Annotated in this window: 52 protein-coding genes and 2 pseudogenes (2 of these 54 only partly in view); 26 read left to right on the top strand and 28 right to left on the bottom strand. The window is 71.3% G+C overall.

Annotated features, from left to right (window positions below):
* The 7 genes in view from ABT025_RS10185 to ABT025_RS10155 are tightly spaced (at most 29 nt apart) and all read right to left on the bottom strand, a layout consistent with a single transcriptional unit that may run on beyond the window.
* A protein-coding gene (locus ABT025_RS10185) for an NADH-quinone oxidoreductase subunit G (RefSeq protein ID WP_350991966.1) crosses the window boundary here: on the bottom strand, positions 1 to 195 show its beginning. Its footprint begins 2,313 nt before the window's first position; the window shows 195 of its 2,508 coding nt (coding positions 1-195); its start codon is at positions 193 to 195; the stop codon falls past the left edge of the window.
* Positions 192 to 1,559 (bottom strand): NADH-quinone oxidoreductase subunit NuoF, encoded by a 1,368-nt coding sequence (gene nuoF, locus ABT025_RS10180; protein ID WP_350991964.1) that lies wholly within the window; start codon positions 1,557 to 1,559, stop codon positions 192 to 194. The genes ABT025_RS10185 and nuoF overlap by 4 nt, the downstream gene beginning before the upstream one ends.
* The gene (gene nuoE / locus ABT025_RS10175) at positions 1,556 to 2,371 is read right to left on the bottom strand and encodes an NADH-quinone oxidoreductase subunit NuoE (protein ID WP_350992070.1); all 816 of its coding nucleotides are present in this window, start codon (positions 2,369 to 2,371) and stop codon (positions 1,556 to 1,558) included. The genes nuoF and nuoE overlap by 4 nt, the downstream gene beginning before the upstream one ends.
* Positions 2,372 to 2,400: 29 nt before the next feature.
* Positions 2,401 to 3,723 (bottom strand): NADH-quinone oxidoreductase subunit D, encoded by a 1,323-nt coding sequence (locus ABT025_RS10170; protein WP_350991962.1) that lies wholly within the window; start codon positions 3,721 to 3,723, stop codon positions 2,401 to 2,403.
* Complete coding sequence (locus ABT025_RS10165; protein WP_350991960.1) at positions 3,723 to 4,433, bottom strand: NADH-quinone oxidoreductase subunit C; 711 nt, start codon at positions 4,431 to 4,433, stop codon at positions 3,723 to 3,725. The genes ABT025_RS10170 and ABT025_RS10165 overlap by 1 nt, the downstream gene beginning before the upstream one ends.
* Positions 4,430 to 4,984, bottom strand: coding sequence for a NuoB/complex I 20 kDa subunit family protein (locus ABT025_RS10160; protein WP_073718467.1), 555 nt, complete (start codon positions 4,982 to 4,984; stop codon positions 4,430 to 4,432). The genes ABT025_RS10165 and ABT025_RS10160 overlap by 4 nt, the downstream gene beginning before the upstream one ends.
* A 17-nt stretch (positions 4,985 to 5,001) precedes the next feature.
* Entirely contained in the window at positions 5,002 to 5,361 is a 360-nt protein-coding gene (locus ABT025_RS10155) for an NADH-quinone oxidoreductase subunit A (protein WP_123460983.1), read from the bottom strand.
* A gap of 781 nt (positions 5,362 to 6,142) precedes the next feature.
* On the opposite strand from ABT025_RS10155, the gene ABT025_RS10150 reads away from it, so the two are divergent.
* Positions 6,143 to 6,988, top strand: coding sequence for a C40 family peptidase (locus ABT025_RS10150; RefSeq protein WP_350991958.1), 846 nt, complete (start codon positions 6,143 to 6,145; stop codon positions 6,986 to 6,988).
* Positions 6,989 to 7,193: 205 nt separating this feature from the next.
* The gene (locus ABT025_RS10145) at positions 7,194 to 8,408 is read left to right on the top strand and encodes an MFS transporter (RefSeq protein ID WP_350991956.1); all 1,215 of its coding nucleotides are present in this window, start codon (positions 7,194 to 7,196) and stop codon (positions 8,406 to 8,408) included.
* A gap of 22 nt (positions 8,409 to 8,430) precedes the next feature.
* Here ABT025_RS10145 and ABT025_RS10140 read toward each other — a convergent pair whose 3' ends face one another.
* Positions 8,431 to 8,889: an ATP-binding protein gene (locus tag ABT025_RS10140; RefSeq protein ID WP_350991954.1), complete on the bottom strand. Its 459-nt coding sequence runs from the start codon at positions 8,887 to 8,889 to the stop codon at positions 8,431 to 8,433.
* Between the two features lie 257 nt (positions 8,890 to 9,146).
* On the opposite strand from ABT025_RS10140, the gene ABT025_RS10135 reads away from it, so the two are divergent.
* The 5 genes from ABT025_RS10135 (at position 9,147) to ABT025_RS10115 (ending at position 13,061) form a co-directional block, all read left to right on the top strand.
* Entirely contained in the window at positions 9,147 to 9,995 is an 849-nt protein-coding gene (locus ABT025_RS10135; RefSeq protein ID WP_350991952.1) for a helix-turn-helix domain-containing protein, read from the top strand.
* A gap of 11 nt (positions 9,996 to 10,006) precedes the next feature.
* Positions 10,007 to 10,207, top strand: a complete 201-nt coding sequence (locus ABT025_RS10130; protein WP_350991950.1) for a DUF397 domain-containing protein — start codon at positions 10,007 to 10,009, stop codon at positions 10,205 to 10,207.
* A 251-nt stretch (positions 10,208 to 10,458) separates the two neighbouring features.
* Positions 10,459 to 10,845: a hypothetical protein gene (locus ABT025_RS10125; RefSeq protein WP_350991948.1), complete on the top strand. Its 387-nt coding sequence runs from the start codon at positions 10,459 to 10,461 to the stop codon at positions 10,843 to 10,845.
* 608 nt (positions 10,846 to 11,453) lie between these two features.
* The gene (locus ABT025_RS10120) at positions 11,454 to 11,684 is read left to right on the top strand and encodes a hypothetical protein (protein ID WP_350991946.1); all 231 of its coding nucleotides are present in this window, start codon (positions 11,454 to 11,456) and stop codon (positions 11,682 to 11,684) included.
* 6 nt (positions 11,685 to 11,690) lie between these two features.
* Positions 11,691 to 13,061, top strand: coding sequence for a helix-turn-helix domain-containing protein (locus tag ABT025_RS10115; RefSeq protein WP_350991944.1), 1,371 nt, complete (start codon positions 11,691 to 11,693; stop codon positions 13,059 to 13,061).
* A 60-nt stretch (positions 13,062 to 13,121) separates the two neighbouring features.
* On the opposite strand, the gene ABT025_RS10110 is transcribed toward ABT025_RS10115, so the two are convergent.
* The gene (locus ABT025_RS10110) at positions 13,122 to 14,405 is read right to left on the bottom strand and encodes a geranylgeranyl reductase family protein (RefSeq protein WP_350991942.1); all 1,284 of its coding nucleotides are present in this window, start codon (positions 14,403 to 14,405) and stop codon (positions 13,122 to 13,124) included.
* Between the two features lie 96 nt (positions 14,406 to 14,501).
* Here ABT025_RS10110 and ABT025_RS10105 point away from each other — a divergent pair, with 96 nt between their 5' ends.
* On the top strand, positions 14,502 to 15,026 hold the full coding sequence (locus ABT025_RS10105; protein WP_350991940.1) for a GNAT family N-acetyltransferase: 525 nt from the start codon (positions 14,502 to 14,504) through the stop codon (positions 15,024 to 15,026).
* A 190-nt stretch (positions 15,027 to 15,216) separates the two neighbouring features.
* Here ABT025_RS10105 and ABT025_RS10100 read toward each other — a convergent pair whose 3' ends face one another.
* Both ABT025_RS10100 and ABT025_RS10095 read right to left on the bottom strand, forming a co-directional pair.
* Complete coding sequence (locus tag ABT025_RS10100) at positions 15,217 to 16,998, bottom strand: zinc ribbon domain-containing protein (protein WP_350991938.1); 1,782 nt, start codon at positions 16,996 to 16,998, stop codon at positions 15,217 to 15,219.
* A gap of 173 nt (positions 16,999 to 17,171) precedes the next feature.
* A complete protein-coding gene (locus ABT025_RS10095) occupies positions 17,172 to 17,864 on the bottom strand; it encodes a demethylmenaquinone methyltransferase (RefSeq protein ID WP_350991936.1) in 693 nt (230 codons plus the stop codon).
* Positions 17,865 to 18,448: 584 nt separating this feature from the next.
* On the opposite strand from ABT025_RS10095, the gene ABT025_RS10090 reads away from it, so the two are divergent.
* The 4 genes and pseudogenes from ABT025_RS10090 to ABT025_RS10075 all read left to right on the top strand — a co-directional run.
* Positions 18,449 to 18,958 carry a SigE family RNA polymerase sigma factor gene (locus tag ABT025_RS10090; RefSeq protein WP_350991934.1) on the top strand — a complete coding sequence of 170 codons (510 nt, stop codon included), beginning with the start codon at positions 18,449 to 18,451 and terminating at the stop codon, positions 18,956 to 18,958.
* Positions 18,959 to 18,968: 10 nt separating this feature from the next.
* Positions 18,969 to 19,865, top strand: a complete 897-nt coding sequence (locus tag ABT025_RS10085; RefSeq protein WP_350991932.1) for a hypothetical protein — start codon at positions 18,969 to 18,971, stop codon at positions 19,863 to 19,865.
* A complete protein-coding gene (locus ABT025_RS10080) occupies positions 19,855 to 20,793 on the top strand; it encodes a DUF3152 domain-containing protein (protein WP_502971912.1) in 939 nt (312 codons plus the stop codon). Before ABT025_RS10085 ends, ABT025_RS10080 begins: the two co-directional genes overlap by 11 nt.
* Before the next feature lie 259 nt (positions 20,794 to 21,052).
* Positions 21,053 to 21,607: pseudogene (locus tag ABT025_RS10075) on the top strand (DUF3152 domain-containing protein); the annotation flags it as partial.
* Between the two features lie 18 nt (positions 21,608 to 21,625).
* On the opposite strand, the gene ABT025_RS10070 reads toward ABT025_RS10075, so the two are convergent.
* From ABT025_RS10070 to ABT025_RS10055, 4 genes are all read right to left on the bottom strand, one after another.
* The gene (locus ABT025_RS10070) at positions 21,626 to 22,270 is read right to left on the bottom strand and encodes a hypothetical protein (RefSeq protein ID WP_350991926.1); all 645 of its coding nucleotides are present in this window, start codon (positions 22,268 to 22,270) and stop codon (positions 21,626 to 21,628) included.
* An 11-nt stretch (positions 22,271 to 22,281) separates the two neighbouring features.
* Complete coding sequence (mqnC, locus tag ABT025_RS10065; RefSeq protein WP_350991924.1) at positions 22,282 to 23,481, bottom strand: cyclic dehypoxanthinyl futalosine synthase; 1,200 nt, start codon at positions 23,479 to 23,481, stop codon at positions 22,282 to 22,284.
* A gap of 124 nt (positions 23,482 to 23,605) precedes the next feature.
* Positions 23,606 to 25,336 carry a serine/threonine-protein kinase gene (locus tag ABT025_RS10060; protein WP_350991922.1) on the bottom strand — a complete coding sequence of 577 codons (1,731 nt, stop codon included), beginning with the start codon at positions 25,334 to 25,336 and terminating at the stop codon, positions 23,606 to 23,608.
* Positions 25,337 to 25,706: 370 nt separating this feature from the next.
* Positions 25,707 to 26,585 carry a menaquinone biosynthetic enzyme MqnA/MqnD family protein gene (locus ABT025_RS10055; RefSeq protein ID WP_350991920.1) on the bottom strand — a complete coding sequence of 293 codons (879 nt, stop codon included), beginning with the start codon at positions 26,583 to 26,585 and terminating at the stop codon, positions 25,707 to 25,709.
* A gap of 353 nt (positions 26,586 to 26,938) precedes the next feature.
* Between ABT025_RS10055 and ABT025_RS10050 the strand changes: the two genes are divergently transcribed.
* The gene (locus ABT025_RS10050; protein WP_003967102.1) at positions 26,939 to 27,142 is read left to right on the top strand and encodes a cold-shock protein; all 204 of its coding nucleotides are present in this window, start codon (positions 26,939 to 26,941) and stop codon (positions 27,140 to 27,142) included.
* A gap of 275 nt (positions 27,143 to 27,417) precedes the next feature.
* Here ABT025_RS10050 and ABT025_RS10045 read toward each other — a convergent pair whose 3' ends face one another.
* Together ABT025_RS10045 and ABT025_RS10040 are read right to left on the bottom strand one after the other, a co-directional pair.
* Positions 27,418 to 28,452 carry a CU044_5270 family protein gene (locus ABT025_RS10045; protein ID WP_350991918.1) on the bottom strand — a complete coding sequence of 345 codons (1,035 nt, stop codon included), beginning with the start codon at positions 28,450 to 28,452 and terminating at the stop codon, positions 27,418 to 27,420.
* On the bottom strand, positions 28,449 to 29,099 hold the full coding sequence (locus ABT025_RS10040) for an RNA polymerase sigma factor (protein WP_350991916.1): 651 nt from the start codon (positions 29,097 to 29,099) through the stop codon (positions 28,449 to 28,451). Before ABT025_RS10040 ends, ABT025_RS10045 begins: the two co-directional genes overlap by 4 nt.
* A gap of 113 nt (positions 29,100 to 29,212) precedes the next feature.
* Between ABT025_RS10040 and ABT025_RS10035 the strand changes: the two genes are divergently transcribed.
* The gene (locus tag ABT025_RS10035) at positions 29,213 to 30,040 is read left to right on the top strand and encodes a MerR family transcriptional regulator (protein ID WP_350991914.1); all 828 of its coding nucleotides are present in this window, start codon (positions 29,213 to 29,215) and stop codon (positions 30,038 to 30,040) included.
* 224 nt (positions 30,041 to 30,264) lie between these two features.
* Here the strand turns inward: ABT025_RS10035 and ABT025_RS10030 are convergent, their stop codons facing one another.
* Complete coding sequence (locus ABT025_RS10030) at positions 30,265 to 31,497, bottom strand: amidohydrolase family protein (protein WP_350991912.1); 1,233 nt, start codon at positions 31,495 to 31,497, stop codon at positions 30,265 to 30,267.
* Between the two features lie 234 nt (positions 31,498 to 31,731).
* On the opposite strand from ABT025_RS10030, the gene afsR reads away from it, so the two are divergent.
* A complete protein-coding gene (gene afsR, locus ABT025_RS10025) occupies positions 31,732 to 34,737 on the top strand; it encodes an SARP-family global regulator AfsR (RefSeq protein ID WP_350991910.1) in 3,006 nt (1,001 codons plus the stop codon).
* Between the two features lie 210 nt (positions 34,738 to 34,947).
* Entirely contained in the window at positions 34,948 to 35,136 is a 189-nt protein-coding gene (locus tag ABT025_RS10020) for a hypothetical protein (protein WP_350991908.1), read from the top strand.
* Positions 35,137 to 35,347: 211 nt separating this feature from the next.
* Here ABT025_RS10020 and ABT025_RS10015 read toward each other — a convergent pair whose 3' ends face one another.
* A complete protein-coding gene (locus ABT025_RS10015) occupies positions 35,348 to 36,901 on the bottom strand; it encodes a FadD3 family acyl-CoA ligase (RefSeq protein ID WP_350991906.1) in 1,554 nt (517 codons plus the stop codon).
* Positions 36,902 to 37,017: 116 nt separating this feature from the next.
* Here ABT025_RS10015 and ABT025_RS10010 point away from each other — a divergent pair, with 116 nt between their 5' ends.
* From ABT025_RS10010 to ABT025_RS10000, 3 genes are read left to right on the top strand one after another with little or no spacing between them, the layout of a single operon-like run.
* On the top strand, positions 37,018 to 38,166 hold the full coding sequence (locus tag ABT025_RS10010; protein ID WP_350991904.1) for a lipid-transfer protein: 1,149 nt from the start codon (positions 37,018 to 37,020) through the stop codon (positions 38,164 to 38,166).
* A gap of 13 nt (positions 38,167 to 38,179) precedes the next feature.
* Entirely contained in the window at positions 38,180 to 38,620 is a 441-nt protein-coding gene (locus tag ABT025_RS10005) for a Zn-ribbon domain-containing OB-fold protein (protein WP_350991902.1), read from the top strand.
* Between the two features lie 6 nt (positions 38,621 to 38,626).
* Positions 38,627 to 39,403 (top strand): enoyl-CoA hydratase/isomerase family protein, encoded by a 777-nt coding sequence (locus ABT025_RS10000; RefSeq protein ID WP_350991900.1) that lies wholly within the window; start codon positions 38,627 to 38,629, stop codon positions 39,401 to 39,403.
* Between the two features lie 27 nt (positions 39,404 to 39,430).
* Here ABT025_RS10000 and ABT025_RS09995 read toward each other — a convergent pair whose 3' ends face one another.
* Positions 39,431 to 39,976, bottom strand: a complete 546-nt coding sequence (locus tag ABT025_RS09995) for a hypothetical protein (RefSeq protein WP_350991898.1) — start codon at positions 39,974 to 39,976, stop codon at positions 39,431 to 39,433.
* A gap of 246 nt (positions 39,977 to 40,222) precedes the next feature.
* Here ABT025_RS09995 and ABT025_RS09990 point away from each other — a divergent pair, with 246 nt between their 5' ends.
* Positions 40,223 to 40,978 (top strand): hypothetical protein, encoded by a 756-nt coding sequence (locus ABT025_RS09990; protein ID WP_350991896.1) that lies wholly within the window; start codon positions 40,223 to 40,225, stop codon positions 40,976 to 40,978.
* Between the two features lie 533 nt (positions 40,979 to 41,511).
* On the opposite strand, the gene afsK is transcribed toward ABT025_RS09990, so the two are convergent.
* Both afsK and ABT025_RS09980 read right to left on the bottom strand, forming a co-directional pair.
* Positions 41,512 to 43,902: a protein serine/threonine kinase AfsK gene (afsK, locus tag ABT025_RS09985; protein ID WP_350992066.1), complete on the bottom strand. Its 2,391-nt coding sequence runs from the start codon at positions 43,900 to 43,902 to the stop codon at positions 41,512 to 41,514.
* A 179-nt stretch (positions 43,903 to 44,081) separates the two neighbouring features.
* Entirely contained in the window at positions 44,082 to 44,882 is an 801-nt protein-coding gene (locus ABT025_RS09980) for a VOC family protein (RefSeq protein WP_350991894.1), read from the bottom strand.
* A gap of 338 nt (positions 44,883 to 45,220) precedes the next feature.
* Between ABT025_RS09980 and ABT025_RS09975 the strand changes: the two genes are divergently transcribed.
* Entirely contained in the window at positions 45,221 to 45,868 is a 648-nt protein-coding gene (locus ABT025_RS09975) for a TetR family transcriptional regulator (RefSeq protein WP_326737996.1), read from the top strand.
* A 229-nt stretch (positions 45,869 to 46,097) separates the two neighbouring features.
* Here ABT025_RS09975 and ABT025_RS09970 read toward each other — a convergent pair whose 3' ends face one another.
* Together ABT025_RS09970 and ABT025_RS09965 are read right to left on the bottom strand one after the other, a co-directional pair.
* Positions 46,098 to 46,586, bottom strand: a complete 489-nt coding sequence (locus tag ABT025_RS09970) for a nitroreductase/quinone reductase family protein (RefSeq protein WP_350991888.1) — start codon at positions 46,584 to 46,586, stop codon at positions 46,098 to 46,100.
* Positions 46,586 to 47,806: an acyl-CoA dehydrogenase family protein gene (locus ABT025_RS09965; protein ID WP_350991886.1), complete on the bottom strand. Its 1,221-nt coding sequence runs from the start codon at positions 47,804 to 47,806 to the stop codon at positions 46,586 to 46,588. Before ABT025_RS09965 ends, ABT025_RS09970 begins: the two co-directional genes overlap by 1 nt.
* A gap of 174 nt (positions 47,807 to 47,980) precedes the next feature.
* On the opposite strand from ABT025_RS09965, the gene ABT025_RS09960 reads away from it, so the two are divergent.
* Entirely contained in the window at positions 47,981 to 49,150 is a 1,170-nt protein-coding gene (locus tag ABT025_RS09960; protein ID WP_350992064.1) for a thiolase C-terminal domain-containing protein, read from the top strand.
* A gap of 148 nt (positions 49,151 to 49,298) precedes the next feature.
* Here the strand turns inward: ABT025_RS09960 and ABT025_RS09955 are convergent.
* Positions 49,299 to 50,453 (bottom strand): annotated as a pseudogene (locus ABT025_RS09955) (MFS transporter); the annotation flags it as partial.
* Positions 50,454 to 50,491: 38 nt separating this feature from the next.
* Here ABT025_RS09955 and ABT025_RS09950 point away from each other — a divergent pair.
* Together ABT025_RS09950 and ABT025_RS09945 are read left to right on the top strand one after the other, a co-directional pair.
* Positions 50,492 to 51,103 (top strand): CGNR zinc finger domain-containing protein, encoded by a 612-nt coding sequence (locus ABT025_RS09950; RefSeq protein ID WP_350991884.1) that lies wholly within the window; start codon positions 50,492 to 50,494, stop codon positions 51,101 to 51,103.
* 55 nt (positions 51,104 to 51,158) lie between these two features.
* Positions 51,159 to 51,863: a pyridoxine/pyridoxamine 5'-phosphate oxidase gene (locus ABT025_RS09945; RefSeq protein ID WP_350991882.1), complete on the top strand. Its 705-nt coding sequence runs from the start codon at positions 51,159 to 51,161 to the stop codon at positions 51,861 to 51,863.
* 81 nt (positions 51,864 to 51,944) lie between these two features.
* On the opposite strand, the gene ABT025_RS09940 is transcribed toward ABT025_RS09945, so the two are convergent.
* Positions 51,945 to 52,124 (bottom strand): ferredoxin, encoded by a 180-nt coding sequence (locus tag ABT025_RS09940; protein ID WP_350991880.1) that lies wholly within the window; start codon positions 52,122 to 52,124, stop codon positions 51,945 to 51,947.
* Between the two features lie 31 nt (positions 52,125 to 52,155).
* A complete protein-coding gene (locus tag ABT025_RS09935; protein ID WP_350991878.1) occupies positions 52,156 to 53,397 on the bottom strand; it encodes a cytochrome P450 in 1,242 nt (413 codons plus the stop codon).
* 170 nt (positions 53,398 to 53,567) lie between these two features.
* Between ABT025_RS09935 and htpX the strand changes: the two genes are divergently transcribed.
* On the top strand, positions 53,568 to 54,479 hold the full coding sequence (gene htpX / locus ABT025_RS09930) for a zinc metalloprotease HtpX (RefSeq protein ID WP_350991876.1): 912 nt from the start codon (positions 53,568 to 53,570) through the stop codon (positions 54,477 to 54,479).
* Positions 54,480 to 54,488: 9 nt separating this feature from the next.
* Positions 54,489 to 55,073 (top strand): PspA-associated protein PspAB, encoded by a 585-nt coding sequence (gene pspAB / locus ABT025_RS09925; RefSeq protein WP_350991874.1) that lies wholly within the window; start codon positions 54,489 to 54,491, stop codon positions 55,071 to 55,073.
* A gap of 27 nt (positions 55,074 to 55,100) precedes the next feature.
* Here pspAB and ABT025_RS09920 read toward each other — a convergent pair whose 3' ends face one another.
* Positions 55,101 to 55,930, bottom strand: the 3' portion of a protein-coding gene (locus ABT025_RS09920) for a Gfo/Idh/MocA family oxidoreductase (RefSeq protein ID WP_350991872.1). The gene runs 214 nt beyond the window's last position; 830 of the gene's 1,044 nt are visible here — the last part of the coding sequence; its start codon lies beyond the right edge, outside the window; its stop codon occupies positions 55,101 to 55,103.

Raw genomic sequence — 55,930 nt, 5'->3', positions numbered from 1 at the left:
GCAGGCGCCGGCCGGGTCGAGGAGCGGGTGGTCGCAGAAGCGCGGGATCTCGATGCCGAGGAGTTCGGCGGCCCGGATGACCAGGGTGCCCTTGGGCACGCTGATCGAGATGCCGTCGATGGTCAGCGTGACCAGGTCCTCGGGCGGGAGCGCCGCCTCGCCGCCCCCGGAGGGCGCACTCGTGGTGACTGTCATGCGTTCACCCCCTGGGATGCGTTCTTGTCGTCGGCCCAGACGGTCGACCTGGCGGGATCGAAGGGGCAGCCCCTGCCGGTGATGTGCTGCTCGTACTCCTCGCGGAAGTACTTCAGCGAGGAGAAGATCGGCGAGGCGGCGCCGTCGCCGAGCGCGCAGAACGACTTGCCGTTGATGTTGTCGGCGATGTCGTTCAGCTTGTCGAGGTCGGACATCTGCCCCTTGCCGGCTTCGATGTCGCGGAGCAACTGGACGAGCCAGTACGTGCCTTCACGGCATGGCGTGCACTTGCCGCAGGACTCGTGGGCGTAGAACTCGGTCCAGCGGGTGACGGCCCTGACCACACAGGTGGTCTCGTCGAAGCACTGGAGCGCCTTGGTGCCGAGCATGGATCCGGCGGCGCCGACGCCCTCGTAGTCGAGGGGCACGTCGAGGTGCTCCTCGGTGAACATGGGGGTGGAGGAGCCGCCCGGGGTCCAGAACTTGAGCCGGTGGCCGGGGCGCATGCCGCCGCTCATGTCGAGGAGCTGGCGCAGCGTGATGCCGAGCGGGGCCTCGTACTGGCCGGGTCCGGAGACATGGCCGCTGAGCGAGTACAGCGTGAAGCCCGGGGACTTCTCGCTGCCCATGGACTTGAACCAGTCCTTGCCCTTGTTCAGGATCGAGGGAACCGAGGCGATGGACTCGACGTTGTTCACCACAGTGGGGCAGGCGTACAGGCCGGCGACCGCGGGGAAGGGCGGGCGCAGCCGGGGCTGGCCGCGGCGTCCTTCGAGCGAGTCGAGCAGTGCGGTCTCCTCACCGCAGATGTACGCACCGGCGCCCGCGTGCACGGTGAGTTCCAGATCGAGTCCGGAGCCCATGATGTTCGTACCGAGATAGCCCGCCTCGTACGCCTCGCGCACGGCCTCGTGCAACCGCCGCAGTACGGGGACGACTTCGCCGCGCAGGTAGATGAAGGCGTGCGAGGAGCGGATCGCGTAGCAGGCGATCACGATGCCTTCGATCAGGCTGTGCGGGTTGGCGAAGAGGAGCGGGATGTCCTTGCAGGTCCCGGGCTCCGACTCGTCGGCGTTGACCACCAGGTAGTGCGGCTTTCCGTCGCCCTGGGGGATGAACTGCCACTTCATCCCGGTGGGGAAGCCGGCGCCGCCGCGGCCGCGCAGACCGGAGTCCTTGACGTACGCGATGAGGTCGTCCGGAGACATGGCCAGCGCCTTGCGCAGCCCCTCGTACCCCTCGTGGCGGCGGTAGGTGTCCAGGGTCCAGGATTCCGGCTGGTCCCAGAAGGCGGACAGGACCGGCGCGAGAAGCTTCTCGGGACTGGTCCCGTTCTTGTCGATTTCGGCGGCCAACGTCATCACTCCCCCTCCTCGGCGGCGGGACCGGCCGGATGGTCCGGGTCGGAGGCCGAGGTCTGCTGTGGCGCGTCATGGGAGCTGAGGTGCTCGGCACCCTTCTGCGGTTCGTCGCGCGGGGCCTCGCCTCGCGGTCCCACCACGCGGGGCTGCGGTGCGGCCTCGCCCTTGGCCAGCTTCAGACCGATGAGCGAGGCGGGGCCCGCGCCGCCGGACGCCTCGACGGCACCGGGGCGCTCGTCGGGGAAACCGGCGAGGATCCGGGCGGTCTCCTTGTACGAGCACAGCGGGGCGCCGCGGGTCGGCTCGACGGTGCGGCCGGCGATCAGGTCGTCGACGAGCCGCGTCGCGCTCTCGGGCGTCTGGTTGTCGAAGAACTCCCAGTTGACCATCACGACGGGCGCGAAGTCGCAGGCCGCGTTGCACTCGATGTGTTCGAGGGTGACCTTGCCGTCCTCGGTCGTCTCGTCGTTGCCGACGCCGAGGTGCTCCTTGAGACGGTCGAAGATGGCGTCGCCGCCCATCACCGCGCAGAGCGTGTTGGTGCAGACGCCGACCTGGTAGTCGCCGCTGGGCCTCCGCCGGTACATCGTGTAGAAGGTGGCGACCGCGGTGACCTCGGCGGTGGTGAGGCCGAGCACCTCGGCGCAGAACGCCATGCCCGTACGCGAGACGTACCCTTCCTCCGACTGCACGAGGTGCAGCAGCGGCAGCAGCGCGGAGCGGCTGCCGGGGTAGCGGGCGATCACCTCCTTCGCATCCGCTTCGAGCCTGGCGCGCACCTCGGCCGGGTAGGCGGGTGCGGGGAGCTGCGGCATCCCCAGACTGACTTCGCTGCGTGCTTCGGTCACCGGTCGACGCCTCCCATCACGGGGTCGATGGATGCGACGGCGACGATGACGTCGGCGACCTGGCCGCCCTCGCACATCGCTGCCATGGCCTGGAGGTTGGTGAAGGACGGGTCGCGGAAGTGGACCCGGTAGGGGCGGGTGCCGCCGTCCGAGACGACGTGCACGCCGAGTTCGCCCTTGGGCGACTCGACGGCGGTGTACGCCTGCCCTGCCGGGACCCGGAAGCCCTCGGTCACCAGCTTGAAGTGGTGGATCAGGGCCTCCATGGAGGTGCCCATGATCTTCTTGATGTGGTCGAGCGAGTTGCCGAGTCCGTCCGGTCCGAGCGCGAGCTGCGCGGGCCAGGCGATCTTCTTGTCGGCGACCATGACCGGGCCCGGCGCGAGCCGGTCGATGCACTGCTCGACGATGCGCAGCGACTGGCGCATCTCCTCCAGACGGATGAGGAAGCGTCCGTAGGAGTCGCAGCTGTCCGCCGTGGGGACGTCGAACTCGTAGTTCTCGTACCCGCAGTAGGGATCGGTCTTGCGCAGGTCGTGCGGGAGTCCGGCTGAGCGCAGGACCGGGCCGGTGGCGCCGAGCGCCATGCAGCCGGTGAGGTCGAGGTAGCCGACGTCCTGCATACGAGCCTTGAAGATGGGGTTGCCGGTGGCGAGCTTGTCGTACTCAGGCAGGTTCTTCTTCATGGTCTTCACGAACTCGCGCAGCTGGTCGACCGCGCCCGGGGGCAGGTCCTGGGCGAGTCCGCCGGGGCGGACGAACGCGTGGTTCATCCGCAGGCCGGTGATCAGCTCGAAGAGATCGAGAACCAGTTCACGATCGCGGAAGCCGTAGATCATGATCGTCGTGGCGCCGAGCTCCATGCCGCCGGTGGCGATGCACACCAGGTGCGAGGAGATCCGGTTGAGTTCCATCAGGAGCACGCGCAGGACGGTGGCCCGGTCGGGGATCTGGTCCTCGATGCCGAGGAGCTTCTCCACCCCCAGGCAGTACGCCGTCTCGTTGAAGAACGGCGTCAGGTAGTCCATTCGCGTGACGAAGGTGGTGCCCTGCGTCCAGTTCCGGAATTCGAGGTTCTTCTCGATGCCGGTGTGGAGGTAGCCGATGCCGCAGCGGGCCTCGGTGACGGTCTCGCCGTCGATCTCCAGGATCAGCCGGAGCACTCCGTGCGTGGACGGGTGCTGGGGACCCATGTTGACGATGATGCGCTCGTCGTCGGACTTGGCCGCCGACTCGACGACCTCGTCCCAGTCGCCGCCGGTGACTGTATATACAGTCCCCTCGGTCGTGGCCCTGGGCGTTGCATGGGGAGTGGTCATCAGGAGTACGACCTCCGCTGGTCCGGAGCCGGGATCTGGGCGCCCTTGTACTCGACGGCGATGCCGCCGAGCGGGTAGTCCTTGCGCTGAGGGAAGCCCTGCCAGTCGTCCGGCATCATGATCCGGGTGAGGGCGGGATGCCCGTCGAAGACGAGCCCGAAGAAGTCGTAGGTCTCGCGCTCGTGCCAGTCGTTGGTCGGGTAGACCGCGACGAGGGACGGAACGTGCCGGTCGTCGTCCGGTGCGGAGACCTCCAGCCGGATGAGCCGGCCGTGGGTGATCGAGCGCAGGTGGTAGACGGCGTGCAGCTCGCGTCCCTTGTCACCGGGGAAGTGGACGCCGCTCACCCCCGTACAGAGCTCGAAACGCAGGGCCGGGTCGTCGCGCAGGGTCCGGGCCACGGTGGGCAGGTGCTCGCGGGCGATGTGGAAGGTGAGCTCGTCGCGGTCGACGACCGTCTTCTCGATGGCGTTCCCGGGAAGCAGTCCCTGTTCCTCCAGGGCCCCTTCGAGCTCGTCGGCGACCTCGTCGAACCAGCCGCCGTAGGGGCGCGCGGTGGCGCCCGGCAGGGCGACGGTGCGGACGAGGCCGCCGTAGCCGGAGGTGTCGCCGCCGTTTTCGGCGCCGAACATGCCCTTGCGTACGCCGATGACCTCGCCGTGCTCGTCGCGCGGGGCGGGGACTGCGGAGCCGTTCTGCTCGTCGCTCATCGCAGCAGCCCCTTCATCTCGATCAGGGGCAGTGCCTTGAGCGCCGCTTCCTCCGCCTCACGGGCGGCCTCCTCCGCGTTGACCCCGAGCTTGGAGCCCTGGATCTTCTGGTGGAGCTTGAGGATCGCGTCGATCAGCATCTCGGGCCGCGGCGGGCAGCCCGGCAAATAGATATCAACCGGGACAATATGATCAACACCCTGAACAATGGCGTAATTATTGAACATTCCGCCCGACGACGCGCAAACCCCCATGGAGATGACCCACTTGGGGTTCGGCATCTGGTCATAGACCTGCCGCAGGACGGGCGCCATCTTCTGGCTGACCCGCCCCGCCACGATCATCAGGTCCGCCTGCCGCGGCGATCCGCGGAAGACCTCCATGCCGAACCGGGCCAGGTCGTAGCGACCGGCCCCGGTCGTCATCATCTCGATGGCGCAGCAGGCGAGGCCGAAGGTGGCCGGGAAGACGGAGGACTTCCGTACCCAGCCGGCGGCCTGCTCGACAGTGGTCAGCACGAAGCCGCTGGGCAGCTTCTCTTCGAGTCCCATGTGTGCCCCTCAGCCCCTCAGTCCCATTCCAGGCCGCCGCGGCGCCACACGTATGCGTAGGCGACGAAGACGGTGAGCACGAAGAGCAGCATCTCGACGAGCCCGAAGATCCCGAGGGCGTCGAAGGTGACCGCCCAGGGATAGAGGAAGACGATCTCGATGTCGAAGACGATGAAGAGCATCGCCGTCAGGTAGTACTTGATGGGAAAACGGCCACCTCCGGCTGGAGTCGGGGTGGGTTCGATACCGCACTCGTACGCTTCGAGCTTCGCCCGGTTGTAGCGCTTGGGGCCGATAAGCGTGGCGCTGACCACGGAGAAGATCGCAAACCCCGCCCCGAGGGCGCCGAGCACGAGGATGGGCGCGTAGGCATTCACGCTCCTCGCTCCTTCCAGTCGTCCTTGACCGTTGGACCGCATCGGGCGACCTGGCTCGCCACCTCACCAAGATCGTGCACATGTGAGGCAGTTCACAAGCCCGACTGCCCCGCATCCTATGCCTGCCGTCCTGTGATCTGCGACACGGGGTACGACAACGTCTTTGTGATCTCCACCACCTGACGAACGATCATGAAGTCGGATGAGCGGTGATCTTCGTACACGAAGCGGCCGAGTGATCACGAGACGTGACATCTGCCGCCGTTACCGCTGGTCAAAGACGTGTCGCTCTATCAAGACGCAGCGTCGGTCGCCAAATTGGCGATGGACGCGATCGGGTGATAAAGGGATCTGCCCCACTCTGGGATCGAGCCGGGGTCACTCGCACGGGATCCACCAGGAACGAAGTGGACGCATCTCGACATCCACCCCCTATCGGGTGAATGGGGCACCGTGCGCCACCAGTTCCCCGTCGGCGGGACGCCCTCGACGCCGGGCCCTCGTATGCCCGTCACGTCGGGAGCACGCTGTGACCTGCGTCACTCGACGAAGGGCGCCACACAAGCGGGCTTGGCCAACCGTGTGAACGGATGGTAAGTGACGGGCAATTCGGGCGTATTGCCGAAAACCCGTGATCACAGCCGTGATCGAGCATGCCCGATTTGCCCGTTACGGCGTCAATAAGGGCTCTCAGGAAGCGGATTCACAGGTTCCGGACGTAACTGTGTCGCAACACACGTTTCTTGATGGGACCCCTGAGGCCCTGATAGCGCTAGTACCCATGTCCCACACCGCTCTCATACCCAGCCACCGGAAGCCCCGCCGAAACGCCTCGAAGACGGCGCTGCGGGCCGGAGTTGCCGGTGGCGTCCTCAGCACCATCGCGGTCGCAGGCGCTGCCGGTCCGGCCCAGGCCGAGCCGGTGACCCAGACCATCGAGATGCCCACCATCACGGCCGGGCTCTCCACCGCCGTCGCGGCGTCCGCCGAGGCCACGCAGCAGGTCGCCCTCGACCTGGAGACGCAGGCCCACGAGGAGGCCGCGGCCACGACCGCCGCCAAGGCCGCCAAGAAGGCCAAGGCCGAGGCCGTCCGCAAGGCCGAGGCCAAGAAGAAGGCCGAAGCCGCCGCGGAGGCCAAGGCGAAGGAGGAGGCCGCCGAGCGCGCCTCCCGCTCCGCCGCGCGCACGACGCTGAGCGCCTCCACCGGCTCTTCCTCCTCGGCGTCCGCCACGACGTCGGCCGCCACGACGTCGTACACCTCCACCGCCACGGGCTCCGCCGCCTCCATCGTCGCGTTCGCGCAGGCGCAGGTCGGCGACGCGTACGTGCCCGGCGGCACCGGCCCCAACTCCTGGGACTGCTCCGGCCTCGTCCAGGCCGCGTACCGCACGGTGGGCGTCGACCTGCCCCGCGTCTCGCAGAGCCAGTCGACCGCGGGCACCCAGGTCTCGCTGAGCAACCTCCAGCCGGGCGACATCCTGTACTGGGGTGGTGCGGGCAGCGCGTACCACGTCGGGATCTACGTGGGCGGCGGCCAGTTCGTCGGAGCGCAGAACTCCTCCACCGGTGTGGTGCAGCGCTCCCTGGACTACGACATGCCGACCGGCGCGGTCCGCGTCCTCTGAGTTCACGGATTCACAAGCGCCTCGGCGCACATCGAAGGGCCGTCGCTCCCCCGCTCGGGAGCTGCGGCCCTTCGCCGTTCCCGGCAGGTTCGCGACATCATCCCCGGCGGCCACGGGTGATGTCGCGAACCTGCCGGACTCCGTCCGCCCGAGCTTGTGAACTGGCGCGAACAGCCCGCGTCACCGAGCACAGGACGGCCCCGCCATGTCCACCACGGCCACCCCCCGCACCGACACCACGTCCCGCACGCCCTTACGCGGCCGTCTGGCCGTCCTCTCCGTGACGCTGGGCATCTTCGTCATCGTCACCACCGAGATCCTCCCGATCGGCCTGCTGACGCCGATCGGGGCCGACTTCGGCGTCGCGGACGGCACGGCGGGCCTGATGATGACGATGCCGGGCCTTCTCGCCGCCGTCGCCGCCCCGGTGGTGACCCTCACGACGGCCCGCGTCGACCGCCGGCTGATGCTCTGCGCCCTCGTCCTGCTGCTCGCGGCGGCCAACTTCCTCACCGCGGCCGCGACGGCCTACTGGCTGGTGCTGGTCGCCCGGGTCCTCGTCGGCATCACCATCGGCGGCTTCTGGTCGATCGGCGCCGGTCTGGCCGGCCGGCTGGTCCGCCCGGCGTCGGCCGCCCGGGCGACAGCGGTCATCTTCGCCGCCGTCCCCCTCGGCTCCGTGCTCGGTGTCCCCGCCGGCACGCTCATCGGCGATCTGGCGGGCTGGCGTACCGCGTTCGTCACGATGGGCCTGCTGTCCACGGGCGTACTGGCCCTGCTGCTCCTGACCCTGCCGGCCCTGCCGCCGGACCGGGTGACCCGCCCCGCCGTGCTCCGCGCCATGCTGCGTGGCCCGGACACCCGGTTCGCACTGCTGATGACGTTCCTCGTGGTCCTGGCGCATTTCGGCACGTACACGTACGTAACGCCGTTCCTGCGGGAGGTCACCGGCGCCGGCCCAGGGATGATCACCGGCTTCCTGCTCGTCTACGGGGCCGCGGGCGTGGCCGGCAACTTCCTCGGGGGCGCCCTGGTGACGCACCGTCCGCACACCGCGTTCGGGGCGGCCGCCGCGACGATCGCCGCCGCGACGGCGCTCCTGCCCGTCCTCGGCCGGTCCGAAGGGGGCGCGCTCGCGCTCCTCGTCCTGTGGGGTCTCGGCTACGGCGCGGTGCCGGTCTGCTCACAGACCTGGTTCGCCCGCTCGGCACCCCGCACACCCGAGGCCGCGTCGGTCCTGTTCACCACGTCCTTCCAGGCGACGATCGCCGCCGGCGCACTGGCGGGCGGCTACGTCGTCGACCACGCCTCGCTCCGCGCGGTCATGTGGTGCGGGGCGGTGACGGCCGGCGCGGTGGTGCTCGTCGCTCTCCGGGTGAAGGGCCCCGGGGCCGCGGCGCCGCCCCCGCCGGGCCGTTGACGACGCGGACGCGTTCCCCGGTTCACACGCGGTCCGGGGCACGTTCGACGAGAACGAACCAGACGGTCTTGGCGGTCCGTACCCGCCCGCCGCGCGTCGTGGTCCCCCACCGGTCCGTCAGGCTCTCCACGATGACGAGGCCGCGCCCGCCCTCCCCGTGCGGCGCGGCGCCCGGCTTCGGCAGCCGGCCCGGTTCGTCGTCGGTCACGTAGACCATGACCTGACGGCGGTTCACCGTGACATCTACCCGGATGCGCGCCGACCGCGTGTGGCAGTGCGCGTTGGACACCACCTCGCTCACGCACAACCGGGCGTCGTCGACCAGCCCGGGGTGCCGGGTGATCCGCAGCAGCATGCCCACGAAGTCCCGCGCGACGCGGGGTGCGGTGGGGGTGTTCGGCGCGACGAGCCGGTAGCGCTCGCCGCGCTGCGGGAGGTACGGGGTGAGCGGGGGCGGGGGCGGAATGGTTACGGAGGTCATGACGCGGTCTCCCTACGTGAGCGGGTCTCCGGTGCGTCGGCCTGTTCCGGTGATCCGTGGCATCGGCCGGTCCCGGGCAGGCTGAACTCGCTTACGGGTGGCTGCACTTCGGTTCATCGGGCCGTTGCCGGTCGACACCCCTGGACGCTAGGGCACAACATTGGGACGGCGCAACAGTGGGACGGCTGTAGCACTCATACGAGTGGACCAGTGGCACAGTGGGGCGGCACACTCGTACCCGCACGAAGGGGAGGCCGATGCCACCGAGGAGCTACCCGACCGCCAGGCAGAAGCGATTGGGCGCAGAGCTTCGCAAGCTGCGCGAGCGTGCCGGAATGTCCGGAAGCGAGGCCGCCGCGTTCCTGGGCGGTGAGCGTGCACAGATCAGCCACATCGAATCCGGTCGCTACGGCGTGAGCGACCAGCGCGTCCGCCGCCTCGCCGCCCACTACTCGGCCGGCGACAAGCACCTGGTGGACGCCCTCGCGAGCATGGCGGAGGAGCGAACGAAGGGATGGTGGGACGACTACCGGGGCGTACTCTCGCCGGGATTCCTGGACCTGGCCGAGCTGGAGCACCGCGCCACCTACATCCGCGCCATTCAGATGCTGAATATTCCAGGCATCTTCCAGACAGAGGCATACGCACGGGATCTGATCCGGAGCGGCATCTCCGACCTTCCGGCCGCAGAACTGAATGCCCGCGTCGAGCACCGCGCGAGGCGCCGAGACATTTTCGACCGCCCCGCCCCGACCCCGTTCGAGGCGTTTGTTCACGAGGCCGCGCTCCGCATGCGCTACTGCGGAACGGACGTCATGCGTGAGCAGCTCAACTTCCTTCACGCGGCGTCCTCATGGCCGTCCGTAACGATCCGCGTCATCCCGTTCACGGCACAGATCACCGGCTCGGCCCATTCGATGCTGTACGCCGGTGCCGGCATCCCGGCGCTCGACACCGTGCAGATCGACAGCGCCTTCGACGCCGGATTCCTGGACGCCGAAGCCCAACTCGTCAGGTACCGGAAACTGCTTGATTCCGTCGAGTCGATCTCCCTCGCCCCGGAGGAGTCAGCTCAGTTCATCCAATTCATCGCACAGGAAATGTGAGTCGAAGCGACATGACCGAGGCAATCAACTGGCAGAAGTCGTCATTCTCGGGAGCGGACGACAACCAGAGCTGCATCGAGCTGGCACCCGTGGACGGCGCGATCAAGATACGCGAGAGCGATGACCCCGACCTGATCGTCACGACGAGCGTCGCCAAGCTCCGCGCCTTCGTCCTGGGCGTCAAGGCCGGCGAGTTCGACCACCTGATCTGACCATCTCGGCCCAGCGCCCTCCACCTGAACGGAAGAAGGTCAGGGGGAGGGCGTTTCGCATGGCGTGGCACAACATAGGGACGTCCCACTGTTGCGCCGGACGTACGGTGACGTTACCGTCACCGTACGTCGCCAGGCCCTGCGAGCGCACCGCTCGACCACGCCCAGCGGCACCTCAACTGCGCGCGCAGATAGGCCCGTTGATGGCCACCGCATCCGCGCAGCCACCCGCTTCGATCGGACGGTCGACCATGCGTACAACACCCCAGGCCACCCCCGTGAACGTCCGCGTCGCACACGGCTTCCGGTTCGAGGTACTTCGGTACGGCCCCGCCACCGGCTTCGTCCCGGAACCGGTCGACCTCCGCATCCTGCCCGGCCCCCGTGAGGCGATCCGCGTCATCCGCGTACAGCTCCGCGCCAGCCACGTCCTCGGACTGACCCCGCGCGAAACGGCGCGGGCGCTCTACTGGGCCGACCAGGGCGGCTGGGTGCAGGCGCTCGGCGCGCTCCATCGCGGTGATCCCTGCGGGTTCACGCTCCTGCTCCCCAGGGGGCGCCATATCGAGTGGCACGTACGTCCCGTGCTGTGCCTGACTCTCACGCCCTCCGCGGTGAGTGACCGCGTGACCGAATGACCGACGTCGCTGATCACGTAGATCAGCGCGGTGCCGTCCTCGCCGCAGGCTGGGACGGCGGGGTCCTGGCACCGCCACCGCGGCGCCAGGACCTTTGAGGAGCCACTCGCGGCAACGAGTCCACTCCGTCTCCGGAACTGGATTGCCCGCAGCACATCGGAGAGCCCCGCAGCAGAAACAGGCCTGTTGCGGGCGCACCGTCAAAGATCGGGTATCCGCGCCGCCAGGTCAATACGGAGACGTAGCTGCGGATAACGCGACCGTGGCGAGCCCATGAGCTGCGGCGAGACACTTCCGGCCATGGCCGGAAGCGGTATCAGCCGACGGGACGCTCCCGCGCCAATCCGCATACGTCTCCAAATTGGACACCGAAAGGTGGGACGGATCTGCGGAATCGCGCACCTCTTCTCTGTCCTGACCAGGAGAGAAGCCCTGCAAATGCCGCCGGTCCGCCCGGACCGGCACAGGGACACCCAAGCGGATATGACGCACATGGGGATAGTCCGGCCGCCGCGCATGCTGCAACATCACTACCTACACAGGCGGCGGCAACCGCCTTGCACAACCCATCTGTTCGCCCGCAGTACACGTACGTCTGGAGAACCACGATGCCCAACAGCCTGCTCTGCGGCACCTCCGATGCCGTGCCATCCCGGCCCCTCACCGTCCCCGAAGTCGTCGTCCTCATCGTCATCGTTGTCGCCACCACCGTTCTCGCCCTCGCCGGGCTACCCGTTGTCAGCGCTGCTCTGCTGCTCGCCGAAGCCGCAGCCCTGGGCGTCCGGCTGCTGCGACGGCTGCAGAACGGTTCCGCCGAGCCGGGTCCGGCAGAGGCCTGACCGACCATGGGGCGCCGCGAGAAACCGATCTCCCAGTGCAGCAAATCCTTGCTCGCGCTGGCGACCTGGCTGCGCGCAGGCCGTGACGAAGCCGGGCTGACCTACAACCAGCTCGCCACCCGCACGGACTTCAGCGCCGACACCCTCGCGCGCGCCGCCTCCGGATGCAGCGTGCCGCAGAACCTGAACGTGGTCACCTCTTACGCACGGGCCTGCGGCCGCAGCACAAAAGAGGCCGAACGTCTGTGGAAGCACGCCCGCCGCGACGAGGTCCGTGCCCAGGGCGTGCTCACGGGGCACCGTGGCGGAGCGCACATCAGCGTCGTCAAGGACTTCGCCGACCTGCACTCCGCCATCGTCGACCTGTACCAGGACGACGGAAGCCCTCCGCTGCGGAGCCTGGACCCGCGCCTCGGCAATGTGGGAAGGCTCCCCCGCAGTACGGCCGGCCGGGTCCTCAAGGGACGGTCGACGCCGAGCCGCGACTTCGTGCTCGCGTTCGCCGAGGCCTGCGGCCTCCGCAGGGCCGACCTCGCGGAGTGGGGGAAGGCCTGGGACCGTGCGGACGCGGACCGCAGCAGCACCCGTGCCCGTCACCGGCGGAATGACCGTCTCATCACACATGACCGCATCACGCCACGGGACCTGCAACTGCTCATGAGTGACCTGGAGTCCTCGGCGCGCAAGGAGCCCGGGCTCAAGCTGCTGGTCGACATCCCGCATCAGAGCAACGACGCCGGCCGGAAGTCGGCCCGTATGACCCGTGAACTCCTCGTTGACCAGGCGCAGCGACGCGGAGAGCTCGCCTGTCCTCAGTGCCGTCGTCCGTCCTTCGGCTACAACGGCGCGCGAGGATGGGCCGCTGCCCTCTGCGCCGACTGCGCCCCCGGACAGGCGGCTGAACCGTCCCCGCTCCACCCCTTGGACACCCCGACCCTGATCCTGCGGGTCCCTGCAGCGGTTCCTCGCGCGCCGCTCCCCCGTCGAGTGCCACAGCAGGCCTGGCCCCGCCCGGCCGATCAGCAGCCCGCACAGCCGAAACAAGCCGAAGCCGGGCCGAAGCCCGTTGGCCTGCCTCGGGGCGGGCCGACGCCCGTTGCCCTGCCTCGGGGCGGGCCGCCCCGGGCTCCGGACTGGTTCGTTCCGCCCGCAGGCCCAGGCCGCCCGTACAAGTACTGTCCGTGTACCGCCTGCCAGAACCCGGACCGGCCACCGCCCGCCACGTCCCCGTCCCCGCCGGTGCCGGTGCCGGTGCCGGTGCCGGTGCCGGTGCCGAAAGGATCCCGGCTCACCACCCGGATTCGCATCAACATCCCCGGCCGCCGGCCCATCCCGCCCGTCGTGCGCACGCCACCTCCCCCGGCCGACCACCGGTGACCGCTGCCGGGGAGGCCAACCCGAGGTCACCGGCATTGTGCCCGGGCCGGGACCGGCCGCTCACGCCTTCGGCGCCACCTTCGAGAGACCGTTGATGATGCGGTCCATCGCGTCGCCGCCCGTCGGGTCGGTGAGGTTGGCGAGCATCTTCAGGGTGAACTTCATCAGCAGCGGGTGCGTGAGGCCGCGCTGGGTGGCGATCTTCATGACCTTCGGGTTGCCGATCAGCTTCACGAAGGCGCGGCCCATCGTGTAGTAGCCGCCGTAGGTCTCCTTGAGCACCTTCGGGTAGTTGCTCAGGGCCAGTTCACGCTGGGCCGGGGTCGAGCGGGCGTGGGCCTGGACGATGACGTCCGCGGCGATCTGGCCCGACTCCATGGCGTACGCGATGCCTTCGCCGTTGAACGGGTTGACCATGCCGGCGGCGTCGCCGACGAGCAGCAGGCCCTTGGTGTAGTGCGGCTGCCGGTTGAAGGCCATCGGGAGGGCGGCGCCGCGGATCGGCATCGTCATGTTCTCGGGGGTGTACCCCCAGTCCTCCGGCATGGAGGCGCACCATGCCTTGAGGACCTCGCGCCAGTCCAGCTCCTTGAAGGCGGAGGAGGAGTTGAGGATGCCGAGGCCGACGTTGGACGTGCCGTCGCCCATGCCGAAGATCCAGCCGTACCCGGGCAGCAGCCGGTCCTCGGCGCCGCGGCGGTCCCACAGCTCCAGCCAGGACTCCAGGTAGTCGTCGTCGTGGCGGGGCGAGGTGAAGTACGTACGGACCGCGACACCCATCGGGCGGTCCTCGCGGCGGTGCAGGCCCATCGCGAGGGAGAGCCGGGTGGAGTTGCCGTCGGCGGCGACGACGAGCGGGGCGTGGAAGGTGACCGGGGTCTTCTCCTCGCCGAGCTTCGCGTGCACGCCGGTGATGCGGCCGGTGCGGGCGTCCGTGACCGGGGCGCCGACGTTGCAGCGCTCGTACAGCCGCGCGCCCGCCTTCTGCGCCTGGCGGGCCAGCTGCTCGTCGAAGTCGTCGCGCTTGCGGACCAGTCCGTAGTCCGGGTACGAGGCGAGATCCGGCCAGTCCAGCTCCAGCCGGACGCCGCCGCCGATGATGCGCAGGCCCTTGTTGCGCAGCCAGCCGGCCTCTTCGGAGATGTCGATGCCCATGGAGACGAGCTGCTTGGTGGCGCGCGGCGTGAGGCCGTCACCGCAGACCTTCTCGCGCGGGAAGGCGGTCTTCTCCAGGAGCAGGACGTCGAGTCCGGCCTTGGCGAGGTAGTAGGCGGTCGTGGAGCCGGCCGGGCCTGCCCCGACGACGATCACGTCCGCGCTGTGTTCGGACAGGGGCTCGGTCACGGTCGGATCTCCCGAAGACTCGAATTCGCGTGCCGCGCGGCACATGGCCAGGGCAGTCTATGGGGGCCTGCTGATCAACCTCCGAAGGGCTCCCCGATGTCGATCGCGCCTCCCGCACTCCCCGTCGTACAGCTGCGTGTCCCGACCGACGAGGACGCGGTGGCCTGGCATCGCGCCTTCGACGACCCGGAGGTGATGGAGTTCTACGGCGGTACCTCCGACGAGCTGTCCCTGTACGAGGAGTGGACCGCCCGCCAGCGCAGACACGACGCGGAACTGGGCTTCTGCCTGTGGACCGTGCTCGACGAGAACGGCGAGGTGCTCGGCTTCACGGGTGCGCAGCCGTGGCCGCACAGCGCGTACGGACCGGTGGGCGAGATCGAGATCGGCTGGCGGCTGACCCGGTCCGCCTGGGGCCGCGGTTACGTGACAGCGGCCGCGCGCCTCACGCTGGAGCGGCTGCGCGCGGCCGGGGTGGAGCGGGTGGTGGCGACGATCGACGCGCTCAACGAGCGGTCGATCGCCGTGGCCCGGCGCCTCGGCATGGAGGAGGCGGAGAGCTTCACGACGCCCCGCGAGGGCCAGGAGGCGCGGTGCTTCCGGCTGGAGCTGGACCGCTGACGCCCGGAGCCGGTGCCGTCGGCATCCGGGCGGACCGGGCCGTCCGGGTCTTTCGCCTGGATCGGGCCGGGGCCGGCGAGCCCGCGTGATCCGGACGGGAGGCGCTGAGGTCCTTCGTCCGGATCAGGCCGGACCCCGCGAGCCCGGCGTGATCCGGACGAGGGACCCGGCATGATCCGGACGGGAGGCCCTAGGAGCCGCCGGGGGCGTTGACCTGGTCGGTGTCAAACTGTCCGGTCGGCGGCGCATCCGTCGACGTCTCGCTGCTCCGGACCGGGGCAGGCTTGTTGTCGTCGCTGTCGCGGTCCTTCAGCGCCAGCACACCGGCGGTCACCCCGCCGCCGACGAGCAGCGCGGCGGCGAGCGTCGCGCACCAGATGACGACGGTCCGTCTGCCGCCGGACGGTTCGGGGACGGAGGCGGGGACGGGGACGGGGACTGGCTCGAAAGCGGGGGCGGAAGCGGGCATGTACGGGCCCGGAGCCGCCGGGTACGCCGGGTAAGCCGGGGGAACCGCCCCGGCACGCCCCGTCAGCCGCAACAGGTACGGCGCGAGGAACACGGCACCGCCCACCCACAGCAGGCCGAACAGCAGCACGTCCGACACGCTCAGGGCGAATTCGACGGTGCCCGGACCGTCCGTGCCGTCGATGCCGCTGGAGACTCCGCCCAGCCCGGCCAGCACCAGGATCATCAGCAGGAACAGCCCGCCCGCGGTGGCCTGTTCGCCCCGGCCCGCCGAGCGGCGGGCGGCCATCAGCCCGACCGTGAGCGCGCAGACGACGCCGGTGGCCAACGCCCCGGTCAGGGCCCAGCCGCCGAATTCGTCGGCCAGTTCGGCCAGGCCGAATCCGTCGTGCCCCGTACCGGGACCGAAGACGTCCAACTGCCCCCACAGGTCGTACTCGACGTGGGCGCCCCAGCTCAGGCCGAGCACATGCAGTCCGATGTTGGGCAGCAACGGCAGGGCGATCAGCAGGGCTTCGCCGTCGACGTCGTCCGCGGTGGCGTACGTGACGAAGCCGATCAGGGAGCAGAGCAGCAGCACGACGCCGAGTGCCCGGACAGCCGAACCGGCGGCCCGGACCAGGGTCAGCGCCCCGGGCCGTCCCGCCAGCCACTGGGCCGCCGCGTCGCGTTGCAGTACGCAGCCGGTGACCAGCAACGCCATGACGAGCGCACCGAGCGCGGCGAGGACCGGGGAGGACGAGACCTCGACGTCCGCGACCTCGGGCTGCGCGAAGAGTCCGAGGAGCAGGACGGCAGCGGCGGCCACGAAGCTGATCCGTACCGCGGCCTCCGGACCGCCGCCCTGTCTGCGGGCCGCACGGGCGCCGAGGACCAGCGCACCGATCCAGAGCACGGTGACGGTGAGCGGGACGACGGCGAGCGTGTAACTGCCCTGGGTGCCCGGGTCCAGGCTCCCGAGGTCCGATCCGAAGTCCGATCCGCCGGAGCCGTAGTCGGATCCGTAGTCGTAGTCGTAGTCGGAGCCGTCCGGGCGGACGGGCCCGGCCGTCCGGAGCTCGAAGCCGCCGCCGAACCCCTGGAGCAGCATCGCGAGCGCGATCCGCAGCCGGTCGCTCCAGCCGACGACGATGTCGTCGCCCTGCCCGTACGTCGGGATGGAGAGCGCCACCGCGAGGGCCACGATCAGTCCGCTCGGCCAGGCGGCGGCCTTCACCGAGCCCGCCCAGCCGTCCCGGAACACCCGGCCGAAGAAGGCGCCGAGGGGCGAGGGCCCCACCGGGACCGCCGGCATCGGGGCGTACCCGGGCGGCAGGGGCGGACCCGCCGCCGGAGCGGGCGGGAACGCGGCGAGCGGAGGCGGCGCTACGGGCGGCAGCGCGACGGGCGGCGGGGGTGCCTGCGGAGGCGCAGCGGGTGCCTGCGGGCGTTCGCGCCCGCACTTCATGCAGAAGCGCGCCTCGTCCGGCGCCTGGGTTCCGCAGAAGGGACAGTACGACGGCATGAGGACTCCGCAAGGGGGAGACGGGGACGGCCGGAACGGTGACACACAGGAACGGGGAAGACGCGTGCCGTATCAACGGACACATCTTCCCCGTTACCCGGTTCCCGTCAACTCGGATCCACCGCACCGGATTTCACCGGCCGCACCTCCGTCGGGCCCGTGCTCCGCCGGCCTCAGGCGCGTACGCCCCGGTGGAGCGCGACCACACCGCCCGTGAGGTTGCGCCAGGCGACCTTCGACCAGCCGGCCTGCTGGAGCCTGGCCGCGAGCCCGGCCTGGTCGGGCCAGGCGCGGATCGACTCGGCGAGGTAGACGTACGCGTCGGGGTTGGACGACACCGCACGCGCGACCGGCGGCAGGGCCCGCATCAGGTACTCGGTGTAGACGGTCCGGAACGGTGCCCAGACCGGCTGGGAGAACTCGCAGATGACCACCCGGCCGCCCGGCTTGGTCACCCGGTAGAGCTCGCGGAGCGCCGTGTCGGTGTCCTGGACGTTGCGCAGCCCGAAGGAGATGGTCACCGCGTCGAACGTCTCGTCGCGGAACGGCAGCTTCGTGGCGTCGCCCGCCGTGAACGGCAGCCAGGAGTTGCGCTTCTTGCCCTCGCGCAGCATGCCGATGGAGAAGTCGCACGGCACGACGTACGCGCCGGTCGCGGCGAACGGCAGCGAGGACGTCGCGGTCCCGGCGGCCAGGTCGAGGACCTTCTCCGCGGGCCGGGCGTGCACCGCGGCGGCGACCTCCTTGCGCCACAGCCGGGCCTGGCCGAGCGAGAGCACGTCGTTGGTGAGGTCGTAGTTCGCCGCCACGTCGTCGAACATCGAGGCGACTTCGTGCGGCTGCTTGTCCAGGGAGGCTCGGGTCACCCAACCATTCAAGCAGCCCGGCCGGACCGCTGCGGGGCGGGCCCGCTGTCGGGCAACGCCATGGCGTCGATCCGGCCCCTCGAACGGGGAAGTCACGGCTTTTCTGCAGGTCACCCCGCGGACCGCGAGGTTCACCTCGCCAATGTCCCCTCGAAGCCCGGCGGCGCCCCGAGCCTTCGGCTCTGCCTGTCGTCCGGTCCGCATCGCGCAGCCGCTCCACATCACAGAGACGTGCCGGAACACAGAGGCGTGCCGGATCACAGGGACTTCTGGATCACAGAGGTGTCCTGGCTCTCCGCGCTTCCCGCATGCTCCTGTTCGCACCTCGTCCGCCCCCGGCGGACGTGGAAAGGGCCGACCGGTTCCCGGGAAGGGGCGGGCAGACCGGCCCGCCCCTGAGCGCACCTGCCAGTCCCCCACGTCCCCCACGTCCCCGCCGTCCCCACACTCCCCGCGTCCCCACTCCCCCGAATCCCCCGTATCCCCGCGTTCGCACACGGATCCCGATCCGGCTTCAACCTTTCCGGACCGTCGGTACTCAGTAACAGGCGTAGTGACCACCGACAGACCGCAGAGGAGGCTGGATGACCACCGGTCGCAGCGCGGACGCCGCCGGCTTCGAGGATTTCGCCCGCGCGAGTCAGCGCAGGCTGTACCGCACCGCGTATCTGCTGTGCGGGGACGCGGACGCCGCCCGTGATCTGACCCAGACGACACTGGCGAAGCTGTTCCAGCACTGGGGCCGGGCGAGCGCGGCCGACCATCCGGACGCCTACGCCCGCACGGTGCTGACCCGCACCTACATCGCCGAGCGCCGCCGCCGGCTGCGCGACTTCCGTGCCCATACGCCGATCGCCTCGCACGCACCCGCGACCGGTCCCGAGCTGACCGTCACCCTGCTGGCGGCGCTCGCCGAACTGCCCTCCCGTGCACGGGCGATGGTCGTCCTGCGGTACTGGGAGGACCTGAGCGTGGAAACGGTCGCCGAGCTGCTGCGCTGCAGCCCGTCCACCGTGAAGAGCCAGTGTTCGCGCTCGCTCGCCACGCTGCGCAGCCGCCTGGGCGACGCGCATCTCTACACCACCCGAAGCTGAGGAGAACGTCGTGGACATTACTGACCGCTCCCCCGGCCGTGGGCCGGCCCCGGAGGCCGAGGACCTGTTGATCAGGGCTGCCATGGAACAGGCGGCCGAAGGTGTGCCGCCACTGCCCGATCTGGTACCCGTCGCCCTGGTCCAGGGCCGCAGGCGCCGCACCCGCGCCCGCGCGGCCGTCGGGGCGGGGGTGGCGAGTGCGGTGGCGCTGGGAGTGTTCGGCGTGGCACTGCCGATGTGGGGGCCCGGAGGGGGTTCTCAAGAGGCGCGGACCGGTTCCGCCGCCTCGCGGACCACGACCGCCACCCCGTCCCCGACCACTGCCCGGCCCGCCCTCAAGCCCGTGCACGTCGAGCCGACCGACGGCGAGACACCCATGGCCGACCTGCCGGCGGCCGAACGGGCCCGGCAGGAGGAGTTCCAGCAGCAGGTCGCGGTACTGCTCGGCGAACTGTTCCACGAGCAGCTCGGCGCCGTCCGTCCGGTCGACCTGGCGGTGAACCGGTACCAGGGCGGATCGGACGGCAACACCTTCCCCCTCATCTTCTCGGTACGCCCCAAGGGCGATCCGGGGGACATCGGCGCCGATCCGGCGTGCGTGGACAACCCCTTGAAGGGTTTCCGGTGCAGGACGGCGATGCTGCCGGGCGGCATCAAGGTCCGCGCCGTCACGGCGGAGGGGAACGGGAACGGCTCGCAGACCATCACCGGCGTGGATCTCAAGTTCACCTACGGCACCAGCACCGTCAGGCTCTCGGTCGCCGGTGACGACTCCTCGATGGTCTCGGCGCCGGTCACCGTGGAGCAACTGGCCGCCGCCGCCGGTGACCCCAGGTTCATGGCTCTCGTGAAGTACGCGGACGCGCATCCGATGGAAGACAAGGAGCACTCCGTTCGTGGCGGCTGAGACGGGAACGCACCCAGGACGGCGGCACGGGCGGGGAGACCGTCGCCGCGCCGGGCAGGCGCGCCGGCGCCGCGGCCGGGTACGGGTACTGGTCGCGGTACTCGTACCGGCGGCGCTGATCGGCGGCGCCGTGGCCACCGCTCCCCGGTGGGCGGGCGGTGACGGCCCGTCGGCCGCGGCGGCCGTGCCGGAGACCTCGGCCACCGCCCGGAACTCGGACCCGGACCCGGACCCGGACCCGGACAGCATGTCGTCCTCCCCGGCCACCGAGCCGGGCCCGGCCACGAAGGCGCCTTCCCCCGCCGCGAAGCCGGGTGCGACCGCCGCGGGCCCCTCCCCCTCTCCTTCCGCCACCGCCCGGTCTCCCCGTGTCCCGGCGTCCGGCCCGGGTACGTTCACGGTCGCCCGGGCGGGCGCCTCGTCCGGGGGCGGGAGCGCCTACCGGGTCGAGGTCGAGGACGGTTCAGGCGTGGATCCGGACGCGGCGGCCGCCCTGATCGCCGACGTCCTGGCCGCGCCGCGCGGCTGGGCGCACGGCGGGGCGCGCTCGTTCCACCAGGTGGCCACGGGGCCCATCGGGATGGTGGTCCGTATCGCCACCGCGGCGACCACGGACCGCATCTGCGGGGCGGAGGGCCTCAACACCCGTGGCGAGGTCAACTGCCGCGTGGGCGAGACGGTGATGGTGAACCTGAAGCGCTGGCAGACCGGTTCGCCGGAGTTCAGCGGGCCGCTGGCCGACTACCGCGCCCTGATCGTCAACCACGAGGTCGGCCACTGGCTGGGCCACGGCCACGAGACCTGCCCCGGCAGGGGCCGGCCCGCCCCCGCCATGATGCAGCAGATATACGGCCTCAAGGGATGCGTCTCCAACGCCTGGCCCTACGACGCCAAGGGGCAGTACCTCGGCGGCCCTTCCGTACGGTGACGCTCCCCGGACTCGCGCGCCCGGACCCACCTCGTTTGCAAGTGGACTGAACCAATTGGCCCCGACATCGGTCCTTAAGGCGGGAGTGGAATCCACCGAGGGCTGGGGAGGGGCGCTGATGTCCGCAGGGAATACTCGCCGGGGCGGGCAGCGGGAACGCGGCCGGAGCAGGCTGTTCGTCAAGGCCGTGGTGCCGGTTGTGCTGGTCGCGGCGGCCGTCGTGGGCATCCGGTGGAACGGTGGGCACGATCCGCGTACGTCCTCCGCGTCCGCCACCTTCACCGTCGCCCGCGCAGGCGTCTCGGAGACCGGCAAGGGCAACGCCTACCGGGTCGAGGTGGAGAAGGGGTCCGGCCTGGACGCGGACAGGGCGGCCGCCGAGGTCGCCCGCGTCCTGGCCGCGCCGCGGGGCTGGTCGCACCACGGGGAGCGGTCGTTCCGCCAGGTCGCCGAGGGTCCGGCGGGACTGGTCATCCGGATCGCCACACCCGCGACCACCGACCGCATCTGCGGGAAGGGCGGGCTCGACACCCATGGCGAGGTCAACTGCCGGGTCGGGACCGACGTCATGGTCAACCTGAAGCGCTGGCAGCAGGGTTCACCTGAGTTCCACGGCCCCCTGGCCGACTACCGCGCCCTGATCGTCAACCACGAGGTCGGCCACTGGCTGGGCCACGGCCACGAGACCTGCCCCGGCAGGGGCCGGCCCGCCCCCGCCATGATGCAGCAGATATACGGCCTCAAGGGATGCGTCTCCAACGCCTGGCCCTACGACGCCAAGGGGCAGTACCTCGGCGGCCCTTCGGTGCCGTGACGCCCTGACGGGTGCCGTCTACCGGCCCCGGTACACCAGTCGCCCCGCCGCGACCGTGGCCACACAGCTCGCCCCGCCGGCCGCGAGCAGCGCGTCCTCGTCCGGTACGTCGAAGGCGGCGATATCGGCCCGCCCGCCGACGGTGAACGGAGCCGCCATCGCGTCGGCCACCGCCACGGCCCCGGCCAGCGGATCGAGCCGCGACGCGCCACCGGAGTGCGCCGGAGCGCCGATGACCAGCAGTCCGGACCGGCGCATGGCCGTGACCAGGGCGGGTGGTGCGGTGGGGGCGGCCGTCGCCGCGGTCGTCCCGTGACGGAGCATCCGGTGCAGCCCGCGCCGCACACTGCCGGCCCGCCGGGTGTCGTCGGGCCCGAGCGCGTCGAGCGCCTCGCCGGTCAGCGGCTCCGTGCCCAGGGCGTCCGCCTCCCGCGGATCGGGGAAGTACGACTCCGCCAGCAGCCGGACCGCGTCCCTCTGCAGGAGGCCCGGGGTCAGGACGCCCGGCCAGCGACGGACCCGGGCGGCGGGGTGGGCCGCGGCCAGTTCCCCGTACGGGCCGAAGGCGACGGTCACCGCGTCCTGCACGGCCACCGCCCCGCCGGGCACGGGAGCACGGCCGCCGCCCGGCAGGAGCAGGGCGGCGGCGTGGATCGTCAGCACGGCGTACGTACCTAGTTGGCGTTGAGGAGCTTGAGCTCCGGGTGGGCCGTGCCGCCCTCGATCGCGGTGGACGAGATGTGCGAGACGACGCGCTCGTCGACCGGGTCGTTCGCCGGGTCGTCGTGGACGACGAGGTGCTCGTACGTGGTGGCGCGCTGGGCCGGCACCCGGTCCGCCTTGCGGATCAGGTCGATGATCTCCAGGCGGTTGGAGCGGTGCTTGGCGCCGGCGGAGGAGACGACGTTCTCCTCCAGCATGATCGAGCCGAGGTCGTCCGCGCCGTAGTGCAGCGACAGCTGGCCGACCTCCTTGCCGGTGGTGAGCCAGGAGCCCTGGATGTGGGCGACGTTGTCCAGGAAGATCCGGGCGATGGCGATCATCCGCAGGTACTCGAAGAGAGTGGCCTGCGTCTGGCCCTTCAGCTTGTTGTTCTCCGGCTGGTACGTGTACGGGATGAAGGCCCGGAAGCCTCCGGTGCGGTCCTGCACGTCACGGATCATGCTCAGGTGCTCGATGCGCTCGGCGTTCGTCTCGCCGGTGCCCATCAGCATGGTGGAGGTGGACTCGACACCCAGGCCGTGGGCGATCTCCATGATCTCCAGCCAGCGCTCGCCGGACTCCTTGAGCGGGGCGATCGCGGTGCGCGGCCGGGCCGGGAGCAGCTCGGCGCCGGCGCCGGCGAAGGAGTCGAGGCCGGCGGCGTGGATCCGCTGGATGGCCTCCTCGGCGGAGACCTTGGAGATCCGGGCCATGTGCTCGATCTCGGAGGCGCCCAGCGAGTGGATGACCAGCTGCGGGAACGCCTTCTTGATCGCGGAGAAGTGCTCCTCGTAGTACTCCACGCCGTAGTCCGGGTGGTGCCCTCCCTGGAACATGATCTGCGTGCCGCCGAGCTCGACGGTCTCCGCGCAGCGGCGCAGGATGTCGTCGAGGTCGCGGGACCAGCCCTTGGCGGTGTCCTTGGGCGCGGCGTAGAAGGCGCAGAACTTGCAGGCCGTGACGCAGACGTTCGTGTAGTTGATGTTGCGCTCGATGATGTACGTCGCGATGTGCTCCGTACCCGCGTAGCGGCGCCGTCGCACGGCGTCGGCGGCCGCGCCCAGGGCGTGCAGGGGCGCCGACCGGTAGAGGTCGAGGGCCTCCGCCGGAGTGATCCGGCCGCCTTCGGCGGCTCGGTCGAGGATGGGCTGGAGGTCGGCCTTCTCGGTCACCGGGCTGTCACCTTTCGGCGGTTTTTCAACGGATCTACGGACCGGTTCAGCGTACGCCAGGGCCGGTTCGGGTCAGCGGCCGGACCGGGCGGTGTGCCGTACGGGAATCCCGGGCCGGTCCGGATCAGCGCCGGGACAGCGTGCCGTACGGGAATCCGGCGCCGCGTTCGTCGGAGCGGAACCGCAGGGTGCCTTCGCCGGTACGTGTGAAGTGGACGTCGGCGGGCGTGGTGGTGCACAGCCCCGCCGTGCCGGGGCGCTCGGGGTCGGCGTGTTCCCGGAGCGTCAGCTCCTTGTCCGTGCCCGAGGTGAGGGTGGCGATGCTGTAGCAGCTGACGTCCACGCCGAGGCCGGTGATCGTGGTCGTCATGTGGACGGCCTCGGCGCCCTTCTTCCCCTTCTCGAACACCGCGGTGAGAGTGCCGTGCGGCGCCCCCGTCGTCTTCTCGGTGAGCGGTCCCCGCCAGGTGCCGATGAACACGTCCGGGACCTCGGTGACCTGGTCCGGGATGCCGGTCGCGGAGTCCGCGGGCGCGGACGGCTCGGCGGAGGCGGTGCCGCTCGGGGAGGTGGCCGCCGGGGGGTTGCCGTGCTCGGCGCTGTCGCCGCTGCCTCCGCCCGGCATCAGGTCGAAGAGGAACGCGCTGCCCACGGTCACCGCGGCGAGCGCACCGGCCACCGCGAGGGCGACGGTGCAGCTGAGCCTGCGCCCCCGGTGCTCGCCCGGCCGGGAGTCGGCGCTCATGGTGACGGCGAACCGGGGATCGGCGGTGCGCTGTCCCGGCACCCCGTCCGTCCCGGGGGCGGACGGCGGGAGCGGCGGCGCGGTCGGGCCCGCCGTCGGGGACGGCTCGACCGGCGGGCCGAAGACACCGAGGGCGCCGCCCGCCCCGGTCACCCCGCCCGTGCCGAACGAGGCGCTGGTGAACGGCACCGGCCCCGACTGCAGCGGCGCCTCCTGCGGTTCCAGGTCGAGCAGGGCGACCGCCGACCGGCTGACCTGACGCACCAGCGGACCGGGCAGCCAGCCGGCGGCCACCGAGGACGCCGCGCCACCGGGCGCCAGCTGCCGGGCGAGCTCCACCGGGGTCGGCCGCCCGGCCGGGTCCTTCGCCAGGCAGGCCGCGATGGCGTCGTGCAGCCCGCCCTCCAGGTCGCCCAGTTCGGGTTCCTCGTGCACCACCTTGTAGAGGAGTACGGCGGAGGAGTCGCCGAGGAAGGGGGCGGCCCCGGTCGCCGCGTACGCCAGCACCGCGCCCAGCGAGAAGATGTCGGCCGCGCCCGAGATGTCCAGGCCACGGATCTGCTCCGGCGCCATGTAGCCGGGCGAGCCGACGGAGACGCCGGTGGAGGTGAGGGAGACGGTGGCGTCGATGGCCCGTGCGATGCCGAAGTCGATCAGCCGGGGCCCGTCGAGGGCGAGCAGGACGTTGGACGGCTTCACGTCCCGGTGGATCAGGCCCTGCCCGTGGACCGCGGCCAGCGCCTCGGCGAGCCCGGCACCCAGGGTGCGTACCGCCGGCTCGGGCAGCGGTCCGTGTTCGGTGACGGCCTCCGAGAGCGGCGGCCCTGCCACGTAGCCGGTGGCCACCCACGGCACGGGGGCGTCCGGGTCGGCGTCCAGGACGGGCGCGGTCCACTGCGCGCCGATCCGCCGCGCCGCGTCCACCTCGCGCCGGAACCGGGCACGGAACTGCTCGTCGAGCGCGAAGTGCGGGTGGACGACCTTGACCGCGACGGTCCGGCCGCCCGCGCTGCGCCCCAGATAGACGCGGCCCATGCCGCCGGCGCCGAGTCGGCCGAGCAGCCGGTAGGCACCGATGCTCAGCGGTTCGCCGGCTTCGAGCGGCTGCATATACGGACTCCCCCTGTGGACCGGCCGACCTCCGACCGAAGCCTAGGGGCGAAGGTCATCCGGTCACAGGGGAAACCATCCGCCGATTTCGGCCCCAAGGGAACGAACGACACCATTCACCGCAGCGAAAGGCGTGAATGTGCCGTTCCACGGGTCGATTGCGGGAGGGATCGGGGGATCGGGCGGGACGCGCTCGGGAGGCCTTCCGCCAATCGGCCAATTCAGCTCGAATTCACCCGAATCGATATCCGCGCATCATCCGCGCGGGGTTCCGCCCAGGGGAACGGCGGGACGCCCCGGCGGGAATGGCCGGGCATTCCCGCCGGGGCCGGTGCGAGTGGCACGCGACGGGAGAGCCGGGACCTGTCTCTCAGCCGCCGAGAAGCTCGACGTTCACATCCGCGGGGAAGCCCGTCGTCGGGCCGGTCCGGCGTGCGAACTCCTTGACTCCCGCAAGCTGCGCGGGCCCGAAGCGGAAGTCGAGCGTCGTGAAGTAGCGCTCCAGGACCTCCGCGTCGAAGGCCTCCCAGCGCGCGGCCTGCTCCGCGACCTTGGTGACCTCCTCGAGGGACACGTCCCGCGAGGCCAGGAACGCCTCGTGCACCTTCTTCACCGCGGTGGGCCGGGCCGCCAGGTAGTCCTTGCGCGCGGCCCAGACGGCGAAGACGAACGGCAGCCCCGTCCACTCCTTCCACATCGCGCCCAGGTCGTGGACCTGCAGCCCGAGCCGGGGGGCGTCGTGCAGGTTGGCGCGCAGCGCGGCGTCGCCGATGAGGACGGCGGCGTCCGCCTCCTGCATCATCAGGCCGAGGTCGGGCGGGCAGGTGTAGTAGTCGGGGGTGACCCCGAACCGCTCGGCGAGCAGCAGCTGCGCCAGCCGTACGGAGGTGCGGGAGGTCGAACCGAGCGCCACCCGGGCCCGGTCGAGGTCCTCCAGGGGCCGCTGCGACACGATCACGCACGACATGACGGGCCCGTCGCAGCCGACCGCGATGTCGGGGAAGGCGACCAGGTCGTCGGCGTTGCGCAGGAACTCCACGAGGGTGACGGGGCCGATGTCCAGATCGCCCCTGATCAGCTGCTCGCTGAGCTTCTCCGGGGTGTCCTTCGAGAGCTCCAGGTCGAGCAGGGTTCCGGTCCGTGCGAGCCCCCAGTAGAGGGGAAGGCAGTTGAGGAACTGGATGTGGCCGACGCGCGGCCTGCTGCGACGGTCGTCGCCTGCGACGGTTGAGACGGTTGAATTGTCCACATCGCGAGGCTAGACCCGTGACCGGCCGACGGCCTCACCGGGGGCGCGCGGCGTCGCGTCGCGCTCTCTTCCGGGGGTGCCGGAATGGATACCGAAGGCCTCTAGGGAAGGCTCCGGAAGCGGCCCGGAAGGGCCTCCCCGGGGGCTCATCCGCACGGCAATCAAACATCCGGGTGAAGTGATCTTTCCCTCTACCCTTCCGCACATGCTGCGTGCTAGGCTCAACGCCAAGTTGCAGTTTGGTTTCCCTTGCAGTACAGAGCCTGCGGAGCATGTAACCCGCAGGCTTTTGTAGTTTTCAGACTTCTTTGCAGGTTCTGGAGCAGGGCAACCCTTTGGCCCAAGGAGGGCTTATGGCTACCGGAACCGTCAAGTGGTTCAACGCTGAAAAGGGCTTCGGCTTCATCGCCCAGGACGGCGGCGGCCCGGATGTCTTCGTCCACTATTCCGCGATCAACGCGTCCGGGTTCCGCTCCCTCGAGGAGAACCAGGTCGTGAACTTCGACGTCACTCAGGGACCCAAGGGTCCGCAGGCTGAGAACGTCACCCCGGCCTAGTTGCCCGGGTCGGCCGATCGCGGCCGGTAACGCAGTACCCAAGGAGCCCCGTTCCTCCGCTTCGGCGGAGGAACGGGGCTCCTGCCTGTATACGACGGGCGATCCGCCGTTTACCTGTTGGACGTCACCTTCCGGGCGCCCCTCGGACGCCACTTCTCGGACGCCCCTTCTTCTGCACCCCTTCTTTGGCGTCACCTCTCGGGTGTCACTTCTCGGGCGTCAGTTCTCGGGCGTCAGTTCTCGGGCGTCACCTCTCGGACGTCAGTTCCAGGGCGTCACTTCTCGGGCGTCTCGTCGCGGCTGTCCACGACGCCGCGGTCGAGCACGGCCTGAAGCTCGGTGACAGTGCCCTTCCTGCCCAGCTCGGTGTCCTGGACCAGGTAGGCGCGCAGACCCAGGTAGTCGTAGCTGTTGGCGTCGAAGACCAGTTCCTTGCGCTCGTGCGTCCGCTCGTCCGTACGGGCCAGCGCCACACCGGGCCGGCCGTCGCCGTCCTGCGCCTTCTCCACCACGACGACGCCCGGGATCTTCGCCGCGGCACGATAGACCGCCGCTCCCGTCTCGGGCGGCAGGATGTTCTCGCGGATCAGGCCGCCCACGTACTCGAAGAGCCACTGGTCGGACGAGCCGGAGTACGCGGCGTCCGCACGGAGCTTCTTCAGCAGCGCGTCGGGGTCGGTGGGCAGCGCCTGGAGCGAGGCGTAGGTCTGGTTCCGCAGGTCCTCCAGGTAGCCCTGGTCCCCGGCGCGCGGAGCCGACCAGATGATGTCGTCGCCCGGCTGCTTGAGCCTGCTCCGGACCTTCTCGGGGTTCTGGGACGTCCAGGACTCGCGGTAGTACGTCTTCAGCCTGAGGGGGTTGCCGACGTCGGCCTGCATGTTGGAGTAGTGCGAGCGCACGTAGACGAACTGGTTCTTGCCGACGCGGGTCGCGGGGCGCTCCGCGGCGTGCTGGGCGACGTTCTCCATCAGTGCTCCGACGCCGTCCGCCGAGGCCACCTCGACCTTGACCACGGGGGCCGCGCTGTAGTGGTACCCGGTGTCGCCGCCCTGCCCGGGACCGGCGAGGAAGGTGAAGGCGAGCGCGCCGGCCGCGACCATGCCGACGGGCACGGCGTACCAGGCGCGGTTGCGGCGCGGCCGCACGGCCGCCTCCGCCTTCTCTGCCCGGTCCTGGACCTGGACCTGGTGGATCTCGTTCATCAAGTGCTCCTTGAGCAGCCGTTGGCGGTCGCCCGGCAGGAACGGTCCGTGCGGCTCGGGCAGCTGCGCCCTGAGCTCTCCCGCAGCCTTCTTCGCGTCGGCACTCATCGGTTCCCCTCCCTTTCGTTCGACCTGACCGCGGTGGCGCGGTCACTTCGGTACTGTCCGGCTGATCCAGGTAGTTCCATGTTTGTTGCGGTTCTTGTGATTCTCGTTGTCTCGTCATCGGTGAGGTCCCTCAGCCGCTTCCGGGCCCGGGAGAGCCGTGAGCGGACCGTCCCGACGGGGACTCCCAGCGCGCGTGCGGCGTCCCGGTAGTCCAGGCCGTCCCAGACGCAGAGCAGGAAGACCTCCCGTTCCTTGGGTCTCAGGCGTCCCAGCGCGGCCTGCGTGGCGGCGAGCTGATCCGCGTCATGGATGCGGCCCACCAGTTCGTCGGCGAAGTCCGGCACGGCGGGCCTGACGGGCATCCGGGTCAGGGCCGCCTCGTGCCTGCGGGCAGCGCGGCGGGTGTTGCGCAGGACGTTGGTCGCGATGCCGAGCAGCCACGGCCTCAGCTCCTCGTCCGACTCCCGCAGGGTCCCGCGCAGCCGCCACGCCTCCAGGAAGGTCAGCGACACGACGTCCTCCGCGCCGGCCCAGTCGCCGGTCGAGCGGACCGCGTACCGGAACACCGTCTGCGCGCAGTCGTCGAAGAGGCCGCCGAACGCGTCCGGGTCACCTGCCCGTATCCGGGCCCTCAAGGAATGCTCCACATCAGGTCCTGTCCGCAGCGGACAGGGAGTTCCCGTGAGCTGGATCACACGCACATCCGGCCCCTGCGATGCTTGACCTTGACGCCGTGTGAGGCCTTGCACTGGGAGACATCATGTTCACCATCGGAGACTTCGCCCGGTACGGGCGGGTGTCGGCCCGGATGCTGCGTCACTACGACGCGGTCGGGCTGCTGCACCCCGACCGTACCGACCCGGCAACCGGCTACCGCTACTACGGCGCCGCCCAGCTCGCCCGGCTCAACCGGATCATCGCCCTCAAGGACCTCGGCTTCACGCTCCAGCAGGTGCGGGCCGTCCTCGACGAGGAGGTGGGCCCGGACGAGCTGCGCGGGATGCTGCGGCTGCGGCGGGTGGAGCTGGAGGCGGCGATGGCGGCGGCGGCCGCCAGGCTGGCCCAGGTCGAGGCGAGGCTCCGGTCGATCGAGAGCGAGGGTCGCATGCCCAGGGAAGATGTTGTGATCAAGAGCGTTCCGGCGGTACGGGTCGCCGAACTGACCGGCGTGGCCGCGGGGTACGAGCCGGAGGACATCACTCCGGTGATCGGCCCGCTGTACGAGCGGCTGTTCCCGCTGCTGGACGAGGCCGGGGTCTCCCCGGCGGGCCCCGGGATCGCCCGGTACGAGGATGCCCCGGACGGCGGCGGCGCGATCGTCGTCCACGCCGGGGTGACGGTCTCGGCGCCGGTGGGGCCGCTGGGTGACACCGGGGTCACGGTGGTCGAGCTGCCGCCGTTCGAGGCGGCGACCATCGTGCACCGGGGCTCGATGGCCGGGATCCTGCCGACGGCCCAGGCCCTGGCCCGGGGGATCGACGCGGGCGGCTACCGCTCGGCGGGATATGCGCGCGAGGTCAATCTGGAGTGCCCCGCGGACGAGGAGAAGTGGGTGACAGAGCTCCAGGAGCCGGTGACCCGGGCCTGAGCGGGAGAGGCCGGGCGGTCCGCGCAAGGCCCCCGCCCGAGCAGGAGAGGCCGGGCGGTCCGCGCAAAACCCCCGCCCGAGCAGGAGGGCCCGGGGCGGTCCGCCCAACGACCACCCCGGGCCTGAGCGGTGGGGGCCGGGGCCGGTCCGCCCAACGACCACCCCGGGTCTCAGCAGGAGGGGCCGGGCCGGTCACCCGAGGACCGCCCCGGCCCCTCCCCCGTTCACGCCCCCGTACCGGGTCCCGCCCACAGCCCGTCGGCGGTCAGCCCGAGCAGGTCGATCGCGTTGCGGCGCACGATGCGGTCCACTACGTCGGCGTCCAGGTGCCCCATCTGCGACTCGCCGACCTCGCGCGACTTGGGCCAGGTCGAGTCGGAGTGCGGGTAGTCCGTCTCGTACAGGACGTTCCCCACCCCGATCGAGTCCAGGTTCTTCAGCCCGAACGCGTCGTCGAAGAAGCAGCCGTAGACGTGCTCGGTGAACAGCTCCGACGGCGGCCGGTGAACCTTGTCGGCCACCCCGCCCCAGCCGCGGTTCTCCTCCCAGACCACGTCGGCGCGTTCCAGGATGTACGGAATCCAGCCGATCTGGCCCTCCGCGTACATGATCCGCAGGTTCGGGAAGCGTTCGAACTTGCCGCTCATCAGCCAGTCGACCATCGAGAAGCAGCAGTTGGCGAAGGTGATGGTGGATCCGACCGCGGGCGGGGCGTCGGCCGAGGTCGACGGCATCTTCGAGGAGGAGCCGATGTGCATCGCGATCACCGTCCCCGTCTCGTCGCAGGCCCGGAGGAACGGATCCCACTCGTCCGTATGAATGGACGGCAGGCCGAGATGCGGAGGTATCTCGGAGAACGCCACGGCCCGCACCCCGCGGGCGGCGTTGCGCCGGACCTCGTCGGCGGCCAGCTGCGCGTCCCAGAGCGGGACCAGGGTGAGCGGGATGAGCCGGCCGTGGGCGTCGGGACCGCACCACTCCTCGACCATCCAGTCGTTGTACGCGCGCACCCCCAGCAGCCCGAGCTCGCGGTCCTTCGCCTCGGTGAAGGTCTGGCCGCAGAAGCGGGGGAAGGTCGGGAAGCAGAGGGCGGACTGGACGTGGTTGACGTCCATGTCGGCGAGCCGCTCGGGCACCGAGAACGAACCGGGACGCATCTGCTCGTAAGTGATGACTTCGAGCTTGATCTCGTCCCGGTCGTAGCCGACGGCGGTGTCGAGCCGGGTGAGCGGGCGGTGCAGATCCTCGTACACCCACCAGTCACCGATCGGCCCGTCGTCCCCCTTGGCACCCATCACAGGCGCGAACTTGCCGCCCATGAAGGTCATTTCCTTGAGCGGCGCCCGGACGATGCGCGGGCCGGAGTCCGCGTACCTGGACGGGAGCCGGTCCCGCCAGACATGAGGGGGCTCCACCGTGTGGTCGTCCACCGAGATGATCTTCGGGAAGGTCTCCATGCGTACCAAGGTAGCGTTGATCTGACGAACCGTCAGCTATCTGGACGGGGCCCCGTTCCACAATCGTTGTCGAGGGCTTGTGCAGAGAGTCACCCGCTGCTGACGCGGCCCCCTTTCACAAGGCAGACTGTTGACGGCGATACCAACGGTATGGAGCAATCCGGATAGCCCCGACGGGATCCGGACATGTGTGACCGTGCCGGGCAGCGCACAGAGCGGGACAAGGAGACAGCAATGGGCCGTGACGACGGGCCACGGGTACGTGTTCCGGAGCAACGCGCCCCGGAGCAGCGGTCGGCGGAACAGCAGCCGGCCGAACAGCTGACAGAGCGGCAGCAGCCGGCGCAGGACACCGGTCTGCGCTTCTCCGTGCTCGGTCCGGTACGAGCGCGGCGGGGCGACGAGACGCTGCCGTCCGGCTCACCGATGCAGCGCGCCCTGCTGACGGCTCTGCTGCTCAGGAGCGGGCGCACCGCCACGGCGGCCGAACTCATCGACGCCATCTGGGGCGAGGACCCGCCCTCCCAGGCACTTGCCGCGGTACGCACGTACGCCTCGCGCCTCCGCAAGACCCTGGGCCCGTCGACCCTGGCGAGCGATTCCGGCGGGTACGCCATGCGGATCGGGCCCGAGGCGCTCGACCTGACCGTGGCCCAGGACCGGGCGGCCGACGCGGAGAAGGCCCGGGCATCGGGTGACCGCAGCCGGGCCAGGACCCTGCTGAACGAGGCGCTGGCCCTGTGGGACGGCGAGGCCCTGGCCTCCGTTCCCGGCCCGTACGCGGAGTACCAGCGCTCCCGGCTGGAGGAGTGGCGGCTCCAGCTCACCGAGACCCGCCTCGACCTGGACCTGGAGGTCGGCTGCCACGCGGAGGCGGTCTCCGAACTCACCGCACTGACCGCCGCGCACCCGCTGCGCGAACGGCTGCGCGAACTCCTGATGGTCGCCCTGTACCGCAGCGGCCGCCAGGCCGAGGCCCTCGCCGTCTACGCCGACACCCGGCGGCTGCTCGCCGAGGAACTGGGCGTCGACCCGCGGCCCGAACTCTCCGCGCTCCAGCAGCGCATCCTGCGGGCCGACGAGGAACTGGCCCGCCCCGCCGACGAACCCGCCCCGGCCGCCGCACCGGTCCGCCCGGCGCAGCTCCCGGCGACGGTCCCCGACTTCACGGGCCGCTCCGCCTTCGTCCGGGAACTGGGCAACCGCCTCGCCACCGCGGAGGCCTCGGTCATGGCCGTCTCCGCCCTCGCCGGCATCGGCGGCGTCGGCAAGACGACCCTCGCCGTGCACGTCGCCCACCAGGCCCGCCGGCACTTCCCCGACGGCCAGCTGTACGTCGACCTCCAGGGCGCGGGCTCCCGCGCCGCGGAGCCGGAGACGGTCCTCGGCGCCTTCCTGCGCGCCCTGGGCACTGCGGACTCGGCGATCCCCGACTCCCTCGACGAACGCGCCGCGCTCTACCGCTCCACGCTCGACGGCCGCCGCATCCTGGTCCTCCTGGACAACGCCCACGACGCGGCCCAGATCCGCCCCCTGCTCCCCGGCACGGAGGGCTGCGCGGCCCTGGTCACCAGCCGGGTCCGCATGGTCGACCTGGCGGGCGCGCATCTGGTCGACCTGGACGTGATGTCGCCCGAGGAGGCGCTCCAGCTCTTCACCCGCATCGCGGGCGAGGAGCGCACCAACTCCGAGCGCGAGGCCGCCCTCGACGTGGTCGCCGCCTGCGGCTTCCTCCCCCTCGCCATCCGCATCGCGGCCTCCCGCCTGGCGGCCCGCCGCACCTGGACGGTCTCGGTCCTGGCCGCGAAGCTCGCGGACGAACGCCGCCGCCTGGACGAGCTCCAGGCGGGCGACCTCGCGGTGAAGGCCACGTTCGAACTCGGCTACGGCCAGCTGGAACCGGCCCAGGCCCGCGCCTTCCGCCTCCTGGGCCTCGCGGACGGCCCGGACATCTCCCTGGCGGCAGCGGCGGCCCTGCTGAACCTGGAGGTGCACACGGCGGAGGACCTCCTGGAGGCCCTGGTCGACACGTCCCTCGTGGAGTCGGCGGCCCCGGGCCGCTACCGCTACCACGACCTGGTCCGCCTGTACGCGCGCTCGTGCGCGGAGCGGGACGAGGAGGCGCCGGAGGAGCGGGAGCAGGCGCTGTCGCGGCTGCTGGACTTCTATCTGGCGACCGTCGCGTGCGTCAGCGCCATGGAGAAGCCGGGCGACACTCTCGTCGATCACCTCTCGCCCACCTCCTACAGCGGCCTGACCTTCTCCAGCCGGCGCGATGCCCAGGACTGGCTCTACGCCGAGGCAGGGACCCTGCTGGCGTGCGCCCGTCAGTCTGCAGGCGGGCGGACACTGCCCCACGCCATCGATCTGTTGTGGGTTGCAATCGAGCTGGCCGAGTCGGGAGCGAACTCCAAGGAGTACGAAGCAACGGTCATCGCAGCCTGCAAGGCGGCGGAACTGGCCGGCGACGCCAAGTCCGAGGGCAGGGCCCTCATCACTCTGGCCAATGTGCACCATGTCTCCGGTCGCTTCGACCTGGTCGACCACGAATGCCGACGGGCGTTGCAGCTCTCCGCAGTCGCGCAGGACCCCCTCCCGGCATGCTGGGCGTCGAACCTGCTCGGCATCATCGCGCTCTACGAGAACCGGCACGCGGAGGGCGAAGAGCATCTGACGCGCGCCATAGCCCACTTCCGTGATGTCGGGGACCGCCCTGGGGAGGCCGCTGCGCTGTGCAACCTGTCGCGTGTTCACCTGGCGATGGGGCGGACGGCCACCGCCGTATCGCTCGCAGAACAGGGAACAGCGATGTACGACGAGATGGACCACGCGCTCAAAGGCGCCAACGGGCGCTACGCGTTGGGGCTCGCACTTACTCAGAGCGGACAGCTGGATGCTGCCGCGGACAGCCTGAGGGAGGCGTACCAGGTCTTCAAGGACAGCCGGCAGCGGCTGTACGAGGGCATGGCGCTGTTCCGCCTCGCAGAGGTCGATATCGCGGCCCGGCGCCCGGCCCGGGCTGCCGCCAACTCCGAGATCGCGCTCACCGTTCTCCGGGGCATAGGAGGGGAATGGCGGCGTGCCAATGTCCTGACCGTCCTCGGGAGGTCGCTGTCCGGTATCGGGCAGACCGACCGCGCGAAGGTCTGCTGGCGCGAGGCCCTGACCATCTTCGAGACGCTCGGCTCCCCCGAGGCCGCCGATGTGCGAAGCCTGCTCAACCCGGCAGAAGTCGCCTGACCGTTTCCGGACGGGACGTTCATCATTCGTTTATCGCCACACGGCACTCTCTACCTAGTCGATCCGTCGCGTCGGGGGGCAGACGGGGCGACAGCCGGCCGTAGCACTAATGTGAGCGGCCCCGACAGGCCCGTCCGGCAGTCCACGGGGGAACAGCCGGACGGGCCTTGCCGACCCAGCACGCCGAATCACTAACGGGAGTAGACGATCATGGCCGACGCACAGAGCAACGAGCCGATCATCAAGCCGCTCAACACCCACGCCACCAGCGAGCCGGCGAACATTCTGGGCAAGGACGGCCAGCTGAAGCCGCTCAACACCCACGCCACCACGGCGCCGGAGGGTGAGGCGGAGGACAAGACCGACAACACCCACGCCACGAGCGAGCCGGCCAACTAGAGCTGCAATTCGACGGGGTACGGGGGGAGTGGCCGCGGCGGCGCGGAGGGGGAGCCGTCGCGGCCGCTGCACGTCCGAGTGCGGCCGGTCCACGCGATCACGTCAGTGTTCGGCCACTTCCCGTCAGAGGGCTGCCGTCATCGCCCCCTCTGCCCTCAGCGTCACTTCACGTCCGGAAGCCCGCTCGGGAGTCCGGCGCGGGCTGAGCGCATCAGCGCCCCCGCAGCTCCCCCTTCACCACCTTGCCGCTCGCGTTGCGCGGGAGCTCGCTGACGAACTCCACCGCCCTCGGCACCTTGTAGTTCGCCATCTCCCGCCGTGACCACGCGATCAGGTCGTCCGCCGTCACCGTGGCGCCCGGCCGGCGCACCGCGTACGCCTTGCCGACCTCCCCCAGGCGGGGGTCGGGGATGCCGATCACCGCGACGTCCGCGACGTCCGGGTGCAGGCCCAGGAGCTGTTCGATCTCCGCCGGGTAGGCGTTGAAGCCGCCGACGATGAACATGTCCTTGATCCGGTCCGTGATCCTGAGGTTGCCGTCCTCGTCGAGGATCCCCACGTCACCGGTGTGCAGCCAGCCGTCCGAGGTGATGGTGGCCGCCGTCGTCTCCGGGTCCTCGAAGTAGCCGCTCATCACGTTGAAGCCGCGGACCAGGATCTCGCCCGGGGTGCCGGGGGCGGCCAGGACGCGGAGTTCCGTGCCGGGGATCGCCCGGCCCGAGGTGGAGGCGATGACCTCCGCCGGGTCGCTGCGGCGGCACATCGTGACGATGCCGCTCGCCTCGGAGAGGCCGTAGGCGGTCAGGACCGTGGTGATGTCGAGTTCCGCGCGCAGGCGTTCGACCAGTTGGAGGGGGACGACCGCCGCCCCCGTCACCACCAGGCGCAGAGCCGAGAGGTCGTGGGTCGCACGGGCCGGGTGGTCCAGGAGGGACTGGTGGAGCGTGGGCGGGCCCGGGAGGACCGAGATGCGTTCGGCCGCGATGTTGGCGAGGACCGTGTCCACGTTGAAGACCGGCTGCGGGATCATGGTCGCGCCCCGCATCAGGCACGCGATGATGCCCGCCTTGTAGCCGAAGGTGTGGAAGAACGGGTTCACGATCAGATAGCGGTCGCCCTCGCGCAGACCGGCCAGCTCGCTCCAGATCGCATAGCAGCGCAGGGTCTGCGCGTGACTGATGACGGCGCCCTTGGGGCGGCCCGTGGTGCCCGAGGTGTAGATGATGTCGGAGGGGGAGGACGAGGCGATGGTGTCGGCCCGTTCGCGTACCTGCGACGCCGATATCCCCTCCCCCGACGCCAGGAAGTCCTTCCAGGTCACGTAGTCGTCGGGCGCGGAGTCCGCGAGCACCACCACCTTGTCGAGGTGCGGGAGTTCGACCTCGGACCGGCGCAGGGACGCCACGTACGACGTACCGAGGAAGGTGCCCGTGACGAAGAGCAGTTTCGCGCGGCTCTGCTCCAGTACGTACGCCGCCTCCGTGCCCTTGAAGCGGGTGTTGAGCGGGACCAGGACCGCGCCGGCCGTCACCGCGCCCAGCGCGGAGACGATCCAGTCCGCGGTGTTGGGCGCCCAGACCGCGACCCGGTCCCCCGGCTCCACGCCCGAGGCCATGCACGCGGCGGCGGCCCGCTCCACTCGTTCGCCGAGTTCCGTGTACGTGATCCTGGTGCGGCCGTCGACCACCGCCTCCCGGTCCCCGTACCGCCCGGCCGCCGCCCGTACCAGATTCGGGACGGTGGACCATTCCTCGTCGCCGCGCATCTCGTGCCCTCCCGTCGTCGAACCGGAACGCCGTAGCCGCCCCGTAGCTGACTATCCGTCAGATTAGCTGTAGCCTCCTCCGCTGTCAGCAGTCATGACGGTCTCGGAGGTGGCGGGTGGCGACGCTCAAGGACAAGGCAGCGATAGCCGGTATCGGGCAGACGGAGTTCGCGAAACATCTGCCCGAGTCCGAGAAGACCCTGGCGTGCCGGGCGATCATCGCGGCGCTCGACGACGCGGGCATCGCCGCGTCGGAGGTGGACGCGTTCGCCTCGTACACGATGGAGGAGACCGACGAGGTCGAGGTGGCCAAGACGATCGGCGCCGGTGACGTCACCTTCTTCAGCAAGGTGGGGTACGGGGGTGGTGGTTCCTGCGCGACCCTCGCGCATCTGGCGGCCGCCGTCGCCACGGGACAGGCGAGCGTGGGCGTCGCCTGGCGGTCGCGGAAGCGCGGGTCGGGGCCGCGGCCCTGGAAGAACACCGCCGTGCAGCTGCCCACCCCCGCCCAGTGGACCCGGCCCTACGGGCTGCTGCGGCCCGCCGACGAGATCGGGATGCTCGCCCGGCGGTACATGCACGAGTACGGCGCGACCCGCGACCACCTCTTCAACGTCGCGCTCGCCTGCCGCAACCGCGCCAACCAGAACCCGGCCGCGGTGATGTACGAACGCCCGCTGACCCGCGACATGTATATGACCTCGCGCTGGATCAGCGAGCCGCTCTGCCTCTTCGACAACTGCCTGGAGACGGACGGTGCGCTGGCCTGCGTGATCGTCTCCGCCGAACGGGCCCGCGACTGCCGGCAGAAGCCCGTCTACCTCCACTCCGTCGCCCAGGGACTGCCCGCCCAGCACCACGGGATGGTCAACTACTGGAACGACGACCCGCTCACCGGCCCCGCCTGGACGGCGGCCCGACAGCTCTGGAAGCAGGCCGACTTCGGGCCCGAGGACGTCGATGTCGCCCAGATCTACGACGCGTTCACCCCGCTCATCCCGCTCTCCCTGGAGGGGTACGGATTCTGCGGGCGCGGCGAGGGCGCCGCGTTCACCGAGGGCGGGGCGCTGGAGAGCGGTGGGCGGCTGCCGATCAACACGGGCGGCGGCGGGCTCAGCGAGGGGTACGTGCACGGCTTCAACCTCATCAACGAGGGCGTGAAGCAGCTGCGCGGCATCTCCACCGCCCAGGTCCCGGACGCCTCGACCTGCCTGGTCACCGCCGGGGAGGGCGTCCCCACGTCCGCCGTACTGCTGAGGAACTGAGGAGCTGACCGACATGGATGGACTGCTGCTGCCCGTCGTCGACGAGGACGGCGCCCCCTTCTGGGAGTACGCCGCCCGCGGCGAACTGCGCGTCCAGGCGTGCGCCGCCCCCGACTGCGGGCGGCTCCGCTTCCCGCCCCGGCCGTGCTGCCCGCACTGCCAGTCGTTCGAGAGCGAGTGGCGGGTGATGAGCGGACGCGGCCGCATCTGGTCGTACGTACTGCCGCACCCGCCCCTGCTGCCCGCGTACGCCGCCCAGGCCCCGTACAACGCCGTGATCGTCGAGCTGGCCGACGCCCCGGAGATCCGGCTGGTCGGCAACGTGGTCAGCGGGCCCGACGCACCGCTGGACTCCGTCGATCCGGCGCGGCTGCGGATCGGGGCGGCGGTGAAGGCGGTCTTCTGCCCCGCCTCCCCCGACGCGACCCTGGTCCGCTGGCTGCTGGAGCGGTGAGCGCGGATGGCGCTGCGTACGGAGACGGACAAGGAGACCGGGGTGGCTCTGCTCACCCTGGACCGGCCGGAGAAACACAACGCGATCGATCTCGCGACCGCCGCCGAACTCACCGCCGCCTGGCGGGCGTTCCGGTTCGACGACGAGGTGCGGGCCGTCGTGGTCACCGGGGCCGGCGGGCGGGCGTTCTGCACCGGCATCGACCGGGGTGCGGACGTCCCGCAGCCCTCGTCCCCGTACACGATCGACGATCCGCTGCTCGCGATCGGGCCGAAGGCCAACGACCTGTGGAAGCCGGTGATCGCGGCCGTGGAGGGGATGGCCTGCGGCGGGGCCTTCTACCTGCTGGGCGAGGCGGAGTTCGTCATCGCGTCCGAGGAGGCGACGTTCTTCGATCCGCACACCACGTACGGCATGGTCAGCGCGTACGAGGCGATCGCCATGGCCCAGCGGATGCCGTTCGGCGAGGTGGCCCGGATGTCCCTGATGGGGACGGCGGAGCGGGTCACGGCCCGGCGCGCTTACGAGACCGGTCTGGTCAGCGAGGTGACGCCGCCCGGCGGCGCGGTGGCGGCGGCGCTGCGGGCGGCGGCGGTCATCGCCTCGTACCCGACGGGTGGAGTCCAGGGGACGGTGAGGGCGCTCTGGTCCGCGAAGGAGGCGGCCCGGGCGCAGGCCTTCGCCCACGCCCCGCACCTGATCGCGCTCGGGAACCTGGCACCGGAGCAGCAGGCGGAGCTGTTCGAGGGGCGGGGCGGGGGCGGTGAATTCCGGTTGCGGTGAAGGTGGTGCGGCCGGCGCCGGTGCCGGTCAGTAGCTCAGCTCGGCGGTGACCGAGCACTTCTTCACCCGGGAGACCTTGCTCGGGTGGACCATGCGGACGGAGACCGTCTTCGTCTCGCCGCTGTCCGCCTCCACGGTCGCCTCACCCGTGTCGACGGTGTTGCCGACCGCGTCGAGGAACGTCACGTCGACCTCGTACGTGTGGCTGCCGAGCGCGTTCGCGGTGAGCCGCACGGTGGAGCTGGTGACGGCCTTGCGCTTGCCCTTGCGGGGGGCCGCGCAGCGGAAGACGTACGCCTGCGGGGCGTCCGTCGCGGTGGCGGTGGGGGTCGGGGTGCCGTACGTGGAGCCGGAGGAGCCGCTCGACGAGCTGTAGTCGTCATCGTCGTCGTAGTCGGTGTCGTGGTACGTGCCGTTGCTCTTCTTGGAGTTGGAGCACCCACCGCCGCTGCTGCTGCTCGACTTGCTCTTCCCGCTCCGGCTCTTGCCGCCCTTGCTGCCGCTGCTGAACCCGGTGAGGGCGAGTACCACCGCCACCAGGACCACTGTGAGCTTCACGTGTTGCCGCACCATCGGTACGTCCCCCTTGTGTTGTCCCTCTTGCGTGCTGCGGGCCGGCCGGGCTGCCGGACGGCCGCGCGACACCGTAGCGCACAGCATGGCGGGCCCCGCCCGGCAGTCCGGTCATGCCCCTGTCACGGTCTCGTCATCATCTGTCTGGTGGCGAGGGGCATGGCCCCGGCGTAGCGTCGAGTCGAGAGCGGTGATGATCCGCGTCACCGGCCGGCGGCGCCGCTCACGCCTGCGGGAGGTCCGGAGATGATCCGCAACGTCCTCGGCTCGATCGTCGCTCTCCTAGGAGCGGCGGCCGCCGTGCTGAGCCCCTTCCGTGACTGGTACGACGGCCGCCTCGGGCGGTACTACGGGGTCGACGACCTGTTCACCGGCGTCACCGGGGCGCACCCCGCCGTGCTCGGTTCGATCCTGCTGCCCTTCCTCTTCGCCGCGGTCCTGGCGGTGGTGGGCGTGGTGCTCCGCTTCCGGCCGATGGTCGCCCTGGCGGGCGTGCTGGTACTCGGGTTCACGGTGCTGTGGATGGTGCGCCAGGGGCAGGCGGAGGGAAGCCTGACGGTCGCGGGCGACGGTTCCGGACTGCAGCAGGGGGTGGCCGGCGCGGCGGGCGGTGGCGTGCTGCTTCTGCTGGGAGCGGCGCTGATGTCGGGTCGGGGCGCGCGGCGTGACCGGCTCGAGAAGCCGTACGAGGCGCCGGGGTCCGCCGCTCCCGATACATGGCCGCCCACGCGCGAGCCGGGCCCCTCGGTCCAGACGAGTCCCTGGCCGGAGCCGGAGGTGGACCCGTATGTGGGTCCGGGGCCGTCGTCGGGTCCGCCTTCGGGTCCGTCCGGGCCGCCGTCGGCTTCGTCGTCGAGCTCGCCGTCCGGGCCGCCGCGTGATCCCGACACCGAGCCGACCGCGACATACCCGGTCCAGGACCCGCCCGACCGGCCGGACAGATCAAGCCCGTCCGGCGATCGAGGCGAAGCAGCAACCGACCCAAGCCCGTCCGGCGATTGAGGACGAAGCGGCACCCGGGCGCACCCGGCCCCCATCTGTACCGGCCTCCCCATCCCCGGTTCCGTCCTCAAACGCCGGACGGGCTTGAGCGGTCGGCCAAGCCCCGGACAGGCTGGGTGGGTCGGCCGAGCCCGGCCGGGAAGACCTACGCACGGGCCCTGTTGCCCGTGCCCGTCCCTTCCAAGCCCGTCCGGCGATCGAGGCGAAGCAGCAACCGACCCAAGCCCGTCCGGCGATTGAGGACGAAGCGGCACCCGGGCGCACCCGGCCCCCATCTGTACCGGCCTCCCCATCCCCGGTTCCGTCCTCAAACGCCGGACGGGCTTGAGTGGTCGGCCAAGCCCCGGACAGGCTGGGTGGGTCGGCCAAGCCCCGCACCAGCCGGAGTGGTCGGCCAAGCCCAGGACGGGCTGGAGGGGTCGACCGGCCACGCCCGGGACGGGCCAGGCTGGTCGGCCGAACCCCGGACAGGCCAGGCTGGGGCCAGGCCCCGCACCAGCCGGAGTGGTCGGCCGAGCCCGGGCCGGGAAGGCCTACGCGCGGGCCCTGTTACCCGTGCCCGTGCCCTTCAGCGCGTCCAGCGCGTACACGCAGCGGTCCTTGCTGCACGCGTAGACCACCCCGCCCTGCGCCACCGGCGAACCCGTGATCTCGCCGCCCGTGGCGAGCTTCCAGCGGAGCTGGCCGCCCGCCGCGTCCAGCGTGTACAGGACGTGGTCGGCGGAGCCGAAGTGGACCCGGCCGTCGGCGACGACCGGTGCGCCCACGACCTCGCCGCCCGCGGCGAACCGCCACTTCGGGGTGCCCGTCACCGCGTCCAGCGTGTACAGCGCGCTGCCGCTGCCGACGTGCACGTTGCCCGCCACCACCAGCACCGGCTCGATCGACTGGCGGGACTCCGTGGCGATGCGCCAGCGGTCCTTGCCGGTCGAGGCGTCCAGCGCGTACACCGTGCCGAGGTAGTCCGCGAGGTACACCCCGCCGCCGGTGACGGCCGGGCCGGGGGCGAAGGCGGGCGGCGAGAGGAAGACCGCCGGTGACTCGAAGTGCCAGCGCACACGCCCGGAGCCGATGTCCACGGCGAGGACCCGGGTCCCCGCGGAGACGTACACATAGCCGTCCGGTGCCGGGGTCACCCGGACCGGAACCCCGCCGCAGGACGCCGCGTCGCCGACCGGGTAGGACCAGCGCTCGGTGCCGGTACGGGCGTCGACGGCCCGCAGCCGGGCGTCCTGCCAGAGGTAGACCGTGCCGTCGTGGAGGGCCGGTCCGGCCTCCGCGTTCTCGAAGTCCGTCTGCGCGCCGGTGGTCTCCCACAGCTTCTCGCCCGTGGACGCCTCCCACGCCTGCACGCCGCCGCCCCGGGTACCGGTGACGACCGTGCCGCGCTCGGCCTTCAGGGAGTACACCCACGCGTCGGTCTGCAACCGCCACCGCTCGCTGCCGCTCGTCGCATCCAGGGCGTAGAGCGACGGCCCGTCGGAGGCGAGGATGCTGCCGCCGTCCACGGCCATCGCCCAGGCCACGTCACGGGTCTTGAACTGGCGCCGCCCGTTGCCGGTGTCCAGCGCGTGCACCTCGAAGGAGGTGACGTACAGCAGGTCGCCGACGACGACGGGGGTCCCCCACACGTCGTTCGACATCCGGAACCGCCAGGGCCGCCAGCGCCCCGGGCCGGCGGGGGCGCCGTCGGGCGCGTGCGCCGGGGCGGGCACGGGGGCGGTCGGGGCTGTCGGGGCGGCGACCACCCCGTTCACCCCGGCGGGCGGGCGCACCCAGCCGGTCGCCGGACCGGCTTCGGCGGCGGCCGCCGAAGCGCGTACGTCCTGGGCGCGCGGACCGGGACCGATCGGCACATGCGCGCCGGGCAGCCGCACCGGACCGCCTGCGTCGGGTGCCTGCACAGGCGGGGCGGCGGGCGGGCTCGCTCCGGTGCCGCTGCGCCATGCGTTGTCCCAGTCGGAGGCCGGCGGCTGCGGGGGCGGCGCCACCGGTACGGGCGGAGCGGGCGGCGCGGCGGCGACCGCGCGGCCGCCGCCGCGGCGCTGTTCGATCATCTCGGTGGCGGCCTCCGGCAGCCATGCCGACGCCGTACCGCTGTCGTCGCTGCCGGAGGCGAAGAGGTGCGGGGAGAGCTGGGCCTGCAGCTCGGCGGGGGTGGGCCGCAGCGAGGCGTCCATCTGCATGCACGACTCGATCAGCGACCGCAGGTCGTCGGGCAGACCGCTGACGTCGGGGCCCTCGCGCAGCAGCATGAAGACCGTCTCGACCGGGTTGGCCCCGTGGAACGGGGCATGGCCGGTCGCGGCGAAGACGAGCGTCGAGCCGAGCGAGAAGATGTCGCTGGCGCCGGTGACGCTGCGCGAGTCCCTCGCCTGCTCGGGCGACATGTACGCGGGCGTGCCCACGGCGACGTTCGTCATGGTGAGCCGGGTGTTGGAGACACCGGACGCGATCCCGAAGTCGATCACCCGGGGACCGTCCTCGACGACGAGCACGTTGGACGGCTTCATGTCGCGGTGGACGAGCTTCGCCCCGTGGATGGACTGCAGGGCCTCCGCGATGCCCGCCGCCAGCCAGCGCACGGCCTGGGTCGGCATGGGCCCGCACTCATTCACTATCTCTTCGAGCGAGGGTGCCGGCACGTAGGCCGTGGCGAGCCAGGGCACGGCGGCGCGCGGGTCGGCGTCGACCACGGCGGCCGTGTAGAAGCCGCTGACGGCGCGGGCGGCCTCCACCTCACGCGTGAAGCGGACCCGGAACAGCTGGTCCTCGGCCAGTTCCGTACGGACCGTCTTGATCGCCACCCGCCGGCCGGACGCCGAGCGGGCGAGATAGACCAGCCCCATGCCGCCGGCCCCGAGCCGTCCCAGCACCTCGAACGGGCCGATCCGCCTCGGGTCGTGCTGCGTCAGCTGCTCCACCACTTGCCTGCCACCTCCCCGTACGGACCTCCGTGAGGAGAGGTCCGCGAAAAACCCGCCGTGTGCAGCGTCTCATCAGTGGGCACCACCCGGCGGTGCGCACCCCGATTCTTCCTGGCCGAGGCCCGGGTTGCGAACCCGGGGGCGGATCGGGGTGTCCTGTGGCACTCCGTGCCGTATCAGGACAGCGGCGGTTGAAGTACGGCGAAGACGGCGCCCTGGTCGTCCTGGAGGACCGCCATCCGCCCGTACGGGATGTCGAAGGGCGGTGCGGAGACCCTGCCCCCGAGCCGGACTGCGGTGCGGACCGACGCGTCGCAGTCCGCCACGGCGAAGTAGCTGAGGAAGTAGCTGGGCATCACGGCGGGGAACGCGTCCGTGATGACGCTGCGCCCGCCGACCGCGGTGTCGGGGCCGGGTTCGGTGCCTGCCGGGGACCACATGCGGTAGTCGACGCCGGACTCCGCGGTGCCCGGATCGCCGGTGCCGGACTCGTCCAGGTCCGCGGAACGGAAGCCGAAGACCTCCTCGTAGAAGGCGTCGACCGCGTCCCTCTGCCGGGTGTAGACCTCGGTCCAGCAGAAGGAGCCGGGCTCGTTCTGCTTCTGGAATCCCTTGCGCTCACCGGCCTGCCAGAGGCCGAACACCGCGCCGCCGGGGTCGGCGGCCTGGGCGAGCACCCCCGACCGGCCGACCCGGACGGGGTCGGTGATCACCTGACCGCCGGACTCACGGATCCGGGCGACGGAGGCCACGATGTCGTCGGTGGCGAAGTAGACGCCCCAGGCCGTCGGCATCCGGCCGTCCTGCTTGGCCGCGAGGGCGGCGACGAGCTTTCCGTCACTGAGTGCGTCGGCGAAGGGTCCGTCGCCCGCCCGGAAGGTCCAGCCGAAGAGCTCACCGTAGAAGCGCTTGCCCGCCTCCAGGTCCGGGAGCTGCACGTCCACCCAGCACGGCGCGGACTGCGCGAATGCGGCCATGGGCCCGGATCCTTCCGTCGCGATGACGCTCATCCGTGGTGACGCTCGTCACACCCAACGTAGCCGCGCACCGGGTGGCCCGCGCTCCGACCCTGCCGAAGCGAACATATTTTCGATACAAGACCCCGGAGCACGGCCGTCGCGCCGCCCTCACGGAAAGTTATCCACGGAAGTTGTCCACAGGCTGTTGATAACACTAGTCGGACTGTGGGCGCCCGAGGCGGGAGACCATGGGGCGCATCCCCCGAAATCCCCCTACTCCCCCCACCGCGCCTGCCGCACTCCCCATTTGCAGTCGGCCGAATCGCGCTCCGATCACCCGTCGGTAAGCTGACGGCATGACAGGACAAGTACGCACCGTCGACGGCCGCGTGGCCGGTCGACGCGGACAGGCGACGCGGCAGAAGCTGCTCGACTGCCTCAGCGAGATGCTCAGCTCCTCGCCGTACCGGGACGTCAAAGTCATCGACGTCGCCCGGAAGGCGGGGACTTCACCCGCAACCTTCTACCAGTACTTCCCCGACGTCGAGGGCGCAGTCCTCGAAATCGCCGAGGAAATGGCCAAGGAGGGTGCCGGACTGACCGAATTGGTCGCCGGGCGCTCCTGGGTCGGCAAGGCCGGATGGCAGACGGCCGAAGAACTCGTCGAGGGATTCCTCGACTTCTGGCGGCGCAACGACGCCATCCTGCGCGTGGTCGACCTCGGCGCGGCCGAGGGCGACAAGCGGTTCTACAAGATCCGTATGAAGATCCTGAATTCCGTCACCAACTCCCTTACGGATTCGGTGAAGGAGCTCCAGGCCAAGGGCAAGGTCGACAAGGACGTCAGTCCCGCGGCCATGGCCGGCTCCCTGGTCGCGATGCTGGCCGCCGTCGCCTCGCACCAGAAGGGCTTCACCACCTGGGGCGTCAAGCAGGCCGAACTCAGGCCGAACCTGGCGCTGTTGGTGCATCTGGGCATCACCGGCAAGAAGCCCACGAAGTAGCGCCCGCGCCGGAACCCCGTACTGGGTGACGCGCGGTGATCCCGGGTGCCCCAGGTCCTGTCTCGCCGACGGCGGACCACATGCGTGGTCCGCCGTCGGCGTACCCGGGACGGGGCACACCCCCTCGGCGGGGACCCTCCCGTCACCCGGAACCATCACGCAGGACGGTCACCACCGCTCCAACGGCCCCCATCGCTCCGACTCACTCCACCCGCCGCACCCGCTCCAGTCACTCCAACCGCTCCAACCGGAACAGCCGGATCTCCCGGTCGATACGCGCCTGGTACGCGGCATAGGGCGGCCAGAACTTCAGCGCGGTCTCCCACACCCGGGCCCGCTCCTCCCCTGCCAGCAGCCTTGCCCTTACGGGAATGTCGCGGCCCTTCCAGTTGATGACGGCCGCCTCCGGATGCGCCAGCAGATTCGCCGTCCAGGCCGGATGACCCGGACGGCCGAAGTTGCTGCCGACCAGAATCCAGCTGCCCGACCCACCGTCACCCGGTTGCGGCATGCAGGCCAGCGGGGTGGTCCTGAGCTGCCCGCTGCGCGCCCCCGGCACCGTCAGCACCACCCCCGGCAGCATCTGTGCGCTGAGCAGCACCCGGCCGCGGGTGAGCCGGTGCACCGTGCGGTCCATGGCGGGCACGACGTGCGGGGCGATCCGCGCGAAGAGGCGGGTCGAGGACACCTTCTGGACGAGCCGGACACCGGGCGGCATCAGACCGCCACCTGTCCGGCCGCGCGCCCGCCGTGCGACTCCCGGCCGAAGAGCCCGGCCCGCTGCGCCGCGTGGTCGCGGAGCCGGTGGACGGGGCCGAGGAGCAGTTCGTCGGATGCGGCCCGCTTGAAGTAGAGCTGGGCCTCCGGCTCGCGGGCGAGGCCGCCACCCCCGTGCAGCTGCACGGCCTCGGCGGTGGTGATCCGCAGCACCTCCAGCGCCTGGGCGAGCGCGAGCCCTCCGGAGTCGGGCTCCAGGACCGCGTAGTGGGCGGCCGACCTGGCCGACTGGACCCGTACGTACAGGTCGGCCAGGCGGAGTTCCACGGACTGGAGGGAGCCGGTCGCACGGCCGGACGACTCGCGCGCCTCCAGCTGGGCGGCCGCCTGCTCCAGCACGCTCGTGGCCGCGCCGGCCGCCTCCGCGGCGAGCGCGACGGCGGCCGTGCGCCCGGCGGCCGCGAGCGCGGCCGTCGCGTCCACGGCGTCGTCGGCGCCGAGGAGTTCGGCCTCGGTGTCACGCAGCTGGATCCGGGCGAGCGGCCGGGTCTCGTCGAGCGAGGCCTGCCGGGTGCGGACGAGCCCGGCGGGCGGCTCCGGCCCGTCGGTCCTGACCAGGAACAGGAGGGTGCGGCTGCGCGGGAAGCCGCCCGTGTGGGCGGCGACCAGGAGCAGTCCGGCGCTGTGCCCGTCCAGCACCTGGGGCGCCTCCCCGTACAGCCGCCACCCGCCGTCGCCGCCGGCCGGCCGGGCCTGGACACCGCCCGCCCGGCCGCCGCCGGCCCAGGCGCCTCCGGTGGGATCGCCGGTGAGACCGAGGGCGGTGGAGAGCGAGCCGCCGGGGACGGCCAGGGCCGCGGTGAGCTCGCCCGCCGCGATGGACGGCAGCAGGGCGGCACGCTGCTCTCCGGTGCCGAGGGCGAGGATCAGGGGAGCGGCGAGCACGGCGGTGGCGAGCAGCGGGGACGGCAGCAGGGCCCGGCCGGCCTCCTCCAGGACGACGGCCAGCTCGGCCGTCCCGTGGCCCCCGCCTCCGTACTCCTTCGGGAGGGCGAGCCCGGGCAGTCCGAGGTCCCGGGAGAGCCGGCGCCAGAGCGCCGTGTCGTATCCGTCCGGCGGTGCCGCGGCACTCCTGACGTCGTCGGGTGCGCCGCGTGCGGCGAGCAGTTCGCGAAGGGTGCGGCGGATCTCGTCCTGTTCCGCGGTGAAGGCGGCATCCATCGTCGGGCTCCTTCCCCTCAGAGGCCGACGGCCTCTGATCTGACGGGCCGTCATGCTAGGGGTGAAGCGGCGAGATTCCCAGAGTCGCGCAGGGCGACACGCACCACAAGATCCCCCCACTTCACCGAGGTTCACCCTTCCCGTATCTGATGTACCGTCAGATTCATGTCTGCCATGCCCTCTTCTCGCCGCAAGGTCGCTGTCGTCGGCATATCCCTCGCCGACTGCGGACGCGTCGACACGGCCACCCCGTACGCCCTGCACGCCCAGGCCGCCCGCCGGGCCCTCGCCGACTCCGGCCTGGACCGGTCGGTCGTCGACGGCTTCGCCTCCGCCGGCCTCGGCACGCTCGCCCCGGTCGAGGTCGCCGAGTACCTGGGGCTGAAACCCACCTGGGTGGACTCCACCTCGGTCGGCGGATCGACCTGGGAGGTCATGGCGGCCCATGCGGCGGACGCCATCGCGGCGGGCCGCGCCAACGCCGTACTGCTGGTGTACGGGTCGACGGCCCGGGCGGACATCAAGGCGGGCCGCCGGACGTCCAACCTCTCCTTCGGGGCCCGCGGCCCGCTCCAGTTCGAGGTGCCGTACGGCCACTCGCTGATCGCCAAGTACGCGATGGCCGCCCGCCGCCACATGCACGAGTACGGCACCACGCTGGAGCAGCTGGCCGAGGTGGCGGTGCAGGCCCGGGCGAACGCGGCGGCCAACCCGGACGCGATGTTCCGCACCCCGGTCACGGTCGACGAGGTCCTCTCGGGCCCGATGATCGCCGACCCGTTCACCAAGCTGCACTGCTGCATCCGCAGCGACGGCGGCTGCGCGGTGCTGCTGGCGGCCGAGGAGTACGTACCGGACACGGCGAAGGCGCCCGTCTGGATCCTCGGCACCGGCGAGCACGTCTCGCACTCCACCATGTCGGAGTGGGACGACTTCACGGTCTCCCCCGCCGCCGTCTCCGGCCGCCTCGCCTTCGAGCGGGCGGGGGTGCGTCCGGCGGACATCGATCTGGCGGAGATCTACGACGCGTTCACCTATATGACGCTGGTGACGCTGGAGGACCTGGGTTTCTGCGCGAAGGGCGAGGGCGGGTCGTTCGTGGAGAAGGGCCGCACGGGTCTCACCGGCGAACTCCCGGTCAACACGGACGGCGGCGGCCTGTCCGCCTGCCATCCTGGGATGCGCGGACTGTTCCTGCTGGTGGAGGCGGTACGCCAGCTCCGCGGCGAGGCGGGGGACCGGCAGGTGCGCAAGGCGGGGGGCCGGCTGCCGGAACTGGCGGTGGCGTCGGGGACGGGCGGCTGGTTCTGCTCGTCGGGGACGGTGGTGCTGGGACGGGGGTGAGGGGCGGGGAGCCCCGGCCCCCTCGGCGCGGGCCCACACGGCGACGACGGTGAGTACGTCCTCCAGCCCTTCGAAGTCGTCCGCGTTCCGGGCCGGCGGAGGGATGCGGCGCGGGGCGGCGACCGGACGAGTCGGCGCTTGCCGACGGAAGCGCGAAGGAGGCCAGTGCGGCGAGGACCGCCACACATGCCGAGAGCGCCAGCGCACCTCGAAGGGACCACGCCGCGACCGGTCCGCCGGCCGCCGCCCCCAGGGCGAAACCGGTGATCTTCAAGCTGGCACCCGTGGTGAAGATCTGGCCTCGCAGGCGTTCCGGAGCCTCTCGATGGCGAACGGCGAACAAGGCGGTCAGCTGGGGTCCCTCACCCATCCCCACGACGAGCACGGCCACGACGAGCACGGCAGGTTGCCCCCACATCGCCAAGGCCGGCCCGGCAGCCTGGACGAGGGCACCGGCCCGGATGACCGTGCCGGGGGCGGCCGGACGAGGAAACCGGGCGAGTACGGCGTTGGCCGCCAGGGCGGAGACCGCAGCGCAGGAGAACAGCACCGCGCCGCGGCCTGCACCGCCCAGGACCCGCTCGCCGAGGAGCGGGACGCACGCCATCAGGATTCCCTGGGCAATGCAGGAGACGACCGAGGTGAGGGTCGCCCGGGCCAGTGCCGGCCTTCCGGCGATGACCCGCATTCCGGCAGCGAGGTCGCCGGTCACCGAAGTCTTCCGAGCACACCGCGCCCGGCCGGGACGGGCCGGCAGCATCCACGCGGCGGGCAGCGCCACGACGATGAGCGCCACCGAGACCACCACGGCCGCCGGGGCTCCCAGCACCGCTGCCACGCCGCCGGCGAGAGCCGGACCGGCCAGACTCGCCACGCCGAACGTCATGGCGTCGAGCGCGTTCGCCCGGGGCAGACCGCCGTCCGGCACGACCTGCGGAAGCTGGGCCGTCCAACCGCCCGACAGGGCCGGTCCCAGCAGCCCCGTCAGCACGGCGATCGACAGGGTGACCGCGAACGGCAACCGGCCCAGCCCCATGAGGACCGTCCCCAGCCCCGCCCCGTACAGGACGAGGGCCCCGGCCAGCAGGCGCCCCGGCCGGCCCGCCCTGTCGAGGAGCACCCCCAGCACCGGGCCCCCCACCGCCGCGGAGACCGTGATGCCGGCAAGGAGCGACGACGCCTCGACGGCCGATCCGGCCAGGGCGAAACCGGCCAGCATCAGCGCCGGCCCCGACATCTCGTCCCCCGACCGAGCAGCCACCGCCCCGGTGAGGTACCAGCGAAGCAAGTAACGCTTTCTCATCACCGAGACGTTACGGAGGTAACTCAAAACCAGGCAAGATGCGTTACATTCCCCCGGTGTCCTTCAACAGTGACGACTGGTCCACCCGGCACTCCGTGCTGGCCACGGCCCGGCGCACCGCCGCCCTGGTCAACGTCCTCGCCGGCGAGCGCCCCACTCCGGGCGAAGTGGCCGACGTACTCCGCGCATACGGCGAGACAGACCCCATCGACCTCACCGACCGCGACATCGCCGGGATGCGCGCAGCCGCCGCCCTGCTACGGCAGGTCTTCGCCGCCGAACACGCCGACGGCGCCGCGACCGCCCTCAACGGCCTCCTGCGGGACCGCACCGGACCGCTCCGCCTGACCTCGCACGGGGGCAGCACCCCCTGGCACCCGCACCTCGACCGCGACGACGACGCCCCCTGGGACGAGTGGCTCCTCGCCTCGTCCTGCATGGCCCTGACCGTTCTCGTCTGGGACCGTCAGAGCCCGCCCGGCAGGATCTGCGCCTCAGACAGCTGCCGGAACGCCTTCATCACCCAGGGCAGCGGTCCGGAACGCCGCTTCTGCTCCCGCCGGTGCGCGACCCGCGAGCGGGTCGCGGCCCATCGCCGCGCCCGGTCCGCCGAGCAGCCGGGCGAAGCCGAGCAAGGCGGAAACAAGTAGGTCGGGATCGGACCCGACGTCGCCCGGATTCCGCCGCGCCAGGTCAAATGGCCACATGACCGACGCATCGGCCTCCGCCGCACACCGCGCCTTCCTCGACCTGCTCCACGCCCAGCGCGTCTGGGACGTCGAACTCCCCGCCTTCGACCCGGCCGCGGCACCCCCCGCTCCCCTCCCCCTCTTCCATATCTGGTTCGCCGAGGCGGTCGCCGCCGGGCAGGCCGAGCCGCACACGATGACCCTGGCCACCGTCGACGGCGAGGGATTTCCCGACGTACGCACGCTGATGCTGCACGACGCCGACGAGCGCGGCTGGCACTTCGCCACGCACGCCACCAGCGCGAAGGGCCGCGAGCTCGCCGCCCGTCCGCACGCCGCACTCGGTTTCTACTGGCCCGCGCAGGGCCGGCAGGTGCGGGTCCGGGGCCCCGTCACCGTCTGCTCCCCCGCCGAGAGCAGCGCCGATCTGCACGCCCGCTCCACCGGGGCCCTGGCCTCGGCGCTGGTGGGGCGGCAGAGCGAGGTGCTGGGCTCGACGGGGGAACTCGACCGGGCCTCGGACGCCGCGTGGCAGCGGGCCCGGGAGGAACCGGAGGCGGAGGTGGCGAGCTGGACGCGGTACGTGGTCGAGCCGCGCGAGGTCGAGTTCTTCCAGGGCGACGCCCGGCGGCGGCACGTACGGCTGCGCTACCGCCGGGAGGCCGGGGCCGGAAGCGGGGCAGGATCCGCGGCCTGGGAGCGGGAGCTGCTCTGGCCCTGACCGGCTCCGCCTCCGCTCACCGGCCCCACCCCTCCGCCCTCGCCCGGAACTCCCGGCCCCCGGCCCCGCCCCGGCCCCGGGTCAGGTCACCGTGATCGCCTGTACGGGGCAGGCGCGGGCGGCTTCGCCGACCATCGGCCCGGGACCGGCCTCCGGCAGGAGCTCACTGAGCCCGTCGTCGTCCTGCGTGAACACCTTCGGTGCGGCGAGCGCGCACTGCCCGGCCCCGATGCACACGTCCCTGTCGATATCGATCCTCATGTCCGTCCTCCTGCTGCTGCTCGCTCTGCGGTCACCACGTCACGGGCAGTTCGAGGAGCCCCTGCACCGTGTCCCCCGGCTTGAACGGGATCTCCTCGGCCGGCACCGCCAGCCGCAGGCCGGGCAGCCGGTCGAAGAGCGCGGGCAGCGCGATCTCCAGTTCGGCCCGCGCGAGGTTCTGGCCCAGGCACTGATGGATGCCGAACCCGAAGGCGACGTGGTTGCGCGCGCCGCGGGCGAGGTCCAGCTCGTCCGGCGCCGGATAGACGGCCTCGTCCCGGTTGATCACCGCGGTGGACAGGAGGACGCCGTCGCCCGCCCGGAAGGTCACCCCGCCCACCTCGATGTCCTCGACGGCCACCCGCGAGATCCCGTCGGCGATGGACAGGAAGCGGAGCAGTTCCTCCACCACGTGGGCCATCCCGTCGGGGCCGCCCGCGCGCATCAGCGCCAGCTGCTCCGGGTGCTGGAGAAGGGTGAGGGTGCCGAGCGAGATCATGTTCGCGGTCGTCTCATGGCCGGCCACGAGCAGGATCTGGGCCAGCCTGACCAGCTCGTCCAGGTCCACCGCCCCCGTCTCCAGCTGCTTGGCGATGAGCTCGTCGAGCAGCCCGTCGCCCGGGGCGCGCCGCTTCCGCTCGATCAGGACGCGGAAGTACTCGCTGAGCGCGTCCCGCGCCTCGTCGACGTCGGACCCCGCGGGGCCGCGCAGCAGCCTGCGGGACTGCGCCTCGAAGAACTCGTGGTCCGCGTAGGGCACGCCGAGCAGCGCGCAGATGACCATGGAGGGCACGGGGAGCGCGAAGGCGTCGACCAGCTCGGCCGGCGGCCCCTGCTCGGCCAACGCGTCGAGCAGCCGGTCGACGATCTCCTGGATGCTCGGCCGCAGCGCCGCCGTCCTCCTGACCGTGAAGCTCGGGATCAGCATCCGGCGCTGCACGTTGTGCTCCGGGTCGTCGACGCCGAGCAGTTCGACGCGCCGCTGGGTGGTCGCCGCCAGCCGCGGGGCGAAGAACGGGAAGGCGGGATTCTCCCGGTCGGACGACAGCCGCGGGTCCACGAGGAGCGCCCGGGCCTCGGCGTGCCCGGTCACCAGCCACACCGTGCGGCCGTCGAAGAGCCGGACGCGGGACACCGACTGCTGACCGCGGCTCGCACTCGGATAGCCGGTCGGCGGGTGGTAGGGGCAGGTGCGGTTCTGCGGGAAGGAAACGGTCTCGGTCCTGGTGTCGGTCTCGGTCTCGGTCTCGGTCTCTGTCCTGGTCTCTGTCACGGCGGACCTCGCAAGGAGAGGGGGGTGTCGTACCGATCACCCACCACTAGATGCCTGAGGCATCTAAATGGCTAGGTGATGTTCGGCCAGATCCCCCGCACCGGACACCCTTATCCGCTTTCGACACCTTGGGGGCACTATGGGAGGCAGGCGAGGACTGGAGGTCACCGATGACCAAAACCCGTAGCCGGTACGCCCCCGACCGCGGTCTGACCACACGCATGGTCACCACCATGTTCCTGATCGGGCTGCTGTACGTGGTCCTGGTCGGCGTGCTGCTGGCCGTGCTCCGCGGCGCCTGGCCGATCATCCTGATCATCACCGGGGGCATGTTCATCGCCCAGTTCTGGTTCAGTGACCGCATCGCGGCGTTCAGCATGGGCGCCCGCGAGGTCACACCCGAGCAGGCGCCGGAGCTGCACGGCGCGATCGACCGGATCTGTGCGCTGGCCGACATGGCCAAGCCCCGGGTCGCCGTCTCCGAGAGCGACGTGCCGAACGCCTTCGCCACCGGCCGCAGCGAGAAGACGGCCCTCGTCTGCGCCACGACGGGGCTGCTGCGAAGACTGGAACCGGAGGAGCTGGAGGGCGTCCTCGCCCACGAGATGTCGCACGTCGCGCACCGCGATGTCGCCGTCATGACGATCGCCTCGTTCCTCGGCGTGCTCGCCGGCATCATCACCCGTGTCGCGCTGTGGGGCGGCTTCGCGCGCAGCAACCGCAGCAACGACCCCTCGGGGATCATCATCATGCTGATCCCCCTGATCAGCGCGGTCGTCTACGCCCTGAGCTTCCTGCTCACCCGGCTGCTCTCGCGGTACCGCGAACTCTCCGCCGACCGCACGGCCGCGCTGCTCACCGGCAAACCCTCGGCCCTGGCCTCCGCCCTCACCAAGGTCAGCGGGCAGATGGCCCGCATCCCGACGGAGGACCTGCGGAAGGCGGAGCCGTACAACGCGTTCTACTTCGTTCCCGCCTTCTCCTCCAAGGAGAGCCTGAGCCGGCTGCTCTCCTCGCACCCGACGCTGGAACAGCGCCTGGACCAGCTGGCCCGCATCTCCGCCGACCTGTCCCGTCCGTAAGGAGTCCCCGTGGGTCTGCTCGACACCATCCTGGGCCGCAGCAAGCCGGCCCGCCCCGACCTCGACCAACTCTTCGCCGTCCCGTCCGCCGCCCTCACCCTCCAGGCGGCCACGGGTTTCGTGCCGACGGGCCTGGGGTCGGTGTGCTTCGCGGGTGTGGAGGGCGCCACGTTCGCCCGTATCCAGCAGGACGTACGGGAGCTGCTCGACGCGGACACGGAGCGCGGCGGCATCCCGGTGGAGTTCAGCCGGGACACGTACGGCTACACCTGGCTGCTCGCCCGCCAGCCGGCCGAGGACACCGCCGCTCTGGTCAACGACCTGCACGCGGTCAACACGCTGCTCCAGGACGGCGGCTTCGGCCCGCAGCTGCTCTGCTCACTGATCGGCTTCCGGGACGGGGAGGGCCGGTCGCTGGCGCTGGTCTACCTCTACAAGCGCGGCACGTTCTACCCGTTCGCCCCGGTGCCGGGCGGCGGCGAGAAGCGGGACAACCAGCTTGAGCTGCAGGTCCGGGCCGCCCTCGGGGACGACCTGCGGGTGGAGAAGGACCTGGGGCGGTGGTTTCCGGTGTGGGGGGCGCCGGGGCTGTGAGGCCCGACGCCCCCCACTACGGGATCGTCAGGCGGCGGGGGCGACGGGGGCGCCGTCCTCGCGCGCGGAGGACAGTGCGGCCTCGACCACGGCGACCGCCGCGTGGATGTCGTCCGCCGTCACCAGCGGGGTGCGCCCGTAGCGGATGTCGTCGCGGAACTCCTCGAACAGCCGCCGCAGCGCCGTCGTCCCGGCGGGCCCGCCGACCCGACGGGGCGCACTGACGCCGTCCGCCCCGCGCACCGCGAACGACGGCGCGTCCTCGTCGGCGAGGACGTGCCCGTGCGAGCCGAGCACGCGCAGGCTGGACGAGACGGGGGCGGGGCCGACACCGGCGGGCGTACGGGCCACGGTGACGGTGGCCACCACCCCGTTGCGCAGCCGCAGCGAGAGAACCGCCGCGTCCTCGACACCGTAGGCGTCGTGTGGGCCGTCGAAGAGCGGCGGATGGGGCGCGGCGCTGCTGAAGGCGACGACCTCCTCGACGTCGAGGCCGGTGAGGTGGCGGATCGCCAGGGCCGGGTACCAGCCGAAGTTCATCAGCTCGCCGCCGCCGGACAGGGCGGGGTCGCAGACGAGTTCGGGGCGCTCGACGGTGGCTCCTTCGAGTCCGCCGGCCGCCAGCCACTCCACGTCCACGGCCAGGGGCAGACCGATCGCACCGGAGTCCACGATCCGCCGGGCCCGCACGATCTGCGGGGAGTAGAGGCGGTGCACGGCGGTGAGCAGCCCGCGCGAGCGCCCGGCTGCGTCCCGGAGCCGCTGTGCGTCGCGGGAGTCGGTCGCCGCCGGCTTGTCGACGATGACGTGGCAGCCGGCATCGAGCGCTCGCACCGCGAGGTCGACATGGCGGGTGG

Origin of the sequence: Streptomyces sp. NPDC002809 (assembly GCF_040295435.1) — a bacterium.
Classification (GTDB): domain Bacteria; phylum Actinomycetota; class Actinomycetes; order Streptomycetales; family Streptomycetaceae; genus Streptomyces.
The sequence above is the reverse complement of the archived record's forward strand: the minus strand, read 5'-3'. Positions and strand labels throughout refer to the sequence as shown.

Bases quoted from the DNA above. Each gene is read 5' to 3' on its own strand.
- ABT025_RS10135 (WP_350991952.1), top strand. From the start codon at position 9,147: ATGCCACCGAGGAGCTACCCGACCGCCAGGCAGAAGCGATTGGGCGCA.
- ABT025_RS10145 (WP_350991956.1), top strand. From the start codon at position 7,194: ATGTCCACCACGGCCACCCCCCGCACCGACACCACGTCCCGCACGCCC.
- ABT025_RS10165 (WP_350991960.1), bottom strand. From the start codon at position 4,433: ATGAGCGACGAGCAGAACGGCTCCGCAGTCCCCGCCCCGCGCGACGAG.
- ABT025_RS09950 (WP_350991884.1), top strand. From the start codon at position 50,492: ATGCGTTACATTCCCCCGGTGTCCTTCAACAGTGACGACTGGTCCACC.
- ABT025_RS09990 (WP_350991896.1), top strand. From the start codon at position 40,223: ATGATCCGCAACGTCCTCGGCTCGATCGTCGCTCTCCTAGGAGCGGCG.
- ABT025_RS09940 (WP_350991880.1), bottom strand. From the start codon at position 52,124: ATGAGGATCGATATCGACAGGGACGTGTGCATCGGGGCCGGGCAGTGC.
- ABT025_RS10160 (WP_073718467.1), bottom strand. From the start codon at position 4,984: ATGGGACTCGAAGAGAAGCTGCCCAGCGGCTTCGTGCTGACCACTGTC.
- ABT025_RS10170 (WP_350991962.1), bottom strand. From the start codon at position 3,723: ATGACCACTCCCCATGCAACGCCCAGGGCCACGACCGAGGGGACTGTA.
- nuoE (WP_350992070.1), bottom strand. From the start codon at position 2,371: ATGCCGCAGCTCCCCGCACCCGCCTACCCGGCCGAGGTGCGCGCCAGG.
- ABT025_RS09980 (WP_350991894.1), bottom strand. From the start codon at position 44,882: ATGGCCGCATTCGCGCAGTCCGCGCCGTGCTGGGTGGACGTGCAGCTC.
- ABT025_RS10130 (WP_350991950.1), top strand. From the start codon at position 10,007: ATGACCGAGGCAATCAACTGGCAGAAGTCGTCATTCTCGGGAGCGGAC.
- ABT025_RS10105 (WP_350991940.1), top strand. From the start codon at position 14,502: ATGTCGATCGCGCCTCCCGCACTCCCCGTCGTACAGCTGCGTGTCCCG.
- ABT025_RS10100 (WP_350991938.1), bottom strand. From the start codon at position 16,998: ATGCCGTCGTACTGTCCCTTCTGCGGAACCCAGGCGCCGGACGAGGCG.
- ABT025_RS10140 (WP_350991954.1), bottom strand. From the start codon at position 8,889: ATGACCTCCGTAACCATTCCGCCCCCGCCCCCGCTCACCCCGTACCTC.
- ABT025_RS10125 (WP_350991948.1), top strand. From the start codon at position 10,459: ATGCGTACAACACCCCAGGCCACCCCCGTGAACGTCCGCGTCGCACAC.
- ABT025_RS10035 (WP_350991914.1), top strand. From the start codon at position 29,213: ATGTTCACCATCGGAGACTTCGCCCGGTACGGGCGGGTGTCGGCCCGG.
- ABT025_RS09960 (WP_350992064.1), top strand. From the start codon at position 47,981: ATGCCCTCTTCTCGCCGCAAGGTCGCTGTCGTCGGCATATCCCTCGCC.
- ABT025_RS10045 (WP_350991918.1), bottom strand. From the start codon at position 28,452: ATGAGTGCCGACGCGAAGAAGGCTGCGGGAGAGCTCAGGGCGCAGCTG.
- ABT025_RS10005 (WP_350991902.1), top strand. From the start codon at position 38,180: ATGGATGGACTGCTGCTGCCCGTCGTCGACGAGGACGGCGCCCCCTTC.
- ABT025_RS10015 (WP_350991906.1), bottom strand. From the start codon at position 36,901: ATGCGCGGCGACGAGGAATGGTCCACCGTCCCGAATCTGGTACGGGCG.
- ABT025_RS10150 (WP_350991958.1), top strand. From the start codon at position 6,143: ATGTCCCACACCGCTCTCATACCCAGCCACCGGAAGCCCCGCCGAAAC.
- afsR (WP_350991910.1), top strand. From the start codon at position 31,732: ATGGGCCGTGACGACGGGCCACGGGTACGTGTTCCGGAGCAACGCGCC.
- ABT025_RS10050 (WP_003967102.1), top strand. From the start codon at position 26,939: ATGGCTACCGGAACCGTCAAGTGGTTCAACGCTGAAAAGGGCTTCGGC.
- ABT025_RS09945 (WP_350991882.1), top strand. From the start codon at position 51,159: ATGACCGACGCATCGGCCTCCGCCGCACACCGCGCCTTCCTCGACCTG.
- ABT025_RS09965 (WP_350991886.1), bottom strand. From the start codon at position 47,806: ATGGATGCCGCCTTCACCGCGGAACAGGACGAGATCCGCCGCACCCTT.
- ABT025_RS10090 (WP_350991934.1), top strand. From the start codon at position 18,449: ATGACCACCGGTCGCAGCGCGGACGCCGCCGGCTTCGAGGATTTCGCC.
- ABT025_RS10000 (WP_350991900.1), top strand. From the start codon at position 38,627: ATGGCGCTGCGTACGGAGACGGACAAGGAGACCGGGGTGGCTCTGCTC.
- ABT025_RS10115 (WP_350991944.1), top strand. From the start codon at position 11,691: ATGGGGCGCCGCGAGAAACCGATCTCCCAGTGCAGCAAATCCTTGCTC.
- ABT025_RS09970 (WP_350991888.1), bottom strand. From the start codon at position 46,586: ATGCCGCCCGGTGTCCGGCTCGTCCAGAAGGTGTCCTCGACCCGCCTC.
- ABT025_RS09975 (WP_326737996.1), top strand. From the start codon at position 45,221: ATGACAGGACAAGTACGCACCGTCGACGGCCGCGTGGCCGGTCGACGC.
- ABT025_RS09995 (WP_350991898.1), bottom strand. From the start codon at position 39,976: ATGGTGCGGCAACACGTGAAGCTCACAGTGGTCCTGGTGGCGGTGGTA.
- ABT025_RS10060 (WP_350991922.1), bottom strand. From the start codon at position 25,336: ATGCAGCCGCTCGAAGCCGGCGAACCGCTGAGCATCGGTGCCTACCGG.
- htpX (WP_350991876.1), top strand. From the start codon at position 53,568: ATGACCAAAACCCGTAGCCGGTACGCCCCCGACCGCGGTCTGACCACA.
- ABT025_RS10120 (WP_350991946.1), top strand. From the start codon at position 11,454: ATGCCCAACAGCCTGCTCTGCGGCACCTCCGATGCCGTGCCATCCCGG.
- ABT025_RS10020 (WP_350991908.1), top strand. From the start codon at position 34,948: ATGGCCGACGCACAGAGCAACGAGCCGATCATCAAGCCGCTCAACACC.
- ABT025_RS10030 (WP_350991912.1), bottom strand. From the start codon at position 31,497: ATGGAGACCTTCCCGAAGATCATCTCGGTGGACGACCACACGGTGGAG.